Source organism: Chitinophaga lutea, assembly GCF_003813775.1.
Lineage (GTDB): Bacteria > Bacteroidota > Bacteroidia > Chitinophagales > Chitinophagaceae > Chitinophaga > Chitinophaga lutea.
This window is the reverse complement of sequence record NZ_RPDH01000001.1, coordinates 115343-173013: the sequence shown is the minus strand read 5'-3', so window position 1 is coordinate 173013 and position 57671 is coordinate 115343. Positions and strand designations below refer to the sequence as shown.

Here is a 57671-nt window from a genome sequence, read left to right as displayed (position 1 = left end):
TCAGCATCCCCTTATATCCGTACATCACACCGAATACATTCAGATGATGATAAAGGCCCGTTCTTACTACCGCTCTGATGGCTGCGTTCATCCCGGGTGCGTCGCCCCCCGACGTAAGAACTGCGATGTTGTTCACTTTTTTCATGTGTAATCTGTCGATTTTTCGTTTGCCACATGAAATATGGATTCCATGTGTGGTCATCTTTATTTTCTGCTATGCCGCCACTGAATGGTTATTTCATAGTAATTTGCCTGCATTCAGTCCTCTTAAAGGGCGCACAAAATTAACATTTTTTAATAGTTTCCTATCAGTTATTCGATGAAATAACCTAAATTTTTAATTTTAATCAAATAAAGCTGAATATTTTTTTAAAAACTTATGTATGCCAACTATTATTAATAAGCTAGCTGCTATGAGTGTAATGATGACTATCGCGGGCACGGCCCTGGCGCAACAACAAATCCCGTTGACCTATCCGGACACCAGGAAGGTGGACACAGTGGACGACTATCACGGCAAAAAGATCGCAGACCCTTACCGCTGGCTGGAAGACGATAACAGCGCAGACACCAAAGCCTGGGTGGAAGCGGAAAACAAGGTGACCCAGGGTTATCTCGCCGCCATTCCCTTCCGCGACAAGATCAAAAAACGCCTCGAAGCGCTCTGGAACTATCCCCGCTACGGCGCACCCTTCCGTGAAGGGGAGTTTTATTACTTCTACAAAAACGACGGCCTGCAGAACCAGGCGGTGCTGTACCGCCAGAAAGGCCTCAGCGGCACGCCGGAAGTGTTTATCGATCCCAACAAACTCTCCGAAAAAGGAACGGCCGCACTGGGCAGCCTGAGTTTTTCGAAAGACGGCAAATACGCCGCCTACCTCATCGCCAAAGCGGGCTCCGACTGGCAGGAAGGTTTTGTGATGGACGTAGCCACCAAACAGGTGCTGGCGGATAAACTGGACTGGATCAAATTCTCCGGCCTCTCCTGGAAAGGCCACGGCTTCTATTACAGCCGCTACGACGCGCCGGACGAGAAAAGCAAACTGTCGAAAAAGAACGAATATCACAAAGTATATTACCACAAGGTAGGCGAAACGCAGGCGCAGGACGAACTGGTGTATGTGGACAAAGAGCACCCGCTGCGCAATGCCGGCGCGGGCCTCACGGAAGATGAGCGTTTCCTCATCCTCAGCACCACCGAAGGCACCAGCGGCAACGAGCTCTGGTACCGCGACCTGCAGGATGCCTCCCAGACGGGCTTCCAGCTGCTCATCAAAGGTTTCGCCACCGACCCTGACGTGATCGATAACGTGGGCGACAAACTGCTGGTAAAAACCAACCAGGACGCGCCGAACTTCAAGGTAGTGCTCATCGACCCGAAGAACCCGGCCAAAGAAAACTGGAAAACCATCATCCCCGAGCAGGAAGAAGTGCTGCTGGGCGTAGGCACCGCGGGCGGCAAGCTCTTCGCGAACTACCTGAAGCACGCGTCCACCCGCATCATGCAATACGACCGTACCGGCAAACTGGAGCGCAAAATCGATCTGCCCGGCATCGGCACGGCCAGCGGCTTCGGCGGCAAGGCGGAAGATAAAACGCTCTTCTACAGCTTTACTTCCTTCGTAGCCCCGGCCACTACTTACAAATACGACATCGCCAGCGGCCAGTCCGACGTGTTCCGCAAAACGGAAGTGAAGTTCAATCCCGCCGAATACGAAACCAAACAGGTGTTCTTCACCAGTAAAGACGGCGCCAATGTGCCCGTGTTCCTGTCGTACAAAAAAGGCATCAAGCTCGATGGTTCCAACCCCGTGCTGCTGTATGGTTACGGCGGTTTCAACATTCCCATGACGCCCGGTTTCTCCGTGTCCAACCTCTTCTTCATGGAGCAGGGCGGTATTTACGCGGTGGTGAACCTGCGCGGCGGCAACGAATACGGCGAGGCCTGGCACAAGGCGGGCATGCTGCAGAACAAACAGAACGTGTTCAACGACTTCATCGGCGCGGCGGAATACCTCGTCCGGGAAAAATATACCAGCCCGTCTAAGATCGCCATCCGTGGCGGTTCCAATGGTGGCCTGCTGGTGGGCGCGGCCATGACGCAGCGGCCCGACCTGTTCAAGGTGGCGCTGCCGGCGGTAGGCGTGCTCGATATGCTCCGTTACCAGAAGTTCACCATCGGCTGGGCCTGGGTAGTGGAATACGGCTCCAGCGAAAAACCGGAGCAGTTCGATTACCTGATCAAATATTCGCCCCTGCACAACCTGCGCAAAGGCACGCATTACCCGGCGACGCTCATCACTACGGCTGATCACGACGACCGTGTGGTGCCGGCTCACTCCTTCAAGTTTGCCGCCGCCCTCCAGGAAGCCCACCAGGGCGTTAATCCCGTGCTGATCCGCATCGAAACGCAGGCCGGCCACGGAGCGGGCAAGCCCACTTCCAAACTGATCGACGAGGCGGCCGACGTCTGGGCCTTTACCATGTACAACCTCGGCATGAAGTTTTAACAAATATTTTCCTGCCTCCAGACGCCGCGTAATACCGACTGTTACGCGGCGTTTTAGTATATTAACATGATGAAACTTTAACGGTTCCCCAAACAAACCGGCACGGTCGCATAAAAGACAAATAATTAACCAAAATGAAAGTTCTAATCACAGGCAGCAACGGTCTCCTCGGGCAATACCTCATACAGCGCCTTTGTTCCCTGCCGGGATATGAAGTGATCGCCACCGGCAGAGGGCAGAACCGGCTGAAACGGCAGGAAGGATATCGGTATGAATCGGTGAACCTCGCGGACGAGGCGGCGGTAAAAGGTTTGATAGACCGCCACCGGCCGGACGCCATCGTGCATGCAGGGGCCATGACGCAGGCGGACGATTGCGAGCGCAACAAGGATGCCTGCTGGATGGCCAATGTGACGGCTACACGTTTTCTGCTGCAGGGCGCTGAAAAAGCGGGCTCGTTTTTCCTGTTCCTGTCCACCGACTTCGTGTTCGACGGCCTGGGCGGCCCTTACCGCGAAGACGATCCCATCAACCCCATCAACTATTACGGCGCCAGCAAAGCGGCGGCGGAACGCCTCGTGAAACAGTCCAAAACGGAATGGGCCATCGCCCGCACGGTGCTGGTGTACGGCATGGCGGACGATCCCAAGCGCACCAATATCATCACCTGGGTGAAAAGCAACCTCGAACAGAAGAAAAAACTGAAAGTGGTGGTGGACCAGTGGCGCACGCCCACGCTGGTGCAGGATCTCGCCGAAGGCTGCCGCCTCATTCTCGACAAACGCGCCCAAGGCGTTTTCCACCTGGCCGGGAAAGATATGCTCACCCCTTACGATATGGCCATGCAGGTGGCCCTGCACCTCAACCTCGACACGCGCCTCTTCGAAAAGGTAGACGCCACCAGTTTCAAACAACCCGCCGTACGCCCGGCCAAAACCGGGTTCATCATCGAAAAGGCGGAAAAGGAACTGGGCTACGCGCCCCGTACTTTCGAAGAAGGCCTCAAAGTGATTTTAGGCAGCGCCTCCGCCCCACAAAGCGAATAGCTGCGCGGTATAAACAAAAAGCCCCGTAAACGCTGTGTTTACGGGGCTTTTTTTATGTCGCCGGGTCTAGTATTCTATCCGGACCTGGCTGGAGAATTTCTGTGAGATGGAATCCTTGGCCTTTACCGTATCCGCGGGTAAAGTGCGGAAATACACGGCCAGGTTGTACAGCGAATCTTTGGAGGTGTACAGCACCACTTCGCTGTGGCCCCAGTTGAGGCGCTGGGTGTGTTTCTTTTCGGCGGTCTCGCGGTTTTTATACGTCTGGAACACCACGTAATAAGCGATGGTATCGCTCACTGGCGTGGCGGCCACAGGCGCAACGGCCGGTGTTATGGGCACGGTATCCGCCGCAGGAGCGGGCGCCGGTGCGGCATTGACCGCGCTGTCTTCCACAGCGGGCGTGTATCCCTGGAACTGGTCTTTCAGTAAAAAGAAACTCACGATGCCGGCAATCACCACGGCTGGCACCACTACCCACCACCAGCGGAAGCGGCCCTGGCTTTCGAATTCTTCGGGCACCACGGTGGTGTGCTCCACTACTTCGTGGTTCACCACTTCGGTATTACCCTGTAACACTTTGGGCGCGGCTTCGGGGCGCAGTACGGGTTGCAGGGAAATGGGCTGCCAGGCGTCGGGGAGCTCCTGCGCGGTGAAACGGATCTGGCCGAACGGGTCGAGGCGCAGGTTGCCGATACCCGGCAGGTCTACCGGCTGGCCCGTTTGCAGGCTTTCCCGGAACTCCTGGAGGTACTTTTCCATTTTCAGCTTGGCCACCGGCTCCACCAGGTTCTCTTTCTGGGAAATCCAGTGCAGGCACGAACCATCGTCTTCCCAGCGGGTCTCGAAACTCACCTCCTGGCGCGGAGGGGCCAGCACCTGCTCCACCACCGCATAGTGCGCGGGGATGTGCTGGATGGTGAAGGTGCCCACCTGCGGAATGGAACAGGTATGCTGTTTGAAAAGTACTTCTGTTATATAGTGCTGTAACATTGCGGCCTGGTCAATTTGTGTGCAAGTTTACGGAATTTAAAACTTAACCGTCACACCCCCGAGAATGTTGAACCCGTAGCTCTGGTATCCGTTCCAGCGCTCATATTTGGAATTCAATACGTTATTGGCGTTCAGCCAGAGGTTGAAGTTCTTGTGAACGTTGTACACGGCCCCCACATTCAGGTCCTGGGCAGGGCTCGTTTTATCGAAGTCCTTCGCGGGCGCAAGTTTGTAATAAGTGCCGCTCAGCGTGTAGAGGTTGGCGTTCAGGTGGAACTTCTTCCCGAAGGAATACTGCGCAAAAAGGTTGGCCGTGAACGGCTGCAGGCCCCAGGGCTTCAGCTCGGTTTTCTGTTTGTTGTAGTTATACCAGTCCATCGTCAAACGGGCCTGGAATTTCTCTTCCTGGATATAACCCACTTCCACATGCAGCTGGAAGGCCTTCAGCTCTTCTTCCTTGTACACGTCGAACTTCTTGCCGTCGGTGGAGTCGTTCACGAACAGCGGCAGGTCGCGCCAGATCACGGATGCGAACTTGGTGTTGTACGTGAAGTGGCTGCCCAGCGTACCCTTGATGCCGGTGTATTTTTCTTCCACGCGGGTATTGAAAATACTTGCCGGGTAGTTGTTGATGAAAGGGTTCTGGTTGGCCAGGTTGCGGTAATTGTTTTTGTCGATGTAGGATATCCAGCCGCTGCTCAGGATGAGTTTTTTGCGGATGAGGTGCGACTCGTTCACGATGTCTGGCAGGAGGTAGAACTTGCCTTTGGTCCAGGTAGGGTTCACGCCGGCATGCAGCATGAAACCGGGTTTGGTCACTTCCACGGCGGGGTGGATGGCGGCCACGTTGTTGTTGATGGTTTCGTTATTGTCTTCCTTGAAGGTGCTGAGGTCCGCGATACCTTCCGCCTTGATCCAGATGTCTTCAAACAGCTGCTTGCGGATGGGCGCCTTCAGTATCACCGTGTTTTCCATTCTTTTATACGAATCGCCGAACACCACGAACTGTGCGTTGGGGTTGAACTGGAAACCCCAGTCGTTTTGCGGCCGGTTTTTCAGTCCCACCTTGGCGATCACCTCATTGAACGTCTGCCGCACATCGGATTTTTTATACTCATGCACGCTGTGGTCGTAACCGTAATAATGCACTTTGTTCATGTTGTAACCCAGGCTGGCGTTGATCTCGAACAGCGGCGTGAAATAGGTGCCGGAGCCGAGCAGGTTCAGGTTGGCGTAGTCCTGGTTTTCGATATCGCCCTTGGAGGAGGTGTAGTTGAAGAACAGGCCGAAGTTGTATTTGTCTTTCCGCCCGCTGCCGAAGCCCGCCTGAATCAGGGGGGTGGAGTAGTTGCCGTAGCCCACTTTCACGAAGTTGTTCTGCAGCATGAGCGCGGAGGTGTCTTTACCCAGGGCGAGGGGCCGGATGGGCACCGGCTGGTACATGAAGTAGAGGTTCAGCGCAGGCACCTGGTAGCCCAGTTTGGGCCGGGTGGTGTCGATGCCGGGCAGCGAGGCCGTGAGGTTCAGCTTGGCCGCGCCGGGCAGCTTCGGCTGGTATTTTGAAATGATGTCGATCGTTTCCTGCTTGAGCGTATCCTTCTGGGCCATGGCCGCGAACGGCAGGCTGAGGCTCAATACTGATAACGCTGTGATATGTTTTACGTTCATGTGTTCTGATTAAGGCTGTTTGATTTTGGAACCTGCTTTTTCTTCCGCTTCGGCTTTGGCCAGTTTTTCTTTGGCTTCCGCTTTCAGCTCCGGTATGGGGCAGTTTTCCGCAATGCTCTGGAAAGTGGCTTTGGCGTTGAAATAATCTTTCTGGCGGAAGTACACGTCGCCCAGCAGAATGTATGCCCTGGCGGTCCACATTTCGTACGAAGAAGTGTTTTTGATCACGTCGAAGCCGGCCTTTTCCGCGGCGGCGAGGTCGTTCTTTTCCAGGTAACATTTGGCGATGCCGTAGCGGGCTTCGGCGCCGATCTCGGATTTGGTGAGGCCGGTCACGATCTTGTACTCGCTGATGGCATCGTCGTAAGCCTGTTTCTCCTGCTGGGCCTTACCCAGGTAGAAGTGGCCGATGATCTGGTCGTCGGTGCTCAGGTTGGCGGCGGAAAGCAGCTGCTCGGCCAGCGGGGCCACCGCATCCCAGTTCTTCAGCTGGTAGTTGCTGCGCAGCAAACCGCGGGTGGCGGCCAGCGTATTGTCTTTCGTGGTAGACAATGTGCTCAGCTGCTGATAGTATTCCTTCGCCTTCGCATAATCCTTCACCTGGTAATAGTTCAGGTAAGCGGCCTGGAGGGCGGACCGTTCGGCGAAAGGACTGTTGCCGCGGGTGAGCACGAACTCGTAAGCGGGCAGCGCGGCGGCGTAGTCTTTATTGTTATAGAGGCATTCGGCTTTGTAGAAACTGGCCTGCAAAGCGAACTGGCCGTTCGGGAATTTCTGGAGGTAATTGGAGAACGACGTGATGGCGCCGGCATAGTCGCCGTTGCTGAAACGTGTTTCGGCGGCGGCGTAGCTGATGGAGTCTTCCGCGGAAGCGGATACGGATTTGCCGGCGGCTTTCAGCAGCGCCAGGTAATCGTCGGTTTTACCCTGCTCCACGTAAATGTTGCGCACGTTCTGGAGGGCCTGCGTGGCTTCGTTGGAGTTCGGGAATTTCTCCACCACTTCGCGGAAGTATTGCAGGGCCGTATTGTCCTGGTTGGTGTTAAAATAAGCCAGCCCCAGCTTCAGCAGCGCTTTCGGGGCATTGGGCCCGTCGGGCTGTTTCTGCAGCACGCTTTTCAGGTGGGGGATGGCCTCATTGAACCGCTCATCGCTCAGGTAAGTATCTGCGATTTCCATCTCTGCCTCGTTATTGAAACCGGAGGAGGGGAACTTGCTGCCCAGCTGTTTGAGCAGGTTGAGCTTTTCGCCATGTTTGCCCTGTATGCCGAGGATGATGCTTTTCTGGTAGGTGGCGTAATCCGCGCCGGGCTCGTTGGCGGCGATCACACGGTCGTACAGGCCGGTGGCTTTCGGGAAGTCGCGCAGCATGTAATAACAGTCGGCCGAGCGGAGCAGCGCGTCGTTGGCGATGCGGCCGGCATTGGGCCCGCTGGCTTTCTGCGCGCTTTCGAAATACGGCAGGGCGCTGGCGTACTGCTCTTTTTTGAGCAGGCTGTAACCCATGTTGTAGCTGGCGTTCTGCGGATTGGCCTCGCCGGATACGGGCGTGGTGCCGGTATTGAAATATGCCTGGAGGCTGCTGATGGCTTTATCGGTATGCCCCTGGCGCAGGGCGATCTCTCCCTTCCAGAACTGCGCCAGCTGTACCAGCTGCGCATCGTACGGGTTGGCGAGGGAAATGTCGAGCAAACGCTCGGCTTCGGCCAGCTGCTGGTCGTTCACCAGCTGGGTGGCCCGGCCGTAGGCGATTTTCTGGTAGGCTTTGAGCACGGCGGGACTTTTCTCCGGCAGCATGTCCATGATCGCCAGGGCCTCTTTGTAGTTATTGGTGTTGGCGAAGAGCTGCACGAGAATTTCGCGGGCTTCCTTGTTGTATTCGGAGTTGGGGTATTTGTTGATGAAGCCGGTCAGTTCGCCGATGGCCGCATCCTGGTAACCCAGTTCGAAAGAAAGTTTGCCGTAGTTGAAGCGGCTGATTTCCTGCTGTTTGGGATTGGAGCTGTTGCGGGCGCTGTAGGCGAAGGCGTTGCGCGCGTTGGCTTTCTGGCCGGTACGCAGGTAACAGTCGCCCAGCAGGTACATCGAGTTCTGCCCCAGCGAATCTTTTTCGCTGCTCAGCTGTTTGAAGCCCGCGATGGCTTTATCGAGGTTGGCGGTCTGGTAGTAGGTGTACGACAGCTGGTACACGTCTTCTTTCCGCACTTCGTCCGCGTTCTCGTTGTATTCCTCGAGGTAGGGCAGGGCTTTCGGGTAGTCTTTTTTCTCGAAATAGGCCTGGCCCACCAGCTGCTTCAGTTCGCTTTCGTAATACATGCTGCCTTTGCGGATGAGGGGCTCGGCGTAGCTGATGAGCTGGTCGCGCTTGCCCTGGAAATAATAGATCTCCGCGATGTAATAAGGCACCACCGTGCTGTACTTCGGTTCGTTCTGCACCCGCTGGAAGCTGCTGAGCGCCGCGGCGTACTGTTTGTTGTAGTAGGAAATGAAACCGAAGTAGTAGTTGGCGGGGATATAGTATTTGTTCTGTATTTCCTTGATGGAAGCAAAAAGCGGCTGCGCTTTCTGGAAATCCTTCACGTTGAAATAACAGTAGGCCAGTTCGAATTTCGCGTCGGCGATGTCTTCGTTCGACAGATTATCGATGCTGGCCTTTTCGTAATACGGTATCGCTTCGGTGAGTTTGTTCTGATGGAAATAAAACCGCGCCAGCTGGAAGCTGACCATTTGTTCGCGGGCGGAGTTGTTGAAAAACTTCAGGAACTCCAGCGCCTTTTTTTCCGCATCCTCGTTCTGCAATTTCAATGCGCACATGGCGTAGTAATAATGCGCGTCGGTATTCACCAGCGAACGGTTCGTTTCTGAAAAGTAACCGATATCGTCGATCGTTTCCTTGAACAATTGCATGGATACGGCGTATTTTCCCTCACGGTACAATTGCTGCGCTTCCTTGAAGGTTTTGTCCGGCTCGGTATAGACCCGGGTCTGTTGCCCGCTGGCGGCGGTGGCGCCCGTTATACCTGCCATAAGGAAGAGTACATGCAATGGAGGGAGAGGGAAGTTCTTTCGAGTGAATAGCTTCATGCTGTTTATATTATTTCCTGTGTTTTATCCAGATTGTTTTTCCTAAAACGGTTTGTGACCGGAATTATTTCGAACGTAAGGCAGTCCGGCTTTTCCGGGTCGCAGACCGGTACTCAAAAACTTGGCAAAGATGGGGTTTACAAACGAAGCAAATATAAAAGATTATACTTTTTTTGCTCCGGGCAGGTTATCTACCTGATGTGGATAAACTGCAGGATGTGGATAACTCTCGCGGGACGAATGGATTCTTGTCTTGATTTTTTCTTTTTAATCCCGAAATTTGACTTTTATTACAATATATATTACAAACTATATAAATTTAAGTCTGTCCGGGTACTCAAAACAAAATCCGGCTTCTTCAACAAGAATCAAACCAAAAGTCGACTATGAAAAAACTATTATCTGCGCGATTCAGCAACGGGGCTGTACATTTAACGCAACTGGTCCTGCGCGTGGTATTTGGCGGATTGATGGCATTCCGCCACGGATGGCCGAAACTCATGAACTTTTCAGAACGTGCTGACAAGTTTGCGGATCCTTTCGGCGTCGGTTCGTCCATATCCCTGGGGCTCACGGTATTTGCGGAACTGTTTTGCGGCGTATTGCTCGTGTTCGGGCTGGTCACGCGCCTGGCCACCATTCCCCTGATCATCTGCATGAGCGTGATCATTTTTATGATCCACCGCGGCGATCCGCTGGGTGAAAAAGAAATGCCGATCCTTTTCCTGGCCGCATTCGTGGCGATTCTCATCACGGGGCCGGGCAAATATTCGATCGACGGCGCCATCGGAAAATAATGTTGACGGCATCTTTTGCAAAAGTGAAACGCCCCCCGGTGTTTCACTTTTCTTTTTTGGGGGAGGAAAGAGGATACACTACATTTACCATCCAAATTTTACATGGATCATGTACAGTACAACGATTGATATACGCGTGCGGTATGGCGAAACGGACCAGATGGGATATCTCTACTACGGGAACTATGCATTGTATTACGAAGTGGGGCGTACGGACGCCATCCGCCAGCTGGGTTTCACCTACCGCGAGCTGGAAGAGCAGGGCATCATCATGCCCGTGGCGGAGCTGCAGGTGAAGTACCTGCGGCCTGCGTATTACGACGATGTGATAACTGTGAAGACTATACTAAAATCGCTGCCCGAAAACCATAAGATACAGTTCCATTCGGAGCTGTACAACCAGAAGGGCGAGCTGCTGAACGTGGGCACGGTAACGCTTGCCTTCATCGACGCCAGAACCAAAACGCGCACCGTCATGCCGGAAGTGATGCGGGAGAAACTGGCGCCATTTTTCTAAGCAATATCTGAACGAACCGTATGGAAAAAATACTGGCCAGCCTCATCACGATCGGGGATGAGCTGCTGATTGGACAGACGATTGATACCAACTCCGCCTGGATGGCGCAACAGCTCAACGACGCCGGCATCTGGGTACAGCGCCGCGTGGCCGTGGGCGATGAAAAGGCCGCGATCGTGCGCGCCCTTGAGGAAGAAGGCGCCGATTCGCACATCGTGCTCATCACCGGCGGCCTCGGCCCCACGGCCGACGATATCACCAAACCGGTGCTCTGCGAATTTTTCGGGGGGAAACTGGTCCTGGATGAGGCGGCCCTCGAAAACGTCAAAACGATCTTCGCGCGCCACAACGTACCGATGCCCGAACGGAACAGGGAGCAGGCCATGGTGCCCGATGTGGCCACCGTGCTGCAGAACGGCCGGGGCACCGCGCCGGGCATGTGGTTCGAAAAGAACGGGAAGATCTATGTATCGATGCCCGGCGTGCCGCATGAAATGAAAGGCATGATGGAACGCGACGTGATACCCGCGCTGCGGCAACGCTTCGCCACGCCGGCACTGCTCCATCGTACGCTGATCACGAGCGGGCAGGGGGAATCGTTCGTGGCCGACCGCCTCAAAGATTTCGAAACCAACCTGCCCCCGCATATCAAACTGGCTTACCTGCCGAGTTACGGCCTGCTGAAGCTGCGCCTCACCACCGTGGCGCCCGACCGGGCGGTAGCGGAAGCGGAGATAAACGAAGCGTTCGAAGCAATGAAAACAGTGCTCGCCGATATCCGCGTAGCCGACCGCGACGAGCCGATGGGCGTGATCGTGGGTGAACTGCTCAAAACGAAAGGGCTCACCCTGGCCACCGCGGAAAGCTGCACCGGCGGCAAGATCGCCGGCATGATTACCGCCGTGCCGGGTAGTTCCGCGTACTTTAAAGGCAGCGTGGTGAGTTACGCCAACGAAACCAAAACGCAGGTATTGGGCGTACAGGCCGCTACCCTGGAGCAATACGGCGCCGTAAGCGAAGAAACCGTCCGCGAAATGGCGGCCGGCGCGCTGAAGGTGCTGAACACGGATTGTGTAGTGGCCGTGAGCGGCATCATGGGGCCCGACGGCGGTTCGCCGGAGAAACCCGTAGGCACGGTATGGATCGCGGCCGGCGGGCGCAACGGCATCCGCAGCATGCGGTACCAGTTCCGCTACGACCGTGCGCGGAATACGGAAATGACCTGTGTGGCCGCCCTCAATGAACTGCGGAAATGGCTGGAAGCATAATTTTTACCTTATTTTTGTCATCTCTAAATATTTAAACGAGCACATTTATGGCAATAGTCGAACTGGTGATGCCCAAAATGGGAGAAAGCATAATGGAAGCCACTATCCTGCGCTGGCACAAAAAGGCGGGCGACAGGGTGAAGGTGGATGAAACGGTGCTGGAGATCGCTACAGACAAAGTTGACAGTGAAGTGCCCTCCATTGCGGAAGGGGAGATCACTGAAATATTGTTTAACGAAAACGATGTGGTGCCGGTAGGCACGGTCATTGCCCGCGTGCAAACCGAAGCCGGCGCGCCCGTTGCCGCTTCGCCCGCTACGCCGCCCCCCGCAGCGGCCAAACCATCGAATCCCGAAACCCAGTTCCAGACTGCGCCCGCCCGCCCCGAGCCCGCACCCGCAGCCGGCGCCGGCGCCGGCGAAGCCCGTTTTTATTCTCCCCTGGTGCTTACCATCGCCCAGCAGGAAGGCATCAGTTTCGCCGAGCTGGAAAAAATCCCCGGCACCGGCAACGATGGCCGCGTTACCAAAAAAGACATCCTGGAATATGTGGCCAGCCGCGGCAATGCCGTGCAGGAGCCCGAAGTGATCCACGAAGCGCCGAAACCGCAGCAGCCCCGCGAAATCGCCACGGTGCCCGCTTCCAACAGCTACGGCAACAATGTGGAGATCATCGAAATGGACCGCATGCGCAAACTGATCGCAGACCATATGGTGCGCAGCAAACAGATCAGCCCGCACGTGACCAGCTTCGCCGAAGCGGATGTGACCAACATGGTGCGCTGGCGCGATAACGTGAAAAAAGATTTCGAAAAACGCGAAGGCGAAAAAATAACCTTCATGCCGCTCTTCGTGGAAGCGGTGGTGAAATGCATCAAAAAGTTCCCCCTGGTGAACTGCTCGCTCGACGGCGACAAGATCATCCTGAAAAAAGACATCAACATCGGGATGGCCACCGCGCTGCCCAGCGGCAACCTCATTGTGCCGGTGATCAGGAACGCGGATACGCTGAACCTGGTAGGGCTCACCAAACAGGTGAACAACCTGGCCAATGCCGCCCGCCAGAACCGCCTCAAACCGGAAGACACCCAGAACGGCACTTTCACCATCACCAACGTAGGCACTTTCGGGAGCCTTACAGGCACGCCGATCATCAATCAGCCGCAGGTTGCCATCCTGGCCGTGGGGGCGATTAAAAAGCGCCCTGTGGTGGTAGAAACGGAACAGGGCGATTCCATCGCCATCCGCCACATGATGTACCTCTCCCTGTCGTACGACCACCGCATCGTGGACGGCTCCCTCGGATCCACCTTCCTGAGCGCCGTAGCCCAGGAGCTGGAAAACTTCGACCCGGCGAAAGAATATTGATCATCAAGCTTTTCTGATAGAAAAGGCCGCAGGAAACCTCCTGCGGCCTTTTTGTTTGCCTGTGTTTACCCGGGCCAATCCCGCTACCGGCATAGGTAAAACTTTGCCTTTCGTTATACATCCACTGTATTAGCACTGGAATTCCGATATAGTTAAGCCATATCTTTAATAGAATGACGCAACTATGAAGGAGATATGACGGGAATATAAAGGAGATATGACGGAACCCCATTGAAACATAATGTCAGCAATAGTTTCGGGCTATTCGCAGATAAGGCTTGGAGCGTTTCAGCAGAATAAGTGTATTACAAGGGGGATTAACTTTGGTAAAGTGTTGATATTGTTGATGTTCGGAGAGATGTGCCGTTGGCATGGGAATAGGCGTTTACAGGTGCCGTTGCAGGTGGGGCAGGTAAAGTGTCGGTAGGCAAGGGAATGCGTCGCAGGCATGGGAATGGGCGTGTACAAGCTCCGTTGCAGATGGGGGGAGATAATGTGTAAATATCCGGTAGACAAGGAAATATGTCATTAACATGGGAACTGGCGGGAAACCCTGTACCAGGCAGGAAGCAAGAGGGAGATCTTACAAGGAAGGATAGGGGGGAACAAACGGATTTGCGGCCCCGCCGGGCAACAAAAAAGGCTCCCGGAAACGGAAGCCTTTTATAGTCGATGAGTTAGAATTCAGATTAATAACGACGGTCGCGGCCACCGCCACCGTATCCACCGCCACCGCGGTTGCCACCACCTCTGTTGCCACCACCATTGGGGGCTTTAGGGCGGGCTTCGTTAACCATCAGTTGTTTACCTTCCACTTCACTACCGTTCAGACTCTCCATCGCTTTAGTCCCTTCTTCCTGGTTAGGCATTTCAACGAACCCGAAACCACGTGAACGACCGGTTTCATGGTCTTTTATGATTTTTGCAGAGGTTACTTGCCCGAATTCGCTGAAGATTTGGTGAAGGTCCTCATCGTTCAACCTGTAGTGCAGGTTGGCTACGTAGATGTTCATGATAAAAAAATTAAAAAATGAAAAATAATATTGAAGTTAAGGAATTAACTGAATAAAAAAAGATCCTCCCCATTTTTCGCAATCCCGCCGCAGGGGCGGTTTATATGCTCTTTTGGATAAGAATCAGTACTGTAAAGCATTTCGACCGATTATATATATGGTAAAAATATGTGAAATTAAACCCGGTTGACGTTAGATATTAAAATATTTCGTAAATTCAGATAGGGCTGTTTCTAAAAGGCCGGCAATTTATGAAAGCATTGAGCGACACATGGTTTGCAGAGGGTTTCATCGATTTTGAGCTGAAAAAATACACCCTGTTGGCTTACCTCCAGGAAATCAACCGTTATTTCAACGAAAACAAACTGTACCCCCAGCTCGGGGACGTGGTGTTTCACTACAATAACCTGCTGGCATTCAAGGAGAACAAGCAGTTTTTACAGCAGCATTTCCCCAAACGGCTGACGGCCGTTAATATGGAAAAGCTCCAGGTGCTGTACGAGCAGATGATCGCCGACGATGAACTGATGGAAGAGCTGGAAAACATCATGGCGTATTCGCTGCAAAAAATGAACAACACTATCAGGGAAGGCGCGGAGATTTACGAGTTCGTGGAAGAACAACTGAACATCACGCCCGTGGGCCTCATTCCGCTGGATGTGCAGGAAGGGTACATGCTGCTGTGCGATGGCCGCGCGAGCGACACGAGGGTATATCAGTACCGCCTCACCATTTTCGAGCGGCACGATGAGCGTTTCCGCGGCATCCACACCGACTATATCAGCACCTACACCCGCAACCTCGCGCATAGTTCGGTGAGCATCAAAACCGACCTGATCCGCCACCGGCGGGAGTTACCGAACCCCGCGGTATATACCGTTGAAACGGATCTCGTGTTCCCGCTGGAAGAAACACTGCTGCCTGTTGCAAAACGCTGCCTGGTGAAGTATATTACGGTGAATCCCGCGTAATATGCACCAGATAACGAGCGAGGCGCTGCAGGACTTCGATGTGTTCCGCGGCGAAGTGGATCCGTACCTGGCCGCAAACGGCCGCCAGCCCGACCTCCGGGCGTGGACGATCATCAATGTGCTGATCGGTGATATGATACTGCTGCGCAACGGCCATGCCGCAGATGCGTTCGCACAACAACTGGAGGCGGACATCCACAAAACGCTCGCGGCCGCGGAAGTATTCGCGGAGCTAAAGGAGATCGCCGACAGGAAAATAAAGGCGAACAACCTGAAAGGCTGATGCTACGGGAGTTTGATGGTTTTCGCGGGTTCGTTGCCGAACTTCACTTCCACGGTATATTTCATCGGCGCATAATAGGTGCCGATAATGTTGCGGATCTTTTCCTTGCACTGCTCAAGATAGATCGCGTTGTGCTGCAACTGGTCGCGCGACGTTTCATAGAGTTTTTTCTGCACGTCGGTATACGTTTCATCGTCTGAAAACATGAGCCAGCCTTTTTTGTTGGCCGTTTCCATCTGGCTGAGGCGCAGCTCGTAACTCAGCAGCTGCGGGGCCGGGAGGGATACCGTCACTTTTTTATCGCTCACTTTGACGTCGAAATTCTTTTCGTTGACATCCACGCCATACTTCGCCGTATAAGGCACCGTTACCCAGATCGTATTTTCCGCGAACACTTTTTTCAGGTTGTCTGTCCATGCCCCGGAATTGTCCACATTGCTGCGTTTGATGGAGGCGTTGCCCTGTACTTCCAGGCTGGCCAGTTCCGCGATTTCCTTTACGATGAGGCTGTTGGACAGCACCTGCTGGTTCACGGTCCTGGAACCGAAACGCTGGCCCAGCCAGAAAATGAAGACGATGAACAAAATAACGACCAGCCATTGGAGGATCCTTTTCATAAGATACGATTAGAGTGAGGTGGGCACCGCGCCGTAGTTTTGTTCGAAGCGGCGCACCATGAATCTTTCGGGGTAATCAAATACGATGAAACCGAATTGCGCGTACAACCCCTGTGCGTCCTGCGTCATGAGCGACATGCGGCGCAGCGTCTGCAGCTCCGGGTGCGCGAGTATCACTTCCATCAGCCATTTGGACAAACCCTGCTTGCGGAACGCGGGGAGGATGAACACATCCGCCAGGTAACCGAACGTGGCGCGGTCGGTGATCACCCGTGCAAAGCCCACCTGTGATCCTTCGTGGTACACGCCGAAGCAGAGGGAGTTGGCGATGGACGTTTCCACGATGGACAAGGGCACGCCTTTGGCCCAGTAAGAGTCTTCAGACAGGTATTGGTGTATCACACCGAGCTGTAAAAGCGCGGGGTCGGAAGAAATACGGAAGGGACCACGTTGGGAGGTGACTGGTTGCATGGCAGCATATCGTTGAGTTCGCGTTAAAAATAACAAAAACGCCGGAATCATCTTCCGGCGTTCCTGAATATTCCGTACGCTGATAAATTACGCATATCGCTGTTTGCGCAGGATACGGTTGTATAACTGCGGTGTAAGCCCCGTCACTTCCATGAACTGGCGTTCCAGTGTGTGGCGGCTTGTTTTGAAACGCAGGGCGAGGTCGAGCATCGCAACCTGGCCTTTCTGTTCGGCGAGGTAATCCACGATCTCGTCTACCTGGCGCAGCGCCGTTGTCTGGCAGGGGAGCAGGCTTTCCAGCGCATTGTCGAGCACCTGCTGAATGGCAACGGCATCGAGCGCCATGGCCACGCGCAGCTGGTCCGCGGTCTGTTTCCAGCGGGCGTCCATTTTGCCGAGGTCGCGGAAATAATTGGTCACCGATTCCATGCTGATGCCCATCAGCCGGTGGCTGGCGTAAGCGTTCAGCTGCACGATCACAGCGTTCATCGGCCCGGTTACCCGCGCGTCAACACGACAGGTAAAGGGCCCCGTAACGGCTACTTCGGGTAATTCAAAAGCAGCGTGGTCGGCCGGTTTGAAAGAAAGACCGCCCTGCTGGATGAATACCAGGTACTGTTTGCCGGCTGTAAAAAGTTTTTTCCCTGTGATGTCTGCCGCTGAAGTGATGTTCTCCAGAACAATGTACTGTTGCACGAAGGGGTGCAACGTTTCTTTGGGATGAAGGATATAGGTGTTCATAGGTCTGATTGCATTTGTTGGTTCAACCCATCCGCTCGTAAAACTGATGTAAATATACCGAAATTACCATATGGTGATTCATTTTAATTAGATAATTTTTTAACATTTGATGAAAGGATTGAAAATCTTTCAGTTAACGACAAAATAACAAAACCGGGGTTGCGGGACCGGCTTTAGGGGGCTTGATTGAATAGGTGGTTGAGAATCAGGTTGTATGGGGGGCGGAGCGTCTAAATAGCCGGTGTTTGCAGAATTTCGTTTAATACATCCGGCTATTAAAAAAATGCAAGTTTTTCAGAACACTTTTGCCATCGCATGGGCGATCGGCTGCCAAAAAGAGGTATCCCTGATATTCCAGATAATTTTATTCAGGATCACGAAGCCCAGCACCAGGACGAAAGGACTGATACGTTTCGTCCGCCATGAATCCGCGGCGGCGATCACCGCCACAACGATCACGATAACGTTCCTGGACAGATCGATACTACCATCCCGGCTGGCATCGAGGAAAACCCTGAAGGTCCTGCCCAATGCCGGGCTGATCAATACAAAAGCCGTGCTGCACATCAGGCGGCCGTGTAAGGCCGGTTTGTGCAGGGAAAAAATGGCGAGCAAATACAGGATGGCGAAGAAGATCATGGCGGGCACGTCCAGCGCCATCCTTCTTGCTGTCGCGGCTATTTGCCCGGCCGCCAATGCACGATCAAGGCTGGAATGGATAACCAGGTACATGGAGAGCAGCATCAATGGGGCCAGTACATAACTCATGCGCCCTGCCAGCCGATGCAGTTTTATTTTCCCTTTCAGGATAAGAACGGGCTGCACCAGCAGCAGGAAGAACCAGCCTGCCATCATCATGCCGTGAAAATGTATGATCGCGTTGAAATGAACGATACCGCGGCCCGGAACGGTGTAGTCTTTAAAGTATGGGAAATGGCTGATATAGGTTTTATAAAAGCCGATATGCACCAATATGATCAACAGGATGCTGCCGATGATCATGCCGCTTGTGAAAGGGTGGGAAATGAGCTGGTTTTTAAGACGGGGTGCTCCTGCTGCCTGTTCGTTTTCCTTTTTCATGGAAAATGGCTTTAACAGCGGTAAAGGTAGTATTAAATTCAACGTTTACGGCCGGCTTTATAATTCCCCGGACTGACGCAGGGCGCGCCGGTGATTTTTTCCATTTTGAGGAAGCGATTCTCCGGTATGGCCGGTCCTGGGTTTGAGGGTAACGCGTTGACCGGCAGGAACGGGTGCAAAGAAAAAGGGTCTCAAAAGTTGCTTTTGAGACCCTTTCCGGGTGCTGTCGCCTTCTTAAAAGGCTTTCATACAGCAACCATTCAAATGCACCGTTACTCCCCGAATCCCCAGTTGCGTCCTTTTTCCACCGCGGGCACACCGGTTTTGATCCATTGCGGGGCGGGCGCGCCTTTGAGGAAATGGTCGAAGAACTGCTGCTCGCGGATCTGGATGTCTTTCCGGTTCTGGCGCTGCACCAGGTTGTGGGCTTCGTTATTGTAATTGAGCATCCACACCGGTTTGCCGAGGCGGCGCAGGCCGGTGAACATTTCGATGCCCTGGTACCAGGGCACGGCGCCGTCCGCGTCGTTGGCCATGATGGCCAGCGGCGTGGTCACTTTCGGCAGGTGGAACAGCGGGGAGTTTTCGATGTAGAGCTCCGGTTTATCCCACAGCGTGGCGCCGATGCGGCTCTGCGTATGTTCGTACTGGAACTGACGGTTCATGCCGCTTTCCCAGCGGATGCCGCCGTACGCACTGGTCATGTTGCTCACGGGAGCGCCTGCCCAGGCGGCTTTGAACATCGGGGTGGCGGTGATCAGGTAACATACCTGGTAGCCGCCCCAGCTCTGGCCCTGTATGCCCATGTTGGCTTTGTCGATCCAGGGGTTGCGGGCCAGCGCTTCCGCGCCGCTCACGATATAATCATAGGCGCTTTTGCCGGGCTTGCCGGTTTCGTACCGGATGTCCGGCGCCAGTACCACGTACCCGCGGCTCACGAAGAACGAAATGTTCAGGCGCGACGGGGTGGGAGCGGGCGCCTGGTAAGTGTATAAGCCATCGGTGAGTTTCTCATAAAAATAAATGAGCACCGGGTACTTTTTGTTCGGGTCGAAATCTTCGGGTTTGTATACGATGCCTTCGGTGGTTTTGCCGTTGTAGGTGGTCCACGAAAACAGTTCCGCCGTGCCCCAGTTGTATTGTGCCTGTTGCGGGTTGATGGCGCTCAGGCGCGCTGCGGTGGCAATATCGGCGCCGGCGTACACGTCGGGAGAGGCGATGTAGTTCTGGCGCTGGAAGACGTATATCGGGGCGTTTTTCGCCTTTTCGATGCCGAGGTAGGAATAAGGGCCGGTCACGATCTCTTTGGGCCCGTTTTTGCTGCCCAGCTGCAGGCTGTAATACCCGGCGTAACGGGTAGAGTCGTTGAACGCGCGCAGCAGCAGGGTTTGTTTGGGCGTAAAGAACCGCTCTTCCTTATCGAGCCTTTCGTAACGCAATTCAGTGCGGGTTTTCCGGCCAAGGCCCTGCGTGATCATCACGGGAGCGGTTTTGCCCAGCGGGTCGGTCTGCCAGATGTCGTACCGGTCGTTGATGTACACATATTTATCGTCTTCCAGCCAGCCGCTCGGCATGTATGGGCGCGGGTAATCGGGCATGTCCATTTCCTCGTCCGCCAGTTTTACGGGGAAACCCGCGCTGATGTTGCGGGTAGTGCCGGTGGCGGTTTCGTAGGTAAACCACTGGCCCTGCGGCAGGTCGAACCACAGCAGGAATTTGCCCTTCGGCGACGGGAAATAATAACCCGCCAGGTTTTCCTTGATGAGCTTGCGCTGGCCGGTGCGGATATTGATGAGGTAGGCGGATTTAACGGTATTGCCTTTCCATTGCATTTCCACGCGGTTATTGATATCCGTGTAGCCGATACCGTAAGTATGGTCGCCTTCGTTGAGCGGTACGAACGTTTCGATCTCCTGGTCGGCCAGTTGCACCAGCTGCTGCTCTTTGGGGAAGTAGGCGGCGGCGTAACTTTTTTTCAGGTCGCGGTCGAGGTTTTTGAGCTGCATCGTCTGGAGGTAGTCGTCTTTGTAATGCCAGATGTCGACCTTCGCCACTTCAAAATCCACGATGGTAGTGTCTTTCGGCGGGGCTACGGGCGCAGTGCCGAAAAACAGGGCGTGGCCGCTTTTGGAGAAACTGATCGCCCCGTTCTCTGACACGGCCCATTTGGCGGGCATGCCGGCGGTGGAGGGTTTCACCCTAAGTTCCGCGCTATCCGCACCCTTCTGGTAATAATACAATGAATAGAATTTCTGCGCGGCTTTGGCGCTGTCGCGGCTGCCGGCATAAGCCAGCTGCGTGCCTTTTTCATCGAAGGCGAACTGTGCGAAGCTGCCGTGGCCGCGGCTGATGGTGTCCGCTTTACGGGCGGCCACATCCCAGAGCAGAACGCAGGGTTTGGCCAGGGAATCCTTTTTGGGAGGGTTCACCACGATGGCGATTTTATTGCCTGGTTTGCTGATGGTGTAGGAAGTCACGTATTTCACGGAGTCGGTGCCGCCGTTGTTGGTATACACGATCATCAGGGTGCCTGCTTCCGCACCGCCGGGTTTGCCGGGCGTATCTTCATCCGCGTCGGTATCCCTGGCCGCCGGTTTCTTTGCGTTTTTGGCGGTATCTGTTTTGGGGGCGTCCTGCAGGTAGGCGATCACACCGCTGCCTTTTTCCGGCGTTTTAAATGATCTGACGTTGGCGATGGGCAGGTACACGCCCTTATCGTCGCTCAGCAGCAGCAGGCCCATGGAATCTTTCGGCATCTGGTCGGGCGTTTTCTTTTTGATGCGCGCCTGCCTTACTTCCCTGAAGGGCGGTTTGATGCCGAACACCGCGTAGCGCGAGTCTTCCGTGAACACGGGCGCCGCGCCGCGGGGGAATTTCATGTCCCCGCCGGTTTTCAGGTTGCGGATCACCAGGGTGGCGTCGCCTTCCTGCGGCGTGATGGTATAGGCTACCCATTTGCCGTTATTGCTGACGGTTTTGGTGCCGATGCTTTGCCAGCTGTCGTACACGCTGTGATCGAGCGGTTTTTTGGATTGGGCGCTAAGGCCTGCCGGCAACAATAAGGTGAGGGACAGGAGCCAGCCTCTTGACATGTTCATAAGCCGTTTGGTTTTGATTTTTGTTGGGCGGCCGCGGGCCGCTGACGGTTATAGATTCGCTGATTGTGGGCCGAAAATAACAATTCCGGCGGCAAAATGACGGTGGAAGTGATGAGTGGTCAGGGGGCGGGCACCTTCCTGCGCGCCTGGCGCACCACACGCAGCATCTGGAGGGCCACCGAGAGCAGGATGAGGCCCAGGCCGGCATAGAAGCCGCCCTGCAGCATTTCGTTTTCCCTGAAGATCACAAAAGCCAGTATGATCGTGTACAAAGGCTCGAGGTTGAAACAGAGGTTCACGGTGAAGGCCGATATCTTCTGCAAAGCGTTCATGGACAGGGTGTACATCAGTACGGTGCAGAACCAGCTGAGGAGCAGCAGGTACAAGGCATCCATGCCGGAGGGGATGAGCGATGCCACGGGGAAGGCCTGGAGGTAAAAAGGCATGAGCAGGCTGATGCCCAGCAGGCCCACGCCCAGTTCGTAGAAGGTGATGTTCGGCGTGTCGTATTTCACCACCAGCCTTTTGTTGAACACGGTAAACAGGGCCGCGAACATGGAGGAGATGATGCCGAGGATGATGCCGGTGCGGTACTGCGTGTCGAAATGAAAAATGAGCAGGATGCCGGCGAGGGTGAGCATGCTGAGCAGGAGCTCCACCGTATCGAAGCGGCGCCGGTTGATCAGCGGGTCGAACACGGCCGTAAAAAGGCTCGTGAGCGAAAAGCAGACCACCCCGATGGATACGTTGGCGTATTTGATGCTGGCGTAGAAAAACACCCAGTGCATGGCTACGATGAAGCCGGTGCCGCCGATGCGCAGCACGGCGCCCCAGGGCAGTTTTTTCAGTTTGCCCTGCCAGCGGAAGAGCACGAACATGGTCACGACGGTGAGAAGCAGCCGGTACCATACCAGCAAACCTTCGTTGAGGGTAATGAGCTTACCGAGAATGCCGGTAAAACCGGCGAGGAAAACCGAGAGATGGAGTTGTAAGAATGCTTTTTTCATTTTCCGAACAGGCTCTGCCACTGAATCTTCAGCACACCCAGAATGCCTTCTTTCACAATGCCTTTACTCATTTTTGAATATCCTTCCTTACGGTCTATAAAAGTGATGGGTACTTCAGCGATTTTGAAGCCGAGCTTCCAGGCGGTAAATTTCATTTCGATCTGGAAAGCGTAGCCGACGAACTGTATCCTGTCCAGTTCGATTTTTTCAAGCACGGCTCTTTTGTAGCACACGAAACCGGCCGTAGCGTCTTTGACGGGCATCCAGGTAACGAGGCGCACGTAAACGGACGCGCCGTACGACAGCACCGCCCTGTCCCAGGGCCAGTTTTCCGTTTTGCCGCCTTTCACATAGCGGGAGCCCACGGCAACGTCGGCCCCTTTATAGGCGCAGGCATCGTGCAGCCGCACAAGATCCTGCGGGTTGTGCGAAAAGTCCGCGTCCATTTCAAAGATATACTGGTATTGCCGTGCGAGGGCCCATTTAAAGCCGTGGATATAAGCCGTGCCGAGGCCCAGCTTGCCCTTTCGTTCTTCGAGGAATAACTGTCCCGGGTGCTGCGCCTGGAGTTCTTTTACGATGCCGCCGGTGCCGTCAGGAGAACCGTCGTCTACTATCAGTATGTGGAAATCCTGTTGTAACGAAAATACTGCGCCAATGATCTGACGGATATTATCTTTCTCATTGTACGTAGGTATGATAACCAACTTTTCCAATTAGCAGCGGCTTTTTTTAGGATGGCGAAAATAGGGAATTCCCCTCGCAAAATAGCATGTTTTGATAAACATTACAATTTTTTTAGCATCATATTGGTGTAGATCTCTGTCAGTTTCTGTTTGGTGTTGAGGGGGAAATCCGCTTTCATCATCCAGTCGTAATACTGCGGTTCCACCTTCAGTACATCGCGCACGGGGCGGCCTTTGTATTTACCGAAGTTGAACATCTCCACGCCGTTCTGCATCACGATGCGGCGGGCGAAATCCACGTAATCGTCTTCTTTGGTGAAAACGGCGAGTGCGTCCACATCGGGTTTCAGCTGGGCTTCGTAACGGATGAGCTGTGCTTCCAGTATCTCGAAGGTGGCGAAGGCGTCCGCTTCGGCGCTGTGGGCGTTCTCGAGGTCCTTGTCGCAATAGAACCTATAGGCGGCGCTGAGGGTGCGTTTTTCCATGAGGTGGAAAATCTTCTGCACGTCCACAAAACGGCGGTCGCTGATATCGAAAGCCAGGTCCGCACGGAGGAATTCTTCCACCAGCATCGGGATGTCGAAACGGTTGGAATTGTAACCCGCGATGTCGCAATGCTCCATGAACTGCCGCAGTTCGTTGGCCACCTGTTTGAAGGTGGGCTCGTCTTTTACGTCGTCGTCCGTAATACCGTGAATGGCGGTAGTGGCGGCAGGGATGGGCATGCCGGGATTGATGCGCTTTACTTTCCTGTTCATGGAACGGTCCGGCATCACTTTGATAATGGCGATTTCAATGATGCGGTCGGTCGCTACATTGGTACCTGTTGTTTCAAGGTCGATAAACGCTAAGGGGCGGGTGAGTTGTAAAGCTGACATGTTTTTAAGATGGTTTCTTAACCGATAAATATTTTTTCAATCCTCCGAATTCCATCCCTTCATAATCGCCGGAGCTCATCATGAGAAGATTGGTATTTTCAAAATCCTGCCCATCCAGGAACGCTTCGAGGGCGGCGCGTTTATTGATCACGGTGAGGTCTTTGCGGGCAAAGCCTTCTTTGATAACGTCGGGGTGCAGGTCCGGCATGCGTTTTATTTCGAGGGCATGCGCGCTGTAAAACACGGCGGCCACGTCGGCCGGGTTGAGCGCGCCGGCGTATTCCTTCATAAAATCGGCATTCAGGCTGCTATAGGTATGCAGTTCCAGCACGGCAACGAGTTTGCGCTGCGGGTACTGGTTGCGCAGGGCGTTGATGGTGGCCTTCACTTTGGAAGGGGCGTGCGCGAAGTCGCGGTAAATGGCCGTTTCTTCGTTCTTCGCCACCAGCTCCATCCGTTTGGCGGCGCCTTTAAAGCTGGCGATGGCCGCCAGGAAGTCGATATCGCCCACACCCAGGGCGCGGCAAACGTGCAGTGCGGCGTGGATGTTGAGCAGGTTATGCTCGCCGAACACCAGGAGGTCGGTAGAGGCATTGCCGAACCGTACGCGGGTAGTGCCGTTGATGATGGTATGCTCCGGCACCGTGTAGGGAATACATTCGAGGTGACCGCCTTCCTTTTCCACCAGTTTGCGCAGCGTTTCGTCGGTACTGTTGTAGATCAGCCGCCCGCCCGCTTCCATGGTACGGATGAAGATGGCGAACTGTTCAAGGTAGATGTCGAACGTGGGAAATACGTTGATATGGTCCCAGGCAATGCCGCTCAATACGGCGATGTGGGGGTGGAGGAAATGGAACTTCGGCCGTTTTTCGAGCACGGAAGCCGGGTATTCGTCGGCCTCGCAAACGATCAGCGGGGCGTCCGTCACGTTCACGGATTGCGGGAACCCTTCCAGCTTCGCGCCCACCAGGTAATCGAACTGCCGGTGGCATTGCTGCAATACGTGCATCACCATCGAGGTAATGGTTGTTTTGCCGTGGCTGCCGCCGATGGCCACACGGGTTTTATCTTTGCTCTCCTGGTAGATGTATTCGGGGAAGGAGTAGATTTTCAGCCCCAGTTCCTGCGCCCGTATAAGCTCGGGATTGTCGGCCCGGGCGTGCATGCCCAGGATAACGGCGTCGAGGTCTGCGCTGATGCGGGCCGGATCCCAGCCGATGGCGGCCGGTAAAATGCCGGCATTGGCGAGGTTGGTGCGGGCGGGCTCATAAATTTCATCGTCGCTGCCGCTTACCTGGTACCCTTTGCTCCGGAGGGCGAGGGCGAGCTGGTGCATTACACTGCCGCCGATCGCTATAAAATGTACTTTTGCCATGCTTATCAGGAACTTACGCGTGTGCTTTACCTGTTATAACAGGTAATTAACAACTCATAAGATTGTTTTTTTTAATATAAAGTATATATTTGCAAAATAACGTTACAAAAAACGATTCACAAAGTTCTATAATCCAAGCCTATGAAATTTCGTTTATTTGCAAAAAAGCAAGCTATGAAATCTGTTTACCGCGTAATTGGTACATTTTGTGTAATGGTGGTAGTGGCTGCCATGTTTTCTTCGTGTGCCTCCCAGAAACTGGGTTGCCCGATGAAGATTACGAAAGTGCAGCATGAGCAAAACAAAAACTGTTAGTGAAATTTAAATGTGGAACACTATGTGGATCGCACTGGAAAGTGAAGAGCAGCTGAATGCGATAAAGGAACAATCATTCGACCGCCCGGTTGTAATATTCAAGCACAGCACCCGCTGCAGTATCAGCAGCATGGCCAAGAGCCGCCTGGAACGGTCCGACGAGCCGGAAGGGATGGATTTTTATTATCTCGACCTGATCCGTTACCGCTCCATCAGCAACCGCATCGCGGAGCTTTACAAAGTAGAGCACGAATCTCCGCAGGTGTTGCTTATCCGTAACGGGGAGTGCATATACGACGCCAGCCATTCGGACATCAGGATGGAAGAACTGGCTTCACAGAATTAAAAATATTGGAAGGCTCCGGGTGTACCCGGGGCCTTTTTTTATGGGTTGGCTATCCCGGCCTGCTGAAATGATCAGCAGCAGTTGTCCTTTTGCCGGTAATGACTTTTAAAAGTCCCTGCGTGATGCTTCCCTGAAAAAATAACTTCCTGTTTTCAGTTGATCACCCCAAAGCACCCATCCGCTTTTTTATTAGCTTTGCTGCTATGAAACATCGTATAGTTGTGGCGGTTACGGGTGCAAGCGGTTCCATCTACGCAAGGCAGCTGCTGAACAAGCTGGCCGTGCTGAAGGAGCAGGTAGACCAGGTGGCCATTGTGATGACGGCCAACGCTAAGACCGTTTGGGAAACGGAACTGGACGACCGGGGATTCGAGCAACTGCCGTTTCCCGTTTTTTCGCAGAACGACTTTCACGCTCCCTTTGCCTCCGGCAGCGGGCGTTTCAATACCATGATCATCTGCCCCTGTTCCATGGGCACGCTGGGCCGCATTGCGGGCGGCATCTCCAACGACCTGATCACCCGCGCGGCCGACGTGGTGCTCAAAGAACGCCGCAAGCTGATCTGTGTGCTGCGCGATACACCGTACAACCTCGTGCACATCCGCAACATGCAAACGGTCACGGAAGCAGGCGGCATCATCTGCCCGGCTACGCCTTCGTTTTACAGCAAACCCGTCACCATCGAGGATGTGGCGGCCACGGTAGTGGACCGGGTGATCGACCTCGCCGGGCTGGAGCAGGACACTTTCCGGTGGGGAGAATAACGCACCACAGCGCATCATCAACAGTCACATCACCGCCGGCAACGGCGCAGCACATAACAACCAGTACAACGTATGAAAATAGCCATCATCAACGGCCCGAACCTGAACCTCCTCGGCAAACGCGAGCCGGAGGTGTACGGCAGCCTTACATTTGAACAATACCTCGATACGCTGAAGCAGCAGTTCCCGGAGGTCAGCTTCGATTATTTCCAGAGCAACGTGGAAGGGGAACTGGTGAACCACCTGCATGCCGTCGGTTTTTCGCACGATGGCATCCTGCTCAACGCTGGGGCGTACACCCACACTTCCGTAGCCATCCGCGACGCCATTGCGGGCATCAAAACCCCCGTGGTGGAAATCCATATCAGCAACATTTACGCGCGGGAAGAGTTCCGCCACACGTCGCTGACGGCCGCCAAAGCGGTAGGCGTGATCTGCGGGCTGGGCATGAAAGGTTACGCGCTGGGCGTAGGATATTTTTTATCGAAATAACGACCCGTTCCAAATAAAAAAGGCCGGCGTACCATGGGTGCGCCGGCCTTTTATGTGCGATGTATTTTACCCGCGGGTGACGCGGATCACATAGTCTTTTACTTCCACCCGGTAAGCCGGCGCCAGTTTGTGAATGTAGGCGGTGAGGGCCTCGAGCGTGGGGTAATCGTGTTGCCCGGTGAAGTCCTGCGCATCGTCGATGAGCAGCACGTGGGGAACGTCGGTTTGTTTGAAGATTGCGTCCAGTTCCGCGTAGATCGGGCAGATGAGGTCGCCTTTGGCGGTAATGCCGGCGGAGTAGTGCCCGTCGAGCCAGAAAATGGCGGGCTCTTTGAGTTTGGGCACGATGTGGTGCAATACCTTCCCGCTGTCGCCCTGGTACAGTTTCACCTCGCGGTTTTTGCGGAAGCGGATTTTGGCGCGTTTATGCAGTTCTTCGCTCAGTTCGATGGAAATGAGGAGGGAGAAGTGCGGCAGCTGCGCGGCCACCATATCGCCCAGGTAGGTGCCTGTTTCCACCAGCGTGCCGATACCATACCGGTTCTTGTATTCCTGGATGGTTTTCTGTTTGGCGATGTGCGGCACGGGCAGCGGTTTACCCTGTTCCAGCCAGTGCTGGTAGGTGGCTTCGCTGTGCTCCTGGATCTTGCGGAAACGGATGTTGTGCCTGTATACTTTAAACTGCTGTAACATGCTGTAAAGTTCGGAAAATTTCTAAAAAAGGCCTTCGCGGGGAAGGCCTTTTATGTAATGATTTAGTGTGCGTGGGTATGGTCGCAGCATTCTTTTTCTTCCTTGAAAGCTTCGCGGGGTTTGAGGCCCAGCAGCTCGAACATCATGTGGTCTTCTTCGAAGGAAGGGTTTTTGGTGGTGAGCAGCTTTTCCCCGGTGAAGATGGAGTTGGCGCCCGCCATAAAACACATGGCCTGTTCGGAGATGCTCATTTCGGCGCGGCCGGCGCTGAGGCGCACCATAGCTTTGGGCATGAGGATGCGGGTAGTGGCGATCATGCGCACCATGTCCCAGAATTCCACTTTCGGCATATGCTCCAGCGGGGTGCCTTTTACGCGGGTAAGGGCGTTGATGGGCACGGAATCGGGATGCTCGGGCATGGTAGACAGCGTCAGCAGCATGTTGATGCGGTCTTCATGGCTTTCGCCGAGGCCGATGATCCCTCCGCAGCAAACGGTTACGCCGGCCTTGCGCACGTTGTCGATGGTTTGCAGGCGGTCGTCGTACGTACGGGTGGTGATGATCTCACCGTAATATTCGTCGGAAGTGTCGAGGTTGTGGTTGTAGGAATACAAACCGGCGTCGGCCAGTTTCTGCGCCTGGCTTTCGGTGAGCATGCCCAGGGTGCAGCATACTTCCATGCCGATCTCGTTCACGCCCTTCACCATGTCGATCACCCGGTCGAAGTCGCGGTTATCGCGCACCTCGCGCCAGGCGGCGCCCATACAGAAGCGGGTGGAGCCGGCTTCCTTGGCTTTGCGGGCGTACTCGAGTACCTCGTCTTTTTTCATGAGGGCCTGCACATCAATGCCGGTGTTATATCGGGCTGCCTGGGGGCAGTAAGCGCAATCTTCGGAGCAGCCGCCTGTTTTGATGGAAAGCAGGGTGCATACCTGCACTTCCGCCGTGTCCTGGTACTCGCGGTGCAGCGTGGCGGCACGGTACATGAGCTCCAGCAGGGGCGTATTATAGATATCCTTTATTTCTTCAAGTGTCCAGTCGTGACGGATCATAAACTTCGGATTTAGCGGCAAACATACAAATCAATTACGAATTACCGATCCGGTAGCCCGAAATATGTAAATTTTTTGCCCTATCAGGTTACAGGTATTGGAAATTGGTTTTCGGCGTAATGTTGAGCAGCGTCTGGTAAATGAGGCGGATGGTGTTTTCCACGTCTTCCTTCTTGATCATTTCCACGGTGGTGTGCATATAGCGGAGGGGGATGCTGATCAGGGCGGAAGGGGTGCCGTCGTTCGAATAGGCGAAGGCGTCCGTATCGGTACCGGTGCTGCGGCTCACGGCGTGCAGCTGGTGGGGGATCTTTTCCTTCTGCGCCGTTTTGATGATCAGGTCGCGCAGGATGTTGTGCACGGCCGGACCGTAGGTGATGCTGGGGCCGTTGCCGCATTTGATTTCCCCTTCGATGTTTTTGTTGATCATCGGGGTGGTGGTATCGTGCGTTACGTCGGTGATGATGGCGACGTTCGGTTTGATGCGTTTGGCGATCATTTCGGCGCCGCGCAGCCCCACTTCCTCCTGCACCGCGTTCACGATGTACAGGCCGAAAGGCAGGCGCTGTTTATTTTCCTTCAGCAGGCGGGCCACCTCGGCGATCATAAACCCGCCGATGCGATTGTCGATGGCGCGGCAGATGTAATGATCGTAGCTCAGTTCTTCAAAGCCGGCGTCGAACGTCACCACACAACCCACGTGAATGCCGAGCTCTTCCACTTCCTTGCGGTTACGGGCGCCGCAGTCGAGGAAGATATTGTCGACTTTCGGCTGCGGCTCCTTCCCGTCGCCGCTGCGCAGGCGGGTGTGGATGGCGGGCCAGCCGAATACGGCTTTTACGATGCCTTTGTCCGTATGGATATTCACGCGCATCGAAGGGGCGATGGCCTGGTCGGAGCCGCCGTTGCGGATCACGTAGATCAGTCCTTCGGGCGACACGTAATTGACGAACCAGGAGATTTCATCGGCATGCGCCTCGATCACTACTTTGAAAGTGGCTTCGGGGTTGATGACGCCCACGGCGGAACCGTACGGGTCAACGATCGTATCGTCGATATATGGTTTCAGGTATTGCAGCCAGAGTTTCTGCCCTTCCTTCTCAAAACCGGTAGGAGAGGCATTGTTCAGGTAATTCTTTAAAAACGTAAGGGAGTCTTTTGTTAATATGGATTTCTGTTTTTTAGACATCGTTGTTCAGGTTAAGTGAGCAAAAATAAGGATTCCGGGTCATATTCCTCCCGCAAGCCGCCAGCAGCCGTGGATGAGGGCGGACAGCATCATGAGCCCGTCGAGGAAAAAGTAATACACGTAATCGGAAGTATGGGTCTGCGCGTATCGTTTAATCATGCCTGTTATGACCAGGGGCAGCAGCAGGCTGAACAGCGCAAACAGCGGTACGGCGGGCGCCAGCAGGAAGGCGCATATCCAGGCCACCACCAGCGAACTGTAATAAAGTTTGTCGAGATGCGGATCCTCGAGTCTGGTAATGAGGCTGCGGATGCCGGCTTCCCGGTCTTCCTCCCGGTCGCGGTAATCGAACAGGATGCAGATGGCATATACGAAGAAGAAGCGGTATACGGTGAGGTACACCCCGTCGGCGTCCAGCTTCCCGGCAATGAGCGCGGGCAGGGTGGTGGTCACGTAGGTCCACACCGCGGCCAGGAAGATGGTTTTGCCCACGGCGATTTTGCTGAGCCAGCGGAACATGGGGAGTTTGGGCGCGGAATAGAGGAATGTGAGCGCCACGGCGCCGCTGATGGGCAGCCAGTGCTGCGCCAGTGGCATAAAGAACCATCCCGCTCCGAGCATCCCGATCACGCAGCCGGTCAGCTGAAGGGCGCGCTGCCTTTGACCCCAGAGGATGCGCTCGGAATGGCGGGGCGAACCGGGCGTCAGGTACCAGTGGAAATTGTAGCTGCAGATGGTGGAAAAGAAAACGAAGCCCGCATAGTTGAACCGGTCGAATTCCAGGCTGAGCAGTTCAGCCGTTTCCCAGGCCATCAGCACGGCGCAGACGGCGATGTAAATGGAACTGAAAAGGAGAAAGTTGAAGAGGCCCCGTAACATGGGGGCTAAAATAATTAAAAAACCGTCGCCGGGCCGGCTGAATGCGCCAACCGGCCGTAGTGGCCTGTTCATGCTATATCGCGTATCGTTTTTTAAAATTATCTTTGCGGGGCAATGTTCAAGCGGCTCAAGTATATCCTATACCAGTTCTTTGAGGCTTCCTGGTACCGGCTCGTACACATCGGTGTAACGCCTGCCATGTCGTTCGTGGAAGCGCGCCGCACCAAGCTCCTGAACCTGCTGGCCATTCCCTGCATCCCCATGATGTTTTTCTTTGCGGTACTGAACGCCTTCCAGGGCCGCTGGCTGCTGTCGGTGCTCAACATTGTCAATACCCTTTCCTGCCTGGCGGTTTTCTATTTCCACAAACGGCGCAAATACCTCAGCGCCCGCATGGTGCTGATCTTTTTCAGCACGGCGATATATGCCTTTACCGGCCTGTATTTTCATAACGGGGCGGAATATTTCCTGCTCAATATCCTCATCGCCAGCATCCTCGTGTACGACAACAAATGGATGGTTGCCGGCCTGAGCGTGATCATCTGCAGCGCGTTCCTGTTGATCGTACTGTACCCGCAACACTGGTCGCTGGCCGAGCCCGTACCGGCGTCGCGGGTATGGGTGAACATAGGGTTCTCCATCATTTTTGTGCCCGTATCGCTGAGTTTTTTCAAACGCATCCAGAATGATTACCATGCGGAGCTCGACCGGCAGCGGCAGGTGCTGGCGGGCATGAATAAGGACAAGGAAAAACTGCTGTCGATCGTTACCCACGACATCCGCAGCCCGCTGGCCACGCTGGAGATGCTGCTCGAGATGTTCAGCAAGGGTGAATATCCCCAGCCCATGATGGAAGATGCGGCCGTGGTGCTGCATAAAAAGGTGACCCAGCTGGGCGGCGCGCTGGATAACGTGCTGCGCTGGAGCTCGCGCAATATGCGGGGGATTAAAACGGAGCCGGAAGATTTCCTGCTGCCGCCCCTCATCACGGAAATCCTGCATTTTTTCCAGATGGTGGTGCAGGAAAAGGATATCCGGATTACGGTAGATGTATCGCCCATAGCGGCGGTGCATGCGGACCGCGACCAGGTGGCCGTTATCCTGCGCAACCTGCTCAGTAACGCGCTGAAGTTCAGTTATGCCGGCGGCCACATCAGCCTCACGGTACACCGGGAGGGTACCCGGAAAGTAGTGCAGGTGAGCGATGAGGGTAAAGGGATGACGCCCACGCAGGTCAGCGCCCTGTTCACATCGTGGCAGAACCCCGATTACGGCACCGGCGGCGAGCGCGGCACCGGTGTGGGCCTGATGCTCTGCAACGAGTTCGCGCGTCAGAACGGCGGCGTGATCACCGTGGAAAGCGCGCCTGAACAAGGCACGCGGTTTACGGTGTATCTTCCGGCGGGGGAGTTACCGGCCTCGTCGGCTTCTTGAAATTATAAAGGAATGTTCCCGTGTTTTTTCCGGGGCATGTTCACCACTTTGTTCTCCAGCATTTTATAGCCTTTGATCAGTTTTTCTCGGGTCTGTTCCGGCGTCACCACTTCGTCGATGTAGCCTTTTTCCGCCGCGAGGTAAGGGTTGGCGAAACGTTCGGTGTAGTCGGCCACCAGTTCGCTCATGCGCGCTTCCGGGTTGGGGGCGGTGTCTATTTCTTTTTTGTAGATGATCTCCACCGCGCCTTTGGGGCCCATTACGGCGATTTCCGCCTGCGGGAAGGCGTAGTTGAGATCGGCCCCGATGTGTTTGGAGTTCATCACGCAATACGCGCCGCCGTAGGCTTTGCGGGTGGTGACGGTGATTTTGGGTACGGTGGCCTCACTAAGGGCGAACAGCAGCTTGGCGCCGTTCGTGATGATGCCGTTCCATTCCTGGTCGGTGCCGGGTAAAAAGCCGGGCACGTCTACCAGTACCAGCAGGGGGATGTTGAAAGCATCGCAGAACCGGGTGAAGCGGGCGCCTTTCACGGAGGCGTGAATGTCGAGCACACCGGCCAGCACGGCGGGCTGGTTGGCCACGATGCCGATGCTGCGCCCGGCAATGCGGGCAAACCCCACGATGATGTTGTCGGCAAAATCTTTATGCACCTCCAGGAAACTGCCGGCGTCTGTCAGCTCGGCAATCACTTCCTTCATATCGTAAGGCTGGTTGGGATTTTCCGGGATCATGTTATTGAGTGCGGGGCGGCTTTCGTTGGCGCTTTCATAAGCGTAAACAGGGGCCGTGTCCTCACAGTTCTGCGGCATGTAGCTGAGCAGCTCCTTGATATGCTGGATGCATTCCACTTCGTTGGCGCAGGCAAAATGCGTGACGCCGCTTTTGGTGGCGTGGGTATGCGCGCCGCCGAGGGCTTCGGAGGTCACTTCTTCATGCGTCACCGTTTTCACCACGTTGGGGCCGGTCACGAACATGTAGGAAGTGTTTTCCACCATCAGGATGAAGTCGGTGATGGCGGGGGAATATACGGCGCCGCCGGCACAGGGGCCCATGATGGCGGATATCTGGGGAATAACGCCGGAGGCGCGGGTGTTGCGGTAAAAGATGTCTGCATAACCGGCGAGGCTCACCACACCTTCCTGGATGCGTGCGCCGCCGCTGTCGTTAAGGCCTACGAGGGGAGCGCCGTTTTCCATGGCAAGGTCCATGATACGGCATATTTTACGGGCGTGCGGCTCGGAGAGGCTGCCGCCGTACACGGTGAAATCCTGGGAAAATACATATACCAGCCGGCCGTTGACGGTGCCGTAACCGGTCACCACCCCGTCGCCGGGAAACTGTTCCTGTTCGGTTGTCAGGCCCTTGTTGCGGTTGTGCACGAACATGCCGATCTCTTCAAAGGAACCCTCGTCGAGCAGCAGCTGCAGCCTTTCGCGGGCGGTGAGCTTGCCTTTCTTGTGCTGGGAATCAATGCGTGCCTGTCCGCCACCGAGTTGGGCCGCGGCTATCTTGGAATGTAGGTCCTGAATCTTGCTCATACCTGTAAAAATACGGAAAGCGGTGCTAATCCGTTGCAATACATGAAGAAATGCGGAATCAGCGGTGAACCGCTACTTTGGGAAGGGTAATGGTATCGCTGCTGTTGCCGGCGTTATCGAGCACGAATACGCGGTACTGCAGGGTGTCGGGGTTGGGCACGATGTCCGGGTCGCGGCCTTCGCGCAGGCGCAGGCGTACGTCGTCGCCAAGGTCGCTCACATACAGCGTCACTTCTGCATCGAGTTTGATGCCTTTATGGCTTTCGAGGGAGGGCATGAAGATTTCGTCGAATTTTGTTTCATCGTCAAAACGGATATCGTTCACGTACATGGCGGCTTCGGTGTCGCCGTTATTGTCCTGCAACCGGAAGGTGAAGCTGAGGAGTTTCATGTCTGCAGGCACGTCTTCCGTGGATACGGATTTGAAGGTCAGTTTTGGTTTATTCCCTTCCAGCGTATTGTCTTTTTTACAACCGAGGAAAGCTATCAATATAGTGGATAAAACAAATATTTTCTTCATATAACAAACCTACATTAATTTAAGCAAAAGGCAAAACGTCCTTATTATTAACGCCGCCCTGCCCCGGATTGTTACATACAGGTTGTAAATTTGCACCCGATGAACGAATCATTAGCAGACCGGATTTTTGCGGGCGGGGGAGAAGAAGCCCTGGTGCTGGAGCTTTTCCGTTACCAGTACCGGGCCAACGCCCTGTACCGGGCGTATGTGGATGCCCTGCGGGTGCAGCCGGCCGCCGTGCAGTCCGTTTTACAGATACCTTTTCTGCCCATCCAGTTTTTCAAGACCCACCGGGTCACCGCGGGCGATTTTGAACCGGCCGTGGTATTCGAAAGCAGCGGCACCACCCAAACGCTCAACAGCCGGCACCTGGTGAAAGACACGGGCATCTATATACGCAGTTTCATGGAAGCCTTCCGGCGTTTTTACGGGCCGGTGGAAAACTTCGTGGTGCTGGGCCTGCTGCCTTCGTACCTGGAGCGGCAGCACTCCTCGCTGGTGTACATGGTACAGGAGATGATCGTGCGCAGCGGCCGCCCGGAAAGCGGGTTTTACCTCTACGAGCACGAAAAGCTGGCCCGTACGCTGCAGGAACTGGAGGCGCGCCGCCAGCCCGTGCTGCTGATCGGCGTCACCTTTGCCTTGCTGGATTTCGCGGAACAATACCAACTCAGCCTGGAGCATACCATCGTTATGGAAACGGGCGGCATGAAGGGCCGCCGCGAGGAATGGACGCGGGAAGAACTGCATGCCTTCCTGCAGCAGCAACTGGGCGTACCGGCCATCCATGCGGAATACGGCATGACGGAGCTGCTCAGCCAGGCTTATTCCAAAGGGAAAGGGATTTTCCGGTGCCCGCCCTGGATGCAGGTGCTGGTGCGTGACGAGAATGACCCCTTCGCCCTGTCAGCCGCCTCCGCCGCCGGTGTGATCAACGTGGTCGACATGGCGAACATCCATTCCTGCGCGTTCATCGCCACAGACGATATCGGCCGCCTTCACGCCGACGGGAGCTTTGAAGTACTGGGACGGCTGGATAACTCCGCGCTGCGGGGATGCAGCCTGATGGTGAGTTGAGGAGATGGCAGGCGCGGTGGTTAGTGCTGTTCACCTCCATGCGATGCGCCGCCTGAGCAGATATCGCAGCAATATGCAGGCCGAATGAGGAGTTGAGAAGGGTGGCAGGCGCGGCGGTTAGTGCTGTTCACCTGCATGCGACGCGCCGGCCAAAGCAGATATCGCAGTAACAGGCAGACCGAATGAGGAGTTGAGAAGGATGACAAGGCGCGCCGGTGGGTGCAGCTTACCTGGATGTGACGCGTCAGCCTGAGCAGGAATATCCCTGCAGTACACAAACCGAAGCATGGTGCTTTAAAATAATATGTTTACCTTTCGGGGCAGAACAGCCTCCCTATGAAAAAACCTATATTGCTGACGGCGTTGTTGCTGCTTTGCATGCAAGCGTCGCAGGCGCAGCTGCTGAAGAAAATCACCGGCAAACAAAAGCAGCAGGCAGACTCGGAAGAGACCGTGGACGAATCGTTCCCCCAGCTCCGGGAGAAAAACAAACAGCCCGATCCCACGCTCCTGATCGGCGGCGACGAAAAAGTACAGATCGACTCTTCTTACGAATACGACGTGGCGGTATACCAGGAAAGCGAAGCCTTCCAGGGAAGCCAGCGTGTGATCGACGGGGGAGAGGACATCGTGGTGTATTACAGCAGCACCGCCGCGGCTTTCTGCATACAACTCACCAGCCGCAGCACCGCGGCGCGGTACCATTTTTACGGCGACTTCCAGCGCGAATCCCAACTGATGCTCACCGGCATCGGCGGCTTCGCCAGCGGTGATAAATCCCGCCTCGACCTGAAAGACATGGAGCCCGTTTATCCCGGTGAAATCGGCTACCTCAGCCAGCTCACCAGGACCGGATCGAAAAAAGTGATCGCCGGTGTGGCCTGCGAAGAATATGTAGCCCACAACCTGCGCCACGACCCGCGCGTGGTGAACACCAATCACGCGAAAGTAACCGCCTATGTATGGATCCCCATGGACCCTCACTCCGTTTTTCCCGGTTACAGCCTCATGCCGGGACATTTCAAAAACCAGATCGAGCGCATGCGTATCGCCGGCTCGTACCCGCCGGTGGTCATGCCGCTGGAAATGTTCCTCGAATACGGGAACGGGGATAAAGTATTCACCCATACCACCCACATCATCATCAACGAAAAAAGGAAAGTAACGCTGACCGACATTAACCGTTAAGGCGCGGTGATCGTGTACGTGAGCGTGGTCGAATAAGCCCCTGCCGGTTTGTTGAGAAATGCCGTATTGCCTGCTGTGGTGGAATAGGTGAGGTTGAAGAGCTGCTGCAAGGTGGGCACGGTGGAGGTGATGATGGTTTGATTGGCAGTGGATAAACTGACTCCCGACACAGATACGCCGCTTGCAGGCGCTGCGAGCGCCGGTGTTACCTGTACATTGCCGGCGGCAATGCTATTGGCGCCGTTCATTAAATCCGTAGCCGCTCTGACACTGATGCTGTAAGGAATATTGCTGAACGCCTGCAACGCGTTGGTATGCACCAGCTGTCGCCCCAGCTGGTAATGGGATGCCTGGGTAAACGAAAGGGTGGCAGTCGGATTGTTCACTACGATGGCCGCCTGGTTGGTGATGTTCACCTGTAGGGAAGTGGTATTTGTAACGGTGCCCAGCCCGATGAGGTTGGCGAGCGTGTAGGTGAGTGTGGCGGCATAGGTGCCGGCGGGTTTCAGGAGATCCACGCCGCCCAGCAACGTATACCGGATGGAATACCGGAGTGTGGCTACCAGCGCCAGGTTGAGCCCGGAGGCCTGTAAATCCTGGTCGGCCGTGCTCAGCGTAATTTCCGGGTAAGTTCCCGATTGGGGAGTGCCGTTGGAGGTGAGACTGGTAACCTGGACTTTCGTTTGCGCAATGGGAATCGTAGCGCCGCCCGGCCCTGTCAGCGTAGTGCTTTGAGAACGTACGCGCAGCGTCCATAAAGCGGCTAGCAGTGGGGTGGTATACACAACATGATTGGTTATCGCCAGTTGCGTGCCGTTCTGGAACAGGGTGGGCGTATTGATATTAAGGCTGACAGGAGAGGTAACGGAGAGCTGCGCCCTTGCCGCCGCCGGCCATATCATGCACATCATTATCGCACCGTATGTCAGCCGCTTAATCATGACTGAATTCCAGTTCACCGATTTTTAATTCCTGCTCCGGCCCGATATCGACCATCACGGTGGCGGTGTATTTCCCTTTTTCAAGCCCGGGCGGCAATGCCCATTGCAGCACCCGCCGCGCGCCCGGGAGGGTGTAGAAATCCGTTTCCTTCAGTTTGTTTTTTTTGCCGCTGGCCAGGTGCAGCAGTTCGCAGGCGGCTTTGCCGTTTGCTTCCAGCTGCCCTGTGTTTTGCAATGTTACCCGTAGTGAATCGCGGCTGTCGCTGAACGCCAGGATGTCGATGTCCTTTTTGTGCTGGCCCGGCGGCGTGTATATCACCTGTACACCTACGCGTACCGCCACGAGGATGTGCATGCCGCGCTCGTCCTTCGCGGAATCCGTATTCAGCTGGGTAAAAAACAGCATGCTGTTTTTGAGGCTGTCGGCCCGCGCAGGCGCCTGCAAAATCACGGAGAACTGTTTCGTTTCACCGGGCCGCAGGCTGAACCGTTCGCCGGGCAATACTTTCAGCCACGCGGCGCAGCTGTTGGACTGTGAACCGGGCGGATAATACACGATGTGCCCGCTGCTGTCGCGGCGCCAGTCGGCCAGACTGATACCTGCTTCCATCACCCGCGGCGATGGGTTCGACAGGGCAACGGACAGTGTTTGCGGGCTGCCGGGCGGGGCGTCGAAAAACAGTTTCATGGGCGTGGCGGCGAGGCCGGATTGTGCCTGGGCCGGTAAACGCGCCAGCATCATCCCGATGAAAACAATGACCGAAATGGTACGCAATACATTCAGGGGTTGGTGATGGAATAAGTAACCGTGGCCACATACTGTCCGGCCGGCTTCAGGAAATTAGCCGTGGGCGCGCCCACCGTACTGTACGCCAGGCTCACCGTCTGCCCGACCGTACCGGTAGTGGACGTGAGCAGCGCTGCGGGGGTGCCGGTAGGGATGGCTGCCGCAGACAATGTCAGGCCTGTTACCGTTGTGGCGGTGGTGGGCGTCACGGTGACGCTGTTAACCGGTATGGTCACGGAATTGGGCCCCTGCAGATCGGTGGTGGCCACCACGGATACAACATAAGGGCGGTTGCTGAACACCTGCATGGCATCGGGCTGGTTCAGCGTTACACCATTGGCATAATGAGCCTGTGTGGTATAGGAAATCGTGGGATTGATAAACGCCGGTGCTATGACGATGGCGCTGATGTTGGCAAGATCAACAGTCAAGGTTACTGGGGCGGTGGATTGTGCTTTGGATGCCGTAGATGCCCAGCACAATAAACATGCGACGATAAGTTTTCGCATCGGATAGGTATTTGGTGCAACATGAATTTAACCAAAATAACAGCGCCAAACTAATTTATCAGCCATTATTTTTCTTAAATTTATAATGAACCTCTTTGAATCGTCTGAGCAGATTTTTTTATTACAAACACAACGCTGTTGGTTTGTCCCTTTATTAAACACCTATCGCTAATAGTACTGATGCTTTGGCTGGCCACGCCTTTGCCCGCGCAGCTGAAAATCCGTAGCGCCGCTCCCCTTGCAGAAGTGGAGGGCGGCACAGTCGTGCAACTGCTGTTTCATATCAACAACCATAGTTACCAGAACGTACCGACACAACTGTTGTTTTCCGGGCCATTTCCGCCCATTAATCGTATATCCGATACTGTTATAGCTGCGGGCGACAGCCTGCTGGTGTCCGTGCGATTGTATATTCCGCGCAAAGCACCGGCGGATTCGCAGTATGTGCATACACTGAAAGCCGTGACCGTCAACGGCGAAGTGGCGGCGGCCACGGCACTGCGGCTCAAGCCCGTGCGCATGGTGCAACTGAGCGTGCTGCAGCCGGAGGTGTACCTGTTGCAGCGGCAGGACAGTGTTGTGCTTCGCCTGCACTGCAGCAATCCCGGCAACCAGGCAGCTACCGTGCAGCTAACGGCGGAAGACCCCGCGTTGCAGCAGGTGCTCGGTCAACAAACGATCACGCTAGCCGGTTTCGCAGATACCACGCTGCAGCTGCATATGCGGCTGCCGGCGGTATCCGGGCCGGTGTTGCTGAAAGGCACTTATGCCAACGGGGACATTTTCAGCCTGCAGCAAATCCCTTTTTACCAGGCCCGCAGCGGCAGCCGTTACAACGCCGCGGCCGCCGAAATGGGCAAAGGTCATCTGCTGGGCCTTTACAGCCGCCTGATGGGCACGCAGGCCGCGTATTATGAACTGCTGGCCAACGGGGCGGAGAAAAATTTCAGTTACCAGGCCGATGCGCTGTGGTACCGCGAAGCGATGCAGGATCAGCTGGTGGTAATGAACACTTTTGCCAAATTGCGCACCGGCGTATTGGAATGGACAGCCGGCAACATCTTTAAAACCGATGAATTCGTGCTCGCCGGCCGCGGCGCACAGCTGGCGGTAGAGACCCCGCAAACCCGCATCGAAGGGGGCGCCGTCAACGGCAACTACAACCTGGCCGGTGATATGACGGAAGGCGATTTCCGCTACAGCAACGCCGTTTATCTCCGGTACGAAGGCCGGCGGCAGGAAAAAATGCAGCTGCATATGCAGGCTTTGCAGCAGTGGGACGGCGGCGCACGCGTCAACCATTCCCTCGGTGGCGGCGGTTTCCGCTGGCAGCTGGCCAAAAACCACTCCCTGGCGCTGAAAGGGTATGCGAGTTACAGCACCACCTCGCCGTACAAAACGGATAGCCTCTATGTCTGGGGAGGCGCCGGTGGACTGGATTACAGCGGCCGCTTCGGAAAGTGGCAGCTGAGTTCTGCCAATTACATCAGTTCCGGCGGTTATGCCGGGTTACAGAAAGGGGCCATGAACCTGGAAGAACGGTTGTCGTTTTCGCCGCATCACCGCCAGCATTTCTGGTGGCGCTACAGCCGCCTGTCATACGAACCGGTGTATATCTCCCCGCTCTATCGCCACTATCCCAATATCTATTTCTCCGAAACGGCCGAGTTCGGCTGGCAGCAGCAGCTGGGCGAACGCTGGAGCCTCACCCTTCGCCCGTATTATTACCGTGAATACCTGGAAAACACGGCGAGGGCAGAGTTGTCGGCGGCGCGGGGGAATGTGCAGCTGATGTACAACGGCACCCTGAGTTTTTCATTCAACGCGGAAGGCGCCACCGGCACCACTAACACGGACGGGCATCGGGATTACAGCGGTTTCCGCATCATGAGTTTTTTGCAGTATAGAGGGCTGGGCCTGAGCGCCATTTTGCAGCACGGCCCGTTTTATACCGGGGAGCTGCTGCAGATGCGCTATACCGGCCAGCCGTACCGTACGTACATGATCGGCCCGGGTTATACCGGCCGCCTGCTGAAAGGCCGGCTGCACCTGAGCGTGTACGACTACCTCTCCTACAGCAATTATTACCGGCAATGGGAACATAACGTGAACGCCCGCATCGGCGTATCGCTGCCTTACGGGTTCGCGCTCGAAGGAGGTTTGCTGGCGTACCGCTTCGCCGGTACGAATGTCACCACCAAAGCATTCGACGTCGGCATCGTCAAAAAATTCAGGAACGCGCCGCAGCATCCGCGACAGGAGCTGGAGCTGTTTTTTTACCGCGACTTCAACGCCAATAACCAGCATGAACCCTGGGAGGGCGCCGCGGCAGACATACTGGTGAAAGTAGGGGAGGAAGTGCTGATCAGCGGGAAAGACGGCCGCGTGGTATACCGCAATCTACCTGCCGGCCATTACCCGGTGTCCGTTTTACAGGCGAAAGGCGCTTATGCCGAAAGCCGTACGGTGATGGTGAAGGGCCGCACCCAAATGGCCATCCCGCTGCATGCTATCGGCACCATCCAGGGCCGGCTTATGTTGCAGGAAGACGACAAAGGCCAGCTTCCGCCGATCACGGTGAAGGCCACGGGGCGTAACGGGAAAGTATACACGGTATTGTCCAACGAACAGGGCGCCTTTGTGTTTTTTCTCCCGCACGACGTATACCGGCTGCAGGTGGAGCCCGGCGCACAGTTCATGAGCCCGGAGGGCGCGCAAACGGTGGAACTGCAAACGGACAAAACCGCGGAGGTGAGTTTTGAGCTGCACTATCGCCCCAGGGATGTGAAGGTGAAAAAATTCTATTCCGTCAGAACGAAGTAGAAATGAGCGGCCAGGCTTGCCCCCGGCCGCCCCGGCATAAGCTACTTCGATGGTTTCCGGATAAGAGCTTCCGCAAGCGCCATCTCTTTGTCTTTGCCGTTTATCAGCTCTTGCGGCGTGTATGAAACAGGGTAGTCAGGAATGGTGCCCTTGCCGTGGTGCAGCGTACCGTCTACCGCGGTGTAATATTTTTGCAGGGGAATGGTCACTACCATTCCGGAGGGTTTCATTTCACTTTCCGGCATCATGCCGCTGTTGTTGCCCTGAAAACCGCCGCCGGTCTCTTCCCCGATGAATACGGCTTTTTTATTGTACTGGAGCACGGCCGAGAGGTCTGCGGCCGACGACATGGTGAAACCGTTCGTGAGCACATAAGTCTTGCCCGTAAACGGGTACACGGCGGGCTGCTGGGTTTCGTAATAGTCGAAATCGTTCACCACCTTCGCTTTTTTCCATAACCAGCGCTGGCCCTCCTGCACCGGCTTGTTGTAGTACTGTTCCGCGTCGCCTTTTATTTCCTTGGCGATGGCTTCGGTCACTTCAATCCGGTCCCAGTAACGGTACGGCTGGTCGAAAAAGTAACCGGCGAGAAAGGCGGCATTGCCGTCTGACCCGCCGGTGTTGTCGCGGAGATCAAGGATGAGGTGTTTGATACCCTGCGATCTCATGTCGGCAAAAGCGCTGACGATGAAGAGCTTGAAATCCTGGTCGTGTTCTTTGATATCGGAGTCGGCAAACGAATGGACTGAAAGGACGGCTGTGGCTCCTTTGATAGTACAGGCAAGGGGTTTACCGGTATCCCGTGGCAACATGAACCCCGGGGCGGCAATATCTCTGGTAAGCGCACCTTTTACCTGGTGGGTGCTGACTTTGTTGAGATGCGATATTTTGACGGTGTAATTGTCCGTGACTTCGATCATGCGGCTGTACTGCAACGGGAAGAAGTTGTACAGCGACCGGTACCGGAGGGTCTGGTTAAACCCGTCCGACGCGATGGAAGGCAGCAGCGTGGCCAGTATCTGCGGAATGCTGCGCCCGTTGATGCTCAGTACTTCGCTCCCCGGCGCAATCGATTTGTCGCCCGAGGCATTGCGTGCCACGTAAGCTTTCTGACCCTTGAAATAGAGCTGCATCGGGAACAGCACCGGGCGTTGGGCCATCTCCGCCTTCACGGCGGGCGATAGCTGCAGGTCGGTGTGCAGGCAGCCGATCTGGCCGATAAATGGTTTGAGCTTGCGGAAGGTTTCCAGCTCGGTGAGCGAGTCGGTCACCGTGGCGCTCAGAGAATCGGCATAGCGTTTGAAATAAGACTCGGAGCGGTACCGGTAATAACCGGGATGTTTAAGGGACAGTTCGCGGGAAAGGTCCCTGATCATGCCCCGCACCGTGTCCGGCGGCAGCTTCTGGGCCGAGCCGTAAACGGTGGTGAGGCAAAACACAGGTAATAGCATGGCGGATTTTAGCATGTGTCGGATTTGAGGCTAAAACTATAAGCTCAAGTGCAAAACATATGCTAAATGTTTGTGAAGCAAATGTGAAAATTATTTCGCCGATAAGCCTACCAGTGTGATAGGGAATTATGTAAATTGCCGGAAAATCGTATCATTACGAATTCAATACAATTAAATTTAAACCACACCAACATGCGAAGATTAGCAACCTTATTTTTTATTGGCGGCGCCACCGTACTGATGTCTTTCGCCAATCCTGCAACTGAAAAACCTGTCAAAGCTGCGAAGCACGCCACTGCGAGAGCGGTGTACCAGGTAGACAACCAGCAGAGCAAACTGACCTGGACCGCCAAAAAAGTGACCGGCCAGCATACCGGCAACATCGGTGTTACCGAAGGAGCACTGGAACTCGATAAAAACGTGCTGAAAGGCGGTTCTTTCACGCTCGACACACGTTCCATCACCGTTACCGACATCACCAATCCCGATGCCAACGGCAAGCTCACCGGCCACCTGAAAAGCGACGATTTCTTTTCCGTGGAAAAACATCCGACCGCCACTTTCGTGATCACCAGCGTAGGCGCCAAAGGCAACGGCAGCTACGACGTGAACGGCAAACTGACCATCAAAGGCATTACCAACAGCATCACTTTCCCTGCTGAAGTAACCGTAGCCGGCAACAAAGCCACCGCCAAAGCCACCATTAAAGTAGACCGTACCAAGTACGACATCAAGTACCGGTCTTCCAACTTCTTCGAAAACCTGGGCGATAAAGCCATTCACGACGAATTCACCATCGACGTGGTACTGGTTGCCAACGCAAAATAACCGCTGTTACCAGCAGCTGCGAGCGTCCCGGTCATGCACCGGGGCGCTTTTTTTTGCCATGAGCCGTAACAATCCCCGCGGCAGGTTGTTGTTATAAAAAAAGTACATCATGGCAATCGTAAAAGTAATCGAGGTGATCGCCTCTTCCGAAACAGGATTTGAAGATGCCGTACGCAATGCGGTGGCAGAGGTTTCCCAAACCATCCACAACATTGATTCCGTGTACGTGAAAGACTTTAAGGTGCATGTGAAAGACGGCAAGATATCCACCTACGGGGCGATCTGCAAAGTGTCTTTCCGCGTGGATCACGTCAAATAACTCCCCTTACCGCCCATCCCATCCTGTTCCGGGAAAACCTTCCCGGGAAAGGATATGCCGTGCCCCGCAGGCAGTTTAGCGGAATAGCCGTACTTTTGTGGCTTATTTTGCATGCATACTATGACTTTCGACGATTTAAACCTGAACAAACCTTTGCTGTCGGCCCTGCACGACCTGCAATTCACGACGCCCACCACCATCCAGCAGAAAGTATTTTCCGTGATGATGAGCGGGCAGGATGTATGCGGCATTGCGCAGACCGGCACCGGTAAAACACTGGCCTACCTGTTGCCCTGCCTCCGGCAGTGGACGTTCTCGAAGGAAAGGTTCCCGCAGATACTCGTCGTCGTGCCCACCCGCGAACTGGTGGCGCAGGTGGTGGAAACCGTGCAAAAACTCACGCCTTACATGACTTTCGCCGTGGCCGGTTTTTACGGCGGCGTGAACATGAACCCCCAGATGGAAACGGCAGCCGGCAAGCTGGACATGGTGGTGGCCACTCCAGGCCGCCTCGTTGATATTGTGCTGAGCGGTACCCTGAAGCTGAAGAATATCAAAAAGCTGGTGATCGATGAGGTGGATGAAATGCTGAACTTGGGATTCAGGGCACAGTTGAAAAACATCCTCGACCTGCTGCCGCCCAAGCGTCAGAACCTGATGTTTTCCGCGACCATCACCGAGGAAGTGCAGGCATTGATCGACGAATTCTTCAATAACCCCGCCGTGATAGAAGCGGCGCCCGCCGGTACGCCGGTGAGCAATATCAGCCAGTCTGTTTACCTCGTTCCCAACTTCAATACAAAAGTAAATCTGCTGGAGCTGCTCTTCCGCGAGCAGACGGATATGACGAAAGTGCTGGTGTTCGTATCCACCAAACAACTGGCCGACCAGCTGTTTGAGCGGCTGGAAGCGGATATGCCGGGCAAAGTAGGGGTTATTCACTCCAACAAGGAACAGAACTACCGCTTCAACAGCGTACGCCAGTTCCAGGATGGCACTTTCCGCCTGCTGATCGCCACCGATATCATCGCCCGCGGCCTCGACATTGCAGAAGTGACACATGTGCTCAACTTCGACATGCCGGAGCAACCGGAAAGTTATATCCACCGCATCGGCAGAACGGGCCGCCTCGACAAAAAAGGGAACGCCATCAGCTTTATAACGCCCGCCGAGCAGGAGCAGCTCGGCAGCGTGGAAGCACTGATGAACTACAAAGTACCGGTGACCCCGTTGCCGGACCATCTTGAGATCTCCACCGTGCTGACCAAAGCGGAAATACCGGAAGTGATTGTGCCCAACATCGTGCTGAAAAAACCTAAACGCGAATCCGGCGCGGCTTTCCATGAGAAAAAGGCCAAGAACAAAAAGGTGAATGTGAAGGTGAGCCACAAGCAGAAGATGCTGGAGAAGTACGGCAAACCGAAGTCACGGGGGAAAAAGCGCTAAGCGCGTCTGTAAATGCCGGTAAGAAACCCGGTATCGCAGTATCCGGCTCCGGCAATGTCAAATACAACGGCAGCGCGCTACAATTTCAGTAAACCGACTTTATACAGGGTGTTGACCGGTTTGTTATCCCAGAAGAGCTCGAAGTCTTCCAGGCCGGCAGCGGCATAATCGTCTTTAATTTCCTGCAGCGTCCAGGTTTTGGGCTGGTGTATGGCCAGTTTATCCAGCATGCCCGCCAGCCAGCGGCCCTGTTCGGGCTCCGTGCTGATGCTGTATTTTTCTTTTTTATCCTGGAAGGTGAGGGAGGTAACTTCCCAGGTATTGCCTTTTTTCGATTTGGTGATGGTCTCTACCTGCGGCCGTTTGCCCAGCCACACCATTTTGGTGGTTGGTTTGGCGGAAGCGGAAGCGTCTTCCAGCAGGGCGTTCACGATATAGTCGGGCGCGATTTTCGTTTTCGGTACTTTGAATTCGAACCATTTCTGCAAAGGATCGTCGAGGCAGATGCCGTGCATGTAGTTGAAGAGCGATTTTTTCAGGCCGAAGCTGAACGATTCGTGATCGGTGCCGGTTTCGTCGATGTGCACGATGTCGTTATTGGCGAAGGCGCCGGCCAGTTCCGTTTCTTTCTTCACCCGGAATTTTTCGGGGTGAAGGCCAACGGGGCTGTGAGCGGTCATCGTGAACAGGTGCCAGAACGCGGATTGCAGGATGCCGGCTTTGAACATCTGCCGCACCATTTCGAGGGAGTCGATGGTTTCCTGCGCGGATTGCGTGGGGAAACCGTACATGAGGTAAGCATGTACCATGATACCCGCATCGGTGAAGTTGCGGTTCACCTGCGCCACCTGCGCCACCGTGATGCCTTTCTGGATCAGTTCCAGCAGCCGGTCGGAGGCCACTTCCAGCCCGCCGGACACGGCAATGCAGCCGGATGCTTTGAGCAGCAGGCAGAGGTCGCGGGTGAAACTTTTTTCGAAACGGATATTGGTCCACCAGCTGACGGTGAGTTTCCTGCGGATGATTTCCAGCGCCAGGGCACGCATCAGTGCGGGCGGCGCCGCTTCGTCCACGAAGTGGAAACCTGTTTGGCCAGTTTGCGCGATCATTTCTTCCATGCGGTCTGCCAGCAGCTGCGCGGCCACCGGTTCATAGAGCCGGATATAATCGAGTGAAATATCGCAGAAGGTGCATTTGCCCCAATAACAGCCATGCGCCATGGTGAGTTTGTTCCAGCGCCCGTCGCTCCACATGCGGTGCATGGGGTTCACCACTTCGATGGCCGAGATGTAGCCGTCGAGCAGGAAATCGCTGTAATCCGGCGTGCCTACTTCGCCCTGTTTATAATCGGTGCAGGCTTTGTTGTTGAAATACACGACTTCGTTGTTCACGAGCGTGAAGGTTCGTTTCAGTTCCTCCACGGTTTTTTGTCCTTCCACATGCGCCACCAGTGCTTCAATGGGCGCTTCGCCGTCGTCGAGCGTGATAAAGTCGTAAAATTCAAACACACGGGCATCCGTCAGCGAGCGCAGTTCGGTATTGGCGAAACCGCCGCCCATGGCCACTTTTACGTGAGGGTAATTTTTTTTGATCCACTGCCCGCATCGCAGGGATGCGTAGAGGTTGCCGGGGAACGGTACGGAAATGGCGACCAGTTTGGGCTGCACTTCGGCCATGCGGGCCTTGAGCAGCCTGATCAGCAGTTCGTCGATAAAAGTATATTCCTGGTGCAGGGCTTCATACAGTTCGTCGAAGCTGTTGGCGGAGCGGGCCAGTTTTTCCGCGTAGCGGCTGAAACCGAAGTGTTCGTCGACGCACTCCGTCACGAGGTCGGACAGGTCTTCGAGGTACATGGTGGCGAGGTGTTTGGCCTTGTCCTGCACCCCCATGGATCCGAATGCCCAGCCCAGGTCTTCCAGCTGCGCGAAGCGCGAGGCTTCAGGGAGGAAGTCGCGTTTGCAGATGCGATGCGCCAGGGTGGGGTTGTGGCCCTGCAGGAAGTGCACCACATCGTTGATGGTGTGGATATAATCGTCCTGTAAGGCAACGATGCGGGCGGCATTGTCGGACAATGGCCCGCTGATCCGGTTAAAGAGCGCCTGCAGCCCTTCTTTGCAGAATAAAGCCAGGGTCACCTCAATGCCCAGGTCGGCCTGAAATGCGGTGATGTTCCTGGTGTTCAGGAATCCTTTCAGGTAAGCAGTGGCCGGGTACGGCGTATTTAGCTGGGTAAAAGGCGGAGTGATCAGAAAAACGGCAGCGCTCAAAATCCGGAATGTTTAAAAGGCAAAATTATCATTAAATAATTAAATGGGGGGAATGGCAAATATTTTGAATCTTTAAGGGGAGGTTGAGCGTCTACGGGATGGTCTCCGGAGACCTGTAACGGCCGTCAACCGGGTTCCGGGCCTTCGTACAACGATGACGGGCGGAGGCCAATCCGCGACTGAGGAGTTTTATCTGGCGAACGGGGTTTGAGCCTCAACCGATGAATGATCGCCTTTGAAGAACATTTTGCCATACGATGAGAACAACGATACTGATGCTGCTGCTGTCCGCCCCTGTGGCGGCCTATGCGCAGGACGACACCACCCGCCTGAGCGAGGTGACGGTACAGGGGTACGGCCAGCAACGGGTGCTGACCGAGGTGCCCGCCGCCATCAATTACACCGGCCGGCGCGATATGCTGCGTTTTGCCCCTACTTCCATTTTACCGGCGGTCAACAGTATGCCCGGCGTTAGAATGGAAGAGCGTTCTCCCGGCAGTTACCGGCTGAACATCCGCGGCAGTTCCCTGCGCTCGCCTTTCGGGGTGCGGAATGTGAAGATGTATTACAACGGCATCCCCTTTACGGACCCCGGCGGCAATACCTACCTGAACCAGTTCGGTGCCGGCAGTTTTTCCGGCCTGGAAGTGCTGAAAGGCCCCGGCAGCAGCCTTTATGGCGCGGGTACCGGCGGTGTGGTGTTGGCCGGTGGAGGACAGGCGGACGATGGTTTCAGCGCCGGGTACACCAGCGGCAGCTTCGGCAGTCACCTCGTGCAGGCCTCCGCCGCTGCGGCAGGGCAGCGGGTCTATTATTCATGGCAGGAACACAACGGGTACCGCCAGCATACTTACATGCAGCGCACCGTAGCAGGCTGGAGCGGGCATTGGCGGCCTTCCGCAAAGGGCGAACTGGAAGCGCACGTGCTCTACGGCAACCTGCAATACCAGACGCCCGGCGGGCTCACCCCGGAGCAGTATGCTGCCAATCCCCGCCAGGCGAGGCCGGCGGCCGGCGCTTTCCCCTCCGCGGAAAGCAGCAAAGCCGCCATTTACCAGCAAACCATCTGGGGCGGCCTGCAATACCGGCATGTGTGGAACGATCAGTGGCGCAACGCCACGTCGGTATACGGCGCTTACAGTAATGTGAAGAACCCCACTATCCGCAATTACGAACAACGCAGCGAACCGCATTTCGGCGGCAGAACGGTGTTCACCTATCACCGCCAGTGGCTGAAAGTGCTGGCCGGCGGCGAATTCCAGCAGGGTTATTTCAACACGGCGGTGCATGGCAACAAAGCCGGCGTGAAAGACACCCTCCAGACCGACGACGACATCAACAACCGTAATATTTCCCTCTTCCTGCAACCGGAACTGACTTTGCCGGGCGGCTGGATCATCTCCGCCGGCCTGAGCCTCAATAATACCCGCATGCATTTTGCGCGGCAGTCGGTGCGCCCCGTGTTCCACTTCACCAGCCGTTACAACAACGAATGGGCGCCCCGTTTCGCTGTCATGAAAAAATTCCACCCCGCGGCCAATGTATACGCCGTGGTGTCGAAAGGATTTTCACCGCCCACGGTAGCGGAGGTGCTGCCTTCCACCAGCATCATCAACACCACGCTGCAGGCGGAAAAGGGCTGGAACTACGAACTGGGGGCACGCGGCGGCGCCGGGCCGTTCTGGTACGACGTGAGCCTGTTCTGTTTCGGGTTGAACAACGCCATCGTGCAAAGGCGTGATGCGGGCGGCGCGGACTATTTCGAGAATGCCGGGGCGACGGTGCAGCAGGGGATTGAAACGTTTTTCGCCTACACCCTCAGCCGCGTGAAACTGCGCGGCGCGTATACGTTTCATCATTTCCGGTATAAAGACTTCGTGCAGGTGGATAAGAACTACGATGGCAAGACCCTGCCCGGTACGCCGAAACATGCGGTGGCGGCGGGTGTGGACGTTACCATCGCCAAACGGCTGCTGTTTTTCGCCACTTACACGTATAACGACGATCTGTTCCTCAACGACGCCAATACCGACAAAGCCGCCGCTTTCCACCTGCTCGGCTGTAAAGCGCAGTACACGCACGATTTCAGGGGCATCAGCGTAGCGTTCCACGCCGGCGCCGAGAACCTGCTCGATGCGAAGTACAGCCTCGGAAACGATATCAATGCCGCCGGGCGCCGGTATTTCAACGCCGCCGCCTGCCGCAGCTGGTACGCCGGGCTCACGGTACAGGGCCCTTTCAGCCGTAAGGAATAAATCCCTTATTTTTGGGCGGATCAACTTTGAGCACGAACCATGCAGATAAAAAGTATTTCCCGGAATTTGATAGTAGCCATCAGTATGACAGCAGGGACCACCACCATGGCGCAGCAGGCGCCTGCGGAGAAAAATCCGCTTTTACAGCAATACGAAACCAGTTTTAAGGTACCGCCTTTCGCGGCCATCGAACCGGCACATTTCATGCCCGCGTTCGAAGCCGGCATGAAGGCGCAGCAACAGCGCATCGCCGCCATCGTGAACCAGCGTTCCGTGCCCACTTTCCAGAACTCCGTTGTTGCACTGGAAGCCAGCGGGGAACAGCTGCGCAATGTGAGCACCGTGTTTTTTAATCTCACTTCGGCCAATACCAGCCCGGAACTGGAAAAGATATCCCGGGAAATAGCCCCGGTGCTGGCGCAGCACAGCGACGACATTTACCTCAACGCCGGGCTGTTCGCCAAGGTGAAAAAGGTGTACGACCAGCGTGCCGCCGCCCCGCTCACCGCGGAGCAGCAACGCCTGCTCGAAAAAACATACAAGGCGTTCATCAGAAGCGGCGCCAACCTCGATGCCGCCAAACAATCGGAGATGCGCGCCATCAACAAGGAACTGTCTTTGCTGACCGTACGCTTCGGCCAGAACCTGCTGGCGGAAACGAACAGCTACGAACTGATCGTCGACAATGAAGCGGACCTGGCCGGGCTGCCGCCTTCGCTCGTAACCGCGGCTGCGGCATCCGCCAAAGAAGCGGGCAAACCGGGCAAATGGCGCTTCACCCTGCACAACGCCAGCGTGATGCCTTTCCTGCAATACGCGCAGAACAGAAAGCTGCGCCAGCAGATCTACACCGCCTATACCAACCGCTGCAACAACGGCGACGAACGCGATAATAAAGAGATCGTGGCCGGCCTGGCCACTCTGCGTGCAAAAAAAGCCGCGTTGCTGGGGTATGCCACGCATGCGGATTTTGTGCTGGAAGAAAACATGGCCAAAACGCCCGCACAGGCCAATGAGTTGCTGAACAGGCTGTGGACGGCCGCGCTGCCCGTCGCCAAACAGGAAGCCGCCGAAATGCAGCAGGTGATGGACCGCGAAGGCAAAGGGGAAAAACTCGAAGCCTGGGACTGGTTCTACTATGCGGATAAAGTGCGGAAAGAAAAGTATAACTACGATGCGGAAGCGATGCGCCCGTATTTCCAGCTGGAGAACGTGCGCGAGGGCATCTTTGCCGTAGCGAAAAAATTATACGGCATCACCTTCACCCAGCTGAAAGACATTCCCGTATACCAGGAGGATGTAGTGGCCTATGAAGTGAAAGAAGCGAACGGCCAGCACATCGGGGTGATTTACATGGATTTCTTCCCCCGCAGCTCCAAACGCGGCGGCGCGTGGATGACGTCCTACCGGAAACAGGCCATCGATAAAAGCGGCCGCATTGCACCGGTAGTATCCATCGTTTGCAACTTCACCAAACCGACCGCTACCGAACCGGCCCTGCTTACGCCCGACGAAGTGGAAACGTTCTTCCACGAATTCGGGCATGCGCTGCACGGTTTGCTGAGCAATGTCAAATACGAAACCCTCAGCGGTACGTCCGTGCCCCGCGATTTTGTGGAGCTGCCTTCGCAGATCATGGAGCACTGGGCATTTGAGCCGCAGGTGCTGCAGCTGTACGCCAAACACTACAAAACAGGCCAGCTCATCCCGGCCGATATGGTGGAGAAAATGAAAGCGGCTTCCAAATTCAACCAGGGCTTTGCCACGGTGGAATACCTGGCGGCTTCGCTGCTCGATATGAACTATCATACGCTGGCGGCCGGACAAAAAATCGACCCGCTGACGTTTGAAAAGGAACAGATGAGCAAACTCGGCCTCATCAGCCAGATTGCGCCGCGTTACCGCAGCACGTACTTCCAGCACATTTTCTCCGGTGGCTACTCCGCGGGGTATTACAGCTACATCTGGTCTGAAGTGCTCGACAGCGATGCGTTTGCGGCCTTCAAGGAAACCGGCGACATCTTCGACCCGGCTACCGCGCAGTCGTTCCGCAAAAACGTGCTGGAAAAAGGCGGCACCGCCGAACCGATGGATCTCTACAAGGCGTTCCGCACACGGGCCCCGGAGGTGAAGTATTTACTGAAAAACAGGGGGCTGGACACGAATTGATTTTCGTCCCCTCACCGATAAACGCAAAGGCGCATCGTTACGGTGCGCCTTTTCCTTGTTGTACCAGTCCGCTCACGAGGTTGATGGTGAGGGCCACCACGAATGTGTTCAGGAGAAAAGACAGGAGGCCGTGCAACAGCGCCACCCGCCGGAGTTTCCGGGAGGTGATCTGCACGTCTGACACCTGGAAGGTCATGCCGATCACGAATGCGAAATAGGCGAAGTCGAGGTAATCCGGCGAGGAATCTTTCGGGAATTGCAGGCCGCCGGCGTGCATGTTTTTATTGTCTTCCGCATCGTCGTAAAAAAGATGGGCATAGTGGGCGGTGTAGATCGTATGCACCATGACCCAGGAAGTCATCATTCCGGAGATGGCCACGGGCAGGTAGAGGCTGCGCGCCACCTCGTCTTTGGTGAGCACCACCAGCAGCACGGCGAACATGCTGGAACAGGAGGTGAAGAGCACCAGCAGCGTCACGAAGGTGCGGCTGCCGTCGTCGATGCGGGCATAGCGGCGTATTTCCGGGATGGTGCGTTTGAGGAAGACGGTCCAGCTGGTGGCGATGTACGACAGCGCGAACGCGTTCCACACCAGCATGTATTTCACCCAGGGGTTCATGTCTGCCTGCAGGATGGCGAAAAAAGTAACGGCGGCCAGGAAAAGGCTCACCAGTACGCGCTGCAGGGGGTGCATGTTGTTGAGGAGGTCTGCGGCGGATCTTTTCATATGAATAAAGATACTTATTTCGCTACCTCGATCCGCACTTTCTTGTTCTTCATCTTTTCGTTTTTGATCAGCTGCAGCACCTGGCTCACTTTCGATTTGCGGACAGCTGCGAAGGCGATGAAATCCTTCACTTCGATGAGGCCGAGGTCTTCTTTTTTCAGTTTGCCTTTGTTGGTGAAGAAACCCACGATGTCGACCTTGTTCACTTTATCTTTTTTACCGGCTGAAATGTACAGCGTGCTCCATTGCGGCCTGTCGGGCAGCGTGGCGGTTTCGGGCAGGGTGATGGTTTCGGTGCCTTCGGGGATGTAGGGTGGAAGGGTTTCTTCCGGCCCGGTGATGAGGATGGCGGTGCCGCTGGCGTCCATGCGGGCGGTGCGGCCGTTGCGGTGAATGAAGGTGTCTTCGTTCTGCGGCAGGTGATAGTGGATGATGTAGCGGATGTGGGGGATGTCGAGGCCGCGGGCGGCCAGGTCGGTGGTGACCAGTACATTCGACGTGCCGTTCCTGAACTTGCAGAGCGCCACATCACGGTCTGCCTGCTCCAGCGCGCCGTGGTAAAATACGTTGACGATGCCTTTATCGGCCAGCAGCTGGCTGGTGCGCTCCACGGATTCGCGGTGGTTGCAGAACACGATGGTGGGGCGGTTGCCCAGCATGCAGATGAGGCGGAAGAGGGTATCGGCTTTATCTTTTTCCGGGCTTTCCAGCGTTTTCAGCGTGAGGGCCGCAGGCGCTTCACCGGAGAGGAAATTTAAGGTAACGGGCTCCTGCAACCGGATAAAATCCGGGATTTCCGCCGCTTCGGTGGCGGAGGTGAGCATTCTTTTCTGTACGGCGGGGAGCGATTCCACCACAAAAGCGATTTCTTCCCGGAAACCGAGCTCGAACGATTTGTCGAATTCGTCCATCACCAGGGTGGAGATGCCGGCGGTATTGATATTGCCCCTGCGGATGTGGTCGCCCAGGCGGCCGGGAGTGCCGATGATCAGTGCCGGCGCTTCCTTGAGGGCATTTTCTTCCGTTTCGCGAAGGTGGCCACCGTAACAGCTGGTCACTTTAAAGCCCGTTTTCAGCGAGCGGAACACTTTTTCGATCTGCTGGGCCAGCTCGCGGGTGGGGGTGATCACCAGCGCCTGCGTGGTGCCGACGCCCGTTTGCAGGCGCTCCAGGAGCGGCAGCAGAAAGGCCAGGGTTTTACCCGAGCCGGTATCCGACAATAATATCACGTCCTGCTGTGTTTTGCCGGCGGCAATGGCGGCCACCTGCATCTCGTTCAACGCTTTGATGCCGAGCGAAGCTAAAATTTCCTGCATCCGGCAAAGGTAGGCTTTATGCCAACAAAAAAAGCCTCCCGGAACGGAAGGCTTTTTTTGTTGCAAAAGACGTATCAGCTACCCCGCGTGCCGCCGGTTTTCAGCGGCTTCTTGGAGAATGACTGAGCCTTTACGGGCGCTTTGCCAAATGAATTATTGACACCAGGCAAGTTGTTGGCTTTTTTACCTTTCTTGCCGTCTTTTTTATTACTGTTCGATAACAATGACATAGCTGTAACAATTTGGTGTTTACAAATATAACCTTTTTTATGGCATTACGGTAGCCTCGAGCCCGTCGTTCCAGTGTTTGTGCTCCGGATTGTAGTACAGGCCGGCATTGCTGGCTTTGGCTTTATAGGTGCCGGGTATCTCCGCTTTCAGGTCGAGATGCAGGGTTTTGGTTTCGTTGGGCGCAAACCCCATCCAATACAATACCAGGTAGTTGTCGAAGATCTCATAATACGCCACCTGGTTTTTGTCCATCAGTTCTTTCAGCTGCCATGGCTGCGTGGAAAGGCCGGCCGGAATACCGATTTTGGCGATGGACATGGCCTGCAATACCGGCTTTTCATTTTTTACCGCTACCTGCAGCCGCAGGGTTTCGCCGGTTTTCACCTGCCGTGCCGCCAGGGCCGTGTGCAGTTGCAGCTCGGCAGCGGAACTGTTGGGCGGGGTGAAGGTGTAATACGACACTTCCATGTTGTAGGGCAGGTTGCCCGGGCGGACGTAGTCGGCGCTGAATACGTTTTCCGCCGCCGGCGCCTCTGTGGTTGCCGGTTTGCCCGGTTCCACGGTACGGTTGTTCAGTGAAAAGCGGATATCGGTGTCTGCAGCAGCTTTCCCCACGGCGCGGGCATAGTCGACCACAGCGTTCAGCGCGAGTACGGTGGCCTGCGTGGAGGAATAACCGAAGTAAGATTTTCCGGCCATGATGTCCGACAGCAGTTCCGCCATCAGCACCAGGTCGGGCGATTTTTCCCGTGCCAGCGCCATCAGGTAGAGGGATTTTGTTTCCACCTGGAGTGAAGCGGCGCGGGAGTTCACTACGCTGGTTTCGGATTTGAAGGTTTTTTGCCGGTAGTGTTTGCGCAGCAATGCCATGAGCTGGTCGAAGTCCTGCTGCCGTTTCATGTTGGCCGCGGTGAGCGCCATCATCGAGAGGCGGTAGGCGTCGCCGCTTTGTAGAACCTGTGCCAGCACGGCTTCGTATTCACGCATCACTTCCGCGCCGAAACCGGCATGGCTGAACGCGTACACGATGTAGAGGTCGGCGATCTTGTTGGGGACGCTGGCGAAGCGGTCGTATCCCGTGGTGGAAAGATGGAAGCCGCCTTTGCCGTTCCGCCGGCCCAGTAAGAAGTTCCTGGTGCGTTTGAGCATTTGCTGGTCTACCGCAATAAACTGGTTCATATCCGTGAACTCCATCAGGCCGTATGCCGTCAGCGCCTCATGCGGCGGCGTTTTTCCGAACCATTCGAAACCGCCTTCCGCCGTTTCAAAACCGGTCAACCGCTGGTAACCTTTGGCGATCAGTTCAAGGGCGCGCTGCTCGGTCTTCGGGTCTGAGCGGCCCGCTTCGCGCAGGTATTTGAGGATAAAGATGTTGGGGTAGGTGGCGGAGGAGGTTTGTTCGAAACATCCGTACGGTTCGCGCAGCATGCCCGCAATACCGTCGAGCAGCTGGCCTTCGGGGTTTTTGAACAGCTTCAGTTCGTACTGGAAGGTGCCGGGGATCATCTTCTGCACGGGGAAAGTATGTCGCGCCGAGCGGATGCCGGCGAAGGTATGGAGCACCGGAAATCCTTTCTGCACCACGCTGACCGGCAGCGACACGGTTTCCGCATGTACCTTGGTGGTAACGGTAAAGCGCAGGTTGCCATCTACCGGCGAGGTGGCGGTCACGGGCACGTATACCACGCGGGAACCACCGGCGGGCAGCTGGATGGTGCTGTTGAAAATACCTGCTTTGACGCTTTCCACGAACGATACCTTGATGACCGCTTCCAGGGCTTGCGTGTAATTGTTTTTGATATGGAGCGGGATGAGCGCGTTGTCGCCTACCGTGAGATAAGGAGGGATCTTTGCGTCTACGCCCAGCATGTTCTGCACGGCATAGGTGCTTTCTTCCCGGCCCACTTTCCCGTTGAACCCGATGCCTTCCGCGATGGCGCGGAAGGTGGTGGTGGCGTCCGAATTGTAGAACGATACGCTCGCTTCCCCGTTTTTACCGGTTTGCACGGTGGGGTTCCAGTAGATGGTTTCCCTGAAATCCGTCCGTTCCGCCACGTAATAGGCCGTTTCGTACTGGATCGCCTGGAAGCGGCGAACGGGCGTGAATGTGGGTTGGTTCATCTGCAGCGGGTGAAAGCCGTAATAGAGGGTGGGCGTGTGTTTCCATTTTATCCTCGCCTGGCTGTTCTTTTTGGTTTCAATGATAATGACGCCACGGTTCGCCATACTGCCATAAATGGAGGTGGCTGCGGCATCTTTCAGAATGTGGAGTGATTGGATGTCGTTCGGGTTGAGGTTCCCGAGGTCGAGTTTTTTCATGGGGATGCCGTCCACCACAAAAAGCGGCCCCTCGTTATTGACCAGGGTATTGGTGCCACGTATGTTCAACTGGCCTCCCTGCGCGGGATTGGCCGTCTGCGCTACAGCAATGCCCGGCACACGGCCAGCCAGCATATTCCTGACAGAAGAGAAATTGTATTCCTGTGGTGCGATGGTGGTTACCGAACCGGTCAGGGCTGTTTTTTTCTGTGTGCCGAAACCGACCACCACTACATCCTGCAGTGCTTTCACATCGTTTGCCGCAAAGGGCGCCACCACTTCTTCTTTTACGGGCTGCGCGGCAAAAAAATCCGCCTGACCGA

Annotated in this window: 48 protein-coding genes (2 of these 48 running past the window's edge); 20 read left to right on the top strand and 28 right to left on the bottom strand. The window is 55.3% G+C overall.

Annotation, left to right across the window (positions count from 1 at the left end; translation table 11 throughout):
• Positions 1–145 carry the beginning of a 6-phosphofructokinase gene (gene pfkA, locus EGT74_RS00610; RefSeq protein ID WP_123844511.1) on the bottom strand. The gene continues 836 nt to the left of window position 1, outside the view, so 145 of the gene's 981 nt are visible here — the first part of the coding sequence; it begins with the start codon at positions 143–145; its stop codon lies off the left edge, out of view.
• A gap of 268 nt (positions 146–413) precedes the next feature.
• On the opposite strand from pfkA, the gene EGT74_RS00605 reads away from it, so the two are divergent.
• Positions 414–2510 (top strand): prolyl oligopeptidase family serine peptidase, encoded by a 2097-nt coding sequence (locus EGT74_RS00605; protein ID WP_123844510.1) that lies wholly within the window; start codon positions 414–416, stop codon positions 2508–2510.
• A 134-nt stretch (positions 2511–2644) separates the two neighbouring features.
• Complete coding sequence (locus EGT74_RS00600) at positions 2645–3556, top strand: SDR family oxidoreductase (protein ID WP_123844509.1); 912 nt, start codon at positions 2645–2647, stop codon at positions 3554–3556.
• A 66-nt stretch (positions 3557–3622) separates the two neighbouring features.
• Here EGT74_RS00600 and EGT74_RS00595 read toward each other — a convergent pair whose 3' ends face one another.
• The 3 genes from EGT74_RS00595 to EGT74_RS00585 are packed head-to-tail and all read right to left on the bottom strand — an operon-like array spanning position 3623 to position 9244.
• Positions 3623–4549: an HU domain-containing protein gene (locus tag EGT74_RS00595; RefSeq protein ID WP_123844508.1), complete on the bottom strand. Its 927-nt coding sequence runs from the start codon at positions 4547–4549 to the stop codon at positions 3623–3625.
• A 36-nt stretch (positions 4550–4585) separates the two neighbouring features.
• A complete protein-coding gene (locus tag EGT74_RS00590) occupies positions 4586–6217 on the bottom strand; it encodes a porin family protein (protein WP_123844507.1) in 1632 nt (543 codons plus the stop codon).
• Positions 6218–6226: 9 nt separating this feature from the next.
• Entirely contained in the window at positions 6227–9244 is a 3018-nt protein-coding gene (locus tag EGT74_RS00585) for a tetratricopeptide repeat protein (RefSeq protein WP_158617944.1), read from the bottom strand.
• 443 nt (positions 9245–9687) lie between these two features.
• On the opposite strand from EGT74_RS00585, the gene EGT74_RS00580 reads away from it, so the two are divergent.
• From EGT74_RS00580 to EGT74_RS00565, 4 genes are all read left to right on the top strand, one after another.
• A complete protein-coding gene (locus EGT74_RS00580) occupies positions 9688–10098 on the top strand; it encodes a DoxX family protein (protein ID WP_123844505.1) in 411 nt (136 codons plus the stop codon).
• A 109-nt stretch (positions 10099–10207) separates the two neighbouring features.
• Complete coding sequence (locus EGT74_RS00575; RefSeq protein ID WP_123844504.1) at positions 10208–10615, top strand: acyl-CoA thioesterase; 408 nt, start codon at positions 10208–10210, stop codon at positions 10613–10615.
• Between the two features lie 20 nt (positions 10616–10635).
• Positions 10636–11883 (top strand): competence/damage-inducible protein A, encoded by a 1248-nt coding sequence (locus tag EGT74_RS00570; protein WP_123844503.1) that lies wholly within the window; start codon positions 10636–10638, stop codon positions 11881–11883.
• 47 nt (positions 11884–11930) lie between these two features.
• On the top strand, positions 11931–13250 hold the full coding sequence (locus EGT74_RS00565; RefSeq protein WP_123844502.1) for a dihydrolipoamide acetyltransferase family protein: 1320 nt from the start codon (positions 11931–11933) through the stop codon (positions 13248–13250).
• A gap of 689 nt (positions 13251–13939) precedes the next feature.
• Here the strand turns inward: EGT74_RS00565 and EGT74_RS00560 are convergent.
• Entirely contained in the window at positions 13940–14263 is a 324-nt protein-coding gene (locus EGT74_RS00560) for an RNA recognition motif domain-containing protein (RefSeq protein ID WP_123844501.1), read from the bottom strand.
• Between the two features lie 251 nt (positions 14264–14514).
• On the opposite strand from EGT74_RS00560, the gene EGT74_RS00555 reads away from it, so the two are divergent.
• Together EGT74_RS00555 and EGT74_RS00550 are read left to right on the top strand one after the other, a co-directional pair.
• The gene (locus EGT74_RS00555) at positions 14515–15234 is read left to right on the top strand and encodes a hypothetical protein (RefSeq protein WP_123844500.1); all 720 of its coding nucleotides are present in this window, start codon (positions 14515–14517) and stop codon (positions 15232–15234) included.
• 1 nt (position 15235) lies between these two features.
• Positions 15236–15517: a hypothetical protein gene (locus tag EGT74_RS00550; protein WP_123844499.1), complete on the top strand. Its 282-nt coding sequence runs from the start codon at positions 15236–15238 to the stop codon at positions 15515–15517.
• 2 nt (positions 15518–15519) lie between these two features.
• On the opposite strand, the gene EGT74_RS00545 is transcribed toward EGT74_RS00550, so the two are convergent.
• The 9 genes from EGT74_RS00545 to EGT74_RS00505 all read right to left on the bottom strand — a co-directional run bounded on the left by EGT74_RS00545 (position 15520) and on the right by EGT74_RS00505 (position 25470).
• Complete coding sequence (locus tag EGT74_RS00545; protein ID WP_123844498.1) at positions 15520–16134, bottom strand: DUF4230 domain-containing protein; 615 nt, start codon at positions 16132–16134, stop codon at positions 15520–15522.
• 9 nt (positions 16135–16143) lie between these two features.
• Entirely contained in the window at positions 16144–16605 is a 462-nt protein-coding gene (locus tag EGT74_RS00540) for a GNAT family N-acetyltransferase (RefSeq protein WP_123844497.1), read from the bottom strand.
• An 87-nt stretch (positions 16606–16692) separates the two neighbouring features.
• Positions 16693–17346 carry a DUF6597 domain-containing transcriptional factor gene (locus EGT74_RS00535; protein WP_123844496.1) on the bottom strand — a complete coding sequence of 218 codons (654 nt, stop codon included), beginning with the start codon at positions 17344–17346 and terminating at the stop codon, positions 16693–16695.
• Between the two features lie 294 nt (positions 17347–17640).
• A complete protein-coding gene (locus EGT74_RS00530) occupies positions 17641–18426 on the bottom strand; it encodes a hypothetical protein (RefSeq protein WP_123844495.1) in 786 nt (261 codons plus the stop codon).
• A 272-nt stretch (positions 18427–18698) separates the two neighbouring features.
• Positions 18699–21524 carry an alpha/beta hydrolase family protein gene (locus tag EGT74_RS00525; RefSeq protein ID WP_246008090.1) on the bottom strand — a complete coding sequence of 942 codons (2826 nt, stop codon included), beginning with the start codon at positions 21522–21524 and terminating at the stop codon, positions 18699–18701.
• A gap of 119 nt (positions 21525–21643) precedes the next feature.
• Positions 21644–22531, bottom strand: coding sequence for a DMT family transporter (locus EGT74_RS00520; RefSeq protein ID WP_123844494.1), 888 nt, complete (start codon positions 22529–22531; stop codon positions 21644–21646).
• Positions 22528–23247, bottom strand: coding sequence for a polyprenol monophosphomannose synthase (locus EGT74_RS00515; protein WP_123844493.1), 720 nt, complete (start codon positions 23245–23247; stop codon positions 22528–22530). Before EGT74_RS00515 ends, EGT74_RS00520 begins: the two co-directional genes overlap by 4 nt.
• A gap of 71 nt (positions 23248–23318) precedes the next feature.
• A complete protein-coding gene (locus tag EGT74_RS00510; RefSeq protein WP_123844492.1) occupies positions 23319–24095 on the bottom strand; it encodes a 3'-5' exonuclease in 777 nt (258 codons plus the stop codon).
• A 4-nt stretch (positions 24096–24099) separates the two neighbouring features.
• A complete protein-coding gene (locus tag EGT74_RS00505) occupies positions 24100–25470 on the bottom strand; it encodes a UDP-N-acetylmuramate--L-alanine ligase (RefSeq protein ID WP_123844491.1) in 1371 nt (456 codons plus the stop codon).
• A 337-nt stretch (positions 25471–25807) separates the two neighbouring features.
• Between EGT74_RS00505 and ytxJ the strand changes: the two genes are divergently transcribed.
• The 3 genes from ytxJ to aroQ all read left to right on the top strand — a co-directional run bounded on the left by ytxJ (position 25808) and on the right by aroQ (position 27387).
• Positions 25808–26131 carry a bacillithiol system redox-active protein YtxJ gene (gene ytxJ, locus EGT74_RS00500; RefSeq protein ID WP_123844490.1) on the top strand — a complete coding sequence of 108 codons (324 nt, stop codon included), beginning with the start codon at positions 25808–25810 and terminating at the stop codon, positions 26129–26131.
• Positions 26132–26334: 203 nt separating this feature from the next.
• Positions 26335–26895, top strand: coding sequence for a UbiX family flavin prenyltransferase (locus EGT74_RS00495; protein ID WP_123844489.1), 561 nt, complete (start codon positions 26335–26337; stop codon positions 26893–26895).
• A 72-nt stretch (positions 26896–26967) separates the two neighbouring features.
• Positions 26968–27387 (top strand): type II 3-dehydroquinate dehydratase, encoded by a 420-nt coding sequence (gene aroQ / locus EGT74_RS00490; RefSeq protein ID WP_123844488.1) that lies wholly within the window; start codon positions 26968–26970, stop codon positions 27385–27387.
• A 66-nt stretch (positions 27388–27453) separates the two neighbouring features.
• On the opposite strand, the gene EGT74_RS00485 is transcribed toward aroQ, so the two are convergent.
• The 4 genes from EGT74_RS00485 to EGT74_RS00470 all read right to left on the bottom strand — a co-directional run bounded on the left by EGT74_RS00485 (position 27454) and on the right by EGT74_RS00470 (position 31272).
• Positions 27454–28080, bottom strand: coding sequence for a hypothetical protein (locus EGT74_RS00485; RefSeq protein WP_123844487.1), 627 nt, complete (start codon positions 28078–28080; stop codon positions 27454–27456).
• Between the two features lie 62 nt (positions 28081–28142).
• Positions 28143–29132: a biotin synthase BioB gene (gene bioB, locus EGT74_RS00480; protein ID WP_123844486.1), complete on the bottom strand. Its 990-nt coding sequence runs from the start codon at positions 29130–29132 to the stop codon at positions 28143–28145.
• 88 nt (positions 29133–29220) lie between these two features.
• Positions 29221–30321: a M42 family metallopeptidase gene (locus EGT74_RS00475; protein ID WP_123844485.1), complete on the bottom strand. Its 1101-nt coding sequence runs from the start codon at positions 30319–30321 to the stop codon at positions 29221–29223.
• A gap of 39 nt (positions 30322–30360) precedes the next feature.
• A complete protein-coding gene (locus EGT74_RS00470) occupies positions 30361–31272 on the bottom strand; it encodes a UbiA family prenyltransferase (protein ID WP_123844484.1) in 912 nt (303 codons plus the stop codon).
• 42 nt (positions 31273–31314) lie between these two features.
• Here EGT74_RS00470 and EGT74_RS00465 point away from each other — a divergent pair, with 42 nt between their 5' ends.
• Positions 31315–32634: a sensor histidine kinase gene (locus EGT74_RS00465; protein ID WP_123844483.1), complete on the top strand. Its 1320-nt coding sequence runs from the start codon at positions 31315–31317 to the stop codon at positions 32632–32634.
• A 2-nt stretch (positions 32635–32636) separates the two neighbouring features.
• Here EGT74_RS00465 and EGT74_RS00460 read toward each other — a convergent pair whose 3' ends face one another.
• Both EGT74_RS00460 and EGT74_RS00455 read right to left on the bottom strand, forming a co-directional pair.
• Positions 32637–34175, bottom strand: a complete 1539-nt coding sequence (locus EGT74_RS00460) for an acyl-CoA carboxylase subunit beta (protein WP_123844482.1) — start codon at positions 34173–34175, stop codon at positions 32637–32639.
• Between the two features lie 58 nt (positions 34176–34233).
• Positions 34234–34695 carry a hypothetical protein gene (locus EGT74_RS00455; protein ID WP_123844481.1) on the bottom strand — a complete coding sequence of 154 codons (462 nt, stop codon included), beginning with the start codon at positions 34693–34695 and terminating at the stop codon, positions 34234–34236.
• A 99-nt stretch (positions 34696–34794) separates the two neighbouring features.
• Between EGT74_RS00455 and EGT74_RS00450 the strand changes: the two genes are divergently transcribed.
• Both EGT74_RS00450 and EGT74_RS00445 read left to right on the top strand, forming a co-directional pair.
• Positions 34795–35772, top strand: a complete 978-nt coding sequence (locus EGT74_RS00450) for a LuxE/PaaK family acyltransferase (protein WP_123844480.1) — start codon at positions 34795–34797, stop codon at positions 35770–35772.
• Positions 35773–36108: 336 nt separating this feature from the next.
• Entirely contained in the window at positions 36109–36960 is an 852-nt protein-coding gene (locus EGT74_RS00445) for a hypothetical protein (RefSeq protein ID WP_123844479.1), read from the top strand.
• Here the strand turns inward: EGT74_RS00445 and EGT74_RS00440 are convergent.
• From EGT74_RS00440 to EGT74_RS00430, 3 genes are read right to left on the bottom strand one after another with little or no spacing between them, the layout of a single operon-like run.
• Positions 36957–37862: a hypothetical protein gene (locus EGT74_RS00440; protein ID WP_123844478.1), complete on the bottom strand. Its 906-nt coding sequence runs from the start codon at positions 37860–37862 to the stop codon at positions 36957–36959. The two genes, EGT74_RS00445 and EGT74_RS00440, sit on opposite strands and share 4 nt — an antisense overlap.
• Before the next feature lie 31 nt (positions 37863–37893).
• Entirely contained in the window at positions 37894–38676 is a 783-nt protein-coding gene (locus EGT74_RS00435; protein WP_123844477.1) for a fimbrial biogenesis chaperone, read from the bottom strand.
• Positions 38677–38681: 5 nt separating this feature from the next.
• Complete coding sequence (locus EGT74_RS00430) at positions 38682–39119, bottom strand: hypothetical protein (protein ID WP_123844476.1); 438 nt, start codon at positions 39117–39119, stop codon at positions 38682–38684.
• Between the two features lie 258 nt (positions 39120–39377).
• On the opposite strand from EGT74_RS00430, the gene EGT74_RS00425 reads away from it, so the two are divergent.
• The gene (locus EGT74_RS00425; protein ID WP_123844475.1) at positions 39378–42020 is read left to right on the top strand and encodes a carboxypeptidase regulatory-like domain-containing protein; all 2643 of its coding nucleotides are present in this window, start codon (positions 39378–39380) and stop codon (positions 42018–42020) included.
• A 41-nt stretch (positions 42021–42061) separates the two neighbouring features.
• On the opposite strand, the gene EGT74_RS00420 is transcribed toward EGT74_RS00425, so the two are convergent.
• On the bottom strand, positions 42062–43486 hold the full coding sequence (locus tag EGT74_RS00420) for a S41 family peptidase (protein WP_123844474.1): 1425 nt from the start codon (positions 43484–43486) through the stop codon (positions 42062–42064).
• 177 nt (positions 43487–43663) lie between these two features.
• Here EGT74_RS00420 and EGT74_RS00415 point away from each other — a divergent pair, with 177 nt between their 5' ends.
• The 3 genes from EGT74_RS00415 to EGT74_RS00405 all read left to right on the top strand — a co-directional run bounded on the left by EGT74_RS00415 (position 43664) and on the right by EGT74_RS00405 (position 46064).
• Positions 43664–44299 (top strand): YceI family protein, encoded by a 636-nt coding sequence (locus EGT74_RS00415; protein WP_123844473.1) that lies wholly within the window; start codon positions 43664–43666, stop codon positions 44297–44299.
• A gap of 109 nt (positions 44300–44408) precedes the next feature.
• Positions 44409–44618: a dodecin family protein gene (locus EGT74_RS00410; RefSeq protein WP_123844472.1), complete on the top strand. Its 210-nt coding sequence runs from the start codon at positions 44409–44411 to the stop codon at positions 44616–44618.
• A 111-nt stretch (positions 44619–44729) separates the two neighbouring features.
• Positions 44730–46064, top strand: a complete 1335-nt coding sequence (locus tag EGT74_RS00405; protein ID WP_246008089.1) for a DEAD/DEAH box helicase — start codon at positions 44730–44732, stop codon at positions 46062–46064.
• A 77-nt stretch (positions 46065–46141) separates the two neighbouring features.
• Here EGT74_RS00405 and EGT74_RS00400 read toward each other — a convergent pair whose 3' ends face one another.
• Complete coding sequence (locus tag EGT74_RS00400; protein ID WP_123844470.1) at positions 46142–48331, bottom strand: B12-binding domain-containing radical SAM protein; 2190 nt, start codon at positions 48329–48331, stop codon at positions 46142–46144.
• A gap of 257 nt (positions 48332–48588) precedes the next feature.
• Here EGT74_RS00400 and EGT74_RS00395 point away from each other — a divergent pair, with 257 nt between their 5' ends.
• Positions 48589–50586, top strand: a complete 1998-nt coding sequence (locus tag EGT74_RS00395; protein WP_123844469.1) for a TonB-dependent receptor family protein — start codon at positions 48589–48591, stop codon at positions 50584–50586.
• 66 nt (positions 50587–50652) lie between these two features.
• On the top strand, positions 50653–52755 hold the full coding sequence (locus tag EGT74_RS00390; RefSeq protein WP_246008088.1) for a M3 family metallopeptidase: 2103 nt from the start codon (positions 50653–50655) through the stop codon (positions 52753–52755).
• A gap of 37 nt (positions 52756–52792) precedes the next feature.
• Here the strand turns inward: EGT74_RS00390 and EGT74_RS00385 are convergent, their stop codons facing one another.
• The 3 genes from EGT74_RS00385 to EGT74_RS00375 all read right to left on the bottom strand — a co-directional run.
• Entirely contained in the window at positions 52793–53482 is a 690-nt protein-coding gene (locus EGT74_RS00385; protein ID WP_123844467.1) for a DUF1345 domain-containing protein, read from the bottom strand.
• A gap of 14 nt (positions 53483–53496) precedes the next feature.
• Positions 53497–54798 (bottom strand): DEAD/DEAH box helicase, encoded by a 1302-nt coding sequence (locus EGT74_RS00380; RefSeq protein WP_123844466.1) that lies wholly within the window; start codon positions 54796–54798, stop codon positions 53497–53499.
• 267 nt (positions 54799–55065) lie between these two features.
• Positions 55066–57671, bottom strand: the 3' portion of a protein-coding gene (locus EGT74_RS00375) for a TonB-dependent receptor plug domain-containing protein (RefSeq protein ID WP_158617943.1). The gene runs 1867 nt beyond the window's last position; 2606 of the gene's 4473 nt are visible here — the last part of the coding sequence; the start codon falls outside the window, past its right edge — the gene reads right to left on this strand; it ends in the stop codon at positions 55066–55068.

Excerpts from the sequence above, each read along its gene's own strand:
- EGT74_RS00555 (WP_123844500.1), top strand. The coding sequence starts at position 14,515 with ATGAAAGCATTGAGCGACACATGGTTTGCAGAGGGTTTCATCGATTTT.
- EGT74_RS00425 (WP_123844475.1), top strand. The coding sequence starts at position 39,378 with ATGCTTTGGCTGGCCACGCCTTTGCCCGCGCAGCTGAAAATCCGTAGC.
- EGT74_RS00590 (WP_123844507.1), bottom strand. The coding sequence starts at position 6,217 with ATGAACGTAAAACATATCACAGCGTTATCAGTATTGAGCCTCAGCCTG.
- EGT74_RS00465 (WP_123844483.1), top strand. The coding sequence starts at position 31,315 with ATGTTCAAGCGGCTCAAGTATATCCTATACCAGTTCTTTGAGGCTTCC.
- EGT74_RS00440 (WP_123844478.1), bottom strand. The coding sequence starts at position 37,862 with ATGATATGGCCGGCGGCGGCAAGGGCGCAGCTCTCCGTTACCTCTCCT.
- EGT74_RS00415 (WP_123844473.1), top strand. The coding sequence starts at position 43,664 with ATGCGAAGATTAGCAACCTTATTTTTTATTGGCGGCGCCACCGTACTG.
- EGT74_RS00450 (WP_123844480.1), top strand. The coding sequence starts at position 34,795 with ATGAACGAATCATTAGCAGACCGGATTTTTGCGGGCGGGGGAGAAGAA.
- EGT74_RS00530 (WP_123844495.1), bottom strand. The coding sequence starts at position 18,426 with ATGAAAAAGGAAAACGAACAGGCAGCAGGAGCACCCCGTCTTAAAAAC.
- EGT74_RS00525 (WP_246008090.1), bottom strand. The coding sequence starts at position 21,524 with ATGAACATGTCAAGAGGCTGGCTCCTGTCCCTCACCTTATTGTTGCCG.
- EGT74_RS00510 (WP_123844492.1), bottom strand. The coding sequence starts at position 24,095 with ATGTCAGCTTTACAACTCACCCGCCCCTTAGCGTTTATCGACCTTGAA.
- EGT74_RS00520 (WP_123844494.1), bottom strand. The coding sequence starts at position 22,531 with ATGAAAAAAGCATTCTTACAACTCCATCTCTCGGTTTTCCTCGCCGGT.
- EGT74_RS00600 (WP_123844509.1), top strand. The coding sequence starts at position 2,645 with ATGAAAGTTCTAATCACAGGCAGCAACGGTCTCCTCGGGCAATACCTC.
- EGT74_RS00495 (WP_123844489.1), top strand. The coding sequence starts at position 26,335 with ATGAAACATCGTATAGTTGTGGCGGTTACGGGTGCAAGCGGTTCCATC.
- EGT74_RS00575 (WP_123844504.1), top strand. The coding sequence starts at position 10,208 with ATGTACAGTACAACGATTGATATACGCGTGCGGTATGGCGAAACGGAC.
- EGT74_RS00455 (WP_123844481.1), bottom strand. The coding sequence starts at position 34,695 with ATGAAGAAAATATTTGTTTTATCCACTATATTGATAGCTTTCCTCGGT.
- EGT74_RS00585 (WP_158617944.1), bottom strand. The coding sequence starts at position 9,244 with ATGGCAGGTATAACGGGCGCCACCGCCGCCAGCGGGCAACAGACCCGG.
- EGT74_RS00445 (WP_123844479.1), top strand. The coding sequence starts at position 36,109 with ATGAAAAAACCTATATTGCTGACGGCGTTGTTGCTGCTTTGCATGCAA.
- EGT74_RS00540 (WP_123844497.1), bottom strand. The coding sequence starts at position 16,605 with ATGCAACCAGTCACCTCCCAACGTGGTCCCTTCCGTATTTCTTCCGAC.
- EGT74_RS00460 (WP_123844482.1), bottom strand. The coding sequence starts at position 34,175 with ATGAGCAAGATTCAGGACCTACATTCCAAGATAGCCGCGGCCCAACTC.
- aroQ (WP_123844488.1), top strand. The coding sequence starts at position 26,968 with ATGAAAATAGCCATCATCAACGGCCCGAACCTGAACCTCCTCGGCAAA.
- EGT74_RS00505 (WP_123844491.1), bottom strand. The coding sequence starts at position 25,470 with ATGGCAAAAGTACATTTTATAGCGATCGGCGGCAGTGTAATGCACCAG.
- EGT74_RS00405 (WP_246008089.1), top strand. The coding sequence starts at position 44,730 with ATGCATACTATGACTTTCGACGATTTAAACCTGAACAAACCTTTGCTG.
- EGT74_RS00475 (WP_123844485.1), bottom strand. The coding sequence starts at position 30,321 with ATGTCTAAAAAACAGAAATCCATATTAACAAAAGACTCCCTTACGTTT.
- ytxJ (WP_123844490.1), top strand. The coding sequence starts at position 25,808 with ATGTGGATCGCACTGGAAAGTGAAGAGCAGCTGAATGCGATAAAGGAA.
- EGT74_RS00560 (WP_123844501.1), bottom strand. The coding sequence starts at position 14,263 with ATGAACATCTACGTAGCCAACCTGCACTACAGGTTGAACGATGAGGAC.
- EGT74_RS00595 (WP_123844508.1), bottom strand. The coding sequence starts at position 4,549 with ATGTTACAGCACTATATAACAGAAGTACTTTTCAAACAGCATACCTGT.
- EGT74_RS00410 (WP_123844472.1), top strand. The coding sequence starts at position 44,409 with ATGGCAATCGTAAAAGTAATCGAGGTGATCGCCTCTTCCGAAACAGGA.
- EGT74_RS00570 (WP_123844503.1), top strand. The coding sequence starts at position 10,636 with ATGGAAAAAATACTGGCCAGCCTCATCACGATCGGGGATGAGCTGCTG.
- EGT74_RS00605 (WP_123844510.1), top strand. The coding sequence starts at position 414 with ATGAGTGTAATGATGACTATCGCGGGCACGGCCCTGGCGCAACAACAA.
- EGT74_RS00380 (WP_123844466.1), bottom strand. The coding sequence starts at position 54,798 with ATGCAGGAAATTTTAGCTTCGCTCGGCATCAAAGCGTTGAACGAGATG.
- EGT74_RS00485 (WP_123844487.1), bottom strand. The coding sequence starts at position 28,080 with ATGTTACAGCAGTTTAAAGTATACAGGCACAACATCCGTTTCCGCAAG.
- EGT74_RS00545 (WP_123844498.1), bottom strand. The coding sequence starts at position 16,134 with ATGAAAAGGATCCTCCAATGGCTGGTCGTTATTTTGTTCATCGTCTTC.
- EGT74_RS00470 (WP_123844484.1), bottom strand. The coding sequence starts at position 31,272 with ATGAACAGGCCACTACGGCCGGTTGGCGCATTCAGCCGGCCCGGCGAC.
- EGT74_RS00535 (WP_123844496.1), bottom strand. The coding sequence starts at position 17,346 with ATGAACACCTATATCCTTCATCCCAAAGAAACGTTGCACCCCTTCGTG.
- EGT74_RS00565 (WP_123844502.1), top strand. The coding sequence starts at position 11,931 with ATGGCAATAGTCGAACTGGTGATGCCCAAAATGGGAGAAAGCATAATG.
- EGT74_RS00395 (WP_123844469.1), top strand. The coding sequence starts at position 48,589 with ATGAGAACAACGATACTGATGCTGCTGCTGTCCGCCCCTGTGGCGGCC.
- EGT74_RS00385 (WP_123844467.1), bottom strand. The coding sequence starts at position 53,482 with ATGAAAAGATCCGCCGCAGACCTCCTCAACAACATGCACCCCCTGCAG.
- EGT74_RS00580 (WP_123844505.1), top strand. The coding sequence starts at position 9,688 with ATGAAAAAACTATTATCTGCGCGATTCAGCAACGGGGCTGTACATTTA.
- EGT74_RS00420 (WP_123844474.1), bottom strand. The coding sequence starts at position 43,486 with ATGCTAAAATCCGCCATGCTATTACCTGTGTTTTGCCTCACCACCGTT.
- bioB (WP_123844486.1), bottom strand. The coding sequence starts at position 29,132 with ATGATCCGTCACGACTGGACACTTGAAGAAATAAAGGATATCTATAAT.
- EGT74_RS00550 (WP_123844499.1), top strand. The coding sequence starts at position 15,236 with ATGCACCAGATAACGAGCGAGGCGCTGCAGGACTTCGATGTGTTCCGC.